The organism is Cupriavidus sp. 05N39 (assembly GCF_056397325.1).
Genome location: NZ_JBFTNE010000011.1, coordinates 55,786 through 97,906, shown reverse-complemented (window position 1 = coordinate 97,906; position 42,121 = coordinate 55,786). Strand labels below are relative to the sequence as shown.

Below are 42,121 nucleotides of genomic sequence, written 5' to 3'. Positions count from 1 at the left end.
GAGTATCGCCTTAAGGCGATGCGAGTTTGGGTCCCGGCCGCTCTTTTCGTCGGATCCCGAGGGGGTGTCGCCCCATCCGGCGCGCCTTCTTTGCCTACTTTCTTGGCAAGACAAGAAAGTAGGTCGCCCCCCGCAGGGGGGTGAAACCGCCTTTGACTTTGCAGTTAAGCAGTTAAGCAGTTAAGCAGTTGACTTTGACACTAGACCCGATCAACCACCAACACCTCCTGAAAGGCCCGCCCCCAACCCCCACCCAACCATGACCACCCTCCCAACCCCTCTGGCCACGCCGCCCATCACCGYCCTGAACCACCTCCTGGAACAGGAACCCTGGGCCACCTCCATGCTCCAGCCCTTCGCGGGCCGCGTCATCCGCTTCGACGCCGCCGCGTTCACGCTCGCATTGAAGGTGACGGCGCAGGGCCTGACGGAACTGGCGCAAGCCGATGAGATCCCGGCAGTCACGCTAACCGTGCCCTTGCAGCAATGGCCGCTGGTGGCGTCGGACGTGGCGGGCGGCGGCCAGGCAGCCGCGATGAAGCACGTGCGCATCGAGGGCGATGCCGAGTTGGCCAACGCGGTATCCGCGCTGGCGCGCAGCCTGCGCTGGGACGCGGCCGAGGACCTGTCGCGCGCGTTGCGCGGCCTGCTGGGCGGCCCGGTCAGCGACAGCGTGGCGCAACGGATGGTGGACGGCGCGCAGCAAGTCCATGCGCAAGTCACGCGGCTGGGCCGCACGCTGGTGGACAATGTGACCGAATACCTGCTCGACGAGCAGCCAACCCTGGTGCGGCACGTCGCGCTGGACGAGTTCGGCGCCGGCGTGAGCGCGCTGCGCGACGATCTGGCCCGGCTGGAAAAGCGGCTGGAGAAGCTCGAGCAGCGCAGCCGGTCCGGGCGGGGCTCGGCAGGCGGTTCCGGCACGCTGCCTTCCGCTCACCGCTGATCGCCGATTGCAACTGATCATCCGCCAGCCGACACTGGCCAATCCGCACCGCCCCCAATACTGAAGAACCTGCATGACCCGCTTCCTGCGCCTTTGCAAGATCGTTTTCGTCATCCTCTACTACGGCCTCGACGAGCTCGTACTGTCGGGTTTCAAGAGCCGCCGCATCCGCTTCCTGGTGCGCGTCATCACCATCGGCCGCAAGCTCGACATGCCGCGCGGCGAGCGGCTGCGGCTGGCGCTCACACGCCTGGGCCCGATTTTCGTCAAGTTCGGCCAGGTGCTTTCCACCCGGCGCGACCTGATGCCGGCGGACATTGCCGACGAGCTTGCCAAGCTGCAGGACCAGGTGCCGCCATTCGATTCGGTGGTGGCGGTCAAGATCATCGAGCGCTCGCTGGGCCGGCCGCTGTCCATGCTGTTCGAGAGCTTCGACCACAAGCCGGTGGCCAGCGCCTCGATCGCCCAGGTGCATTTCGCCACCTTGAAGGGCGGTCCCAGCGAGGGGCGCGAAGTGGCGGTGAAAGTCCTGCGCCCCGGCATGCTTCCGGTCATCGACAGCGACCTGGCGTTGATGCGCGACCTCGCGGCCTGGCTGGAGCGTTTCTGGGCCGACGGCAAGCGCCTCAAGCCACGCGAGGTGGTTGCCGAGTTCGACAAATACCTGCACGACGAACTCGACCTGATGATCGAGGCGGCCAATGCCAGCCAGCTGCGCCGCAATTTCGCCGATACCAAGCTGCTGCTCGTGCCCGAGGTGTTCTGGGACTTCTGCAGCAGCGAGGTGTTCGTGATGGAGCGCATGCACGGCATCCCCATCTCGCGCACCGAATCGCTCAAGGCGGCCGGCGTCGACATGCACCTGCTGGCCGAGGAGGGGGTGGAGATCTTCTTCACCCAGGTGTTCCGCGACGGCTTCTTCCATGCCGACATGCACCCTGGCAACATCCTGGTGTCGGTGGCRCCGCAGAGTTTCGGCCGCTATATCGCGCTGGACTTCGGCATCGTCGGCGCGCTTTCCGAGTTCGACAAGAATTACCTGGCGCAGAATTTCATCGCCTTCTTCCGGCGCGACTACCATCGCGTGGCCCTGCTGCACGTGGAATCGGGCTGGGTGCCGCCGAACACGCGGGTGGAGGAGCTGGAAAGCGCAGTGCGCGCTTGCTGCGAGCCCTATTTCGACAAGCCGCTCAAGGAGATCTCGCTGGGCATGGTGCTGATGCGCCTGTTCCAGACCTCGCGCCGCTTCAATGTCGAGATCCAGCCGCAGCTGGTGCTGTTGCAGAAGACCTTGCTGAACATCGAAGGGCTGGGCCGCCAGTTGGATCCCGACCTGGACCTGTGGAAGACCGCCAAGCCCTTTCTCGAGAAGTGGATGCACGAGCAGGTGGGCTGGAAGGGCGCCTGGGAGCGGATCCAGGTGGAGGCGCCGCAATGGGCCAAGATGCTGCCCGACTTCCCGCGCCTGGCGCATCAGTTCCTGGAGCGCCGCGCGCTGGTCGACAACAGCCAGCAAGAGCGGCTGCTGACCGCCCTGATCACAGAGCAGCGCCGCACCAACCGCCTGGTCGGCACGGCGTTGCTGTTGGTGGGAGGCTTTGTCGCTGGCGTGGTGCTGACCGAATTGCTGGCCTGGGTTGGCTATTGGTAGCGCCTGCAGCGGCACAGCTAGCATGAACAAAGGCAATTGAATATAGAGACAGTCGAGGCGCGCTTGACCAAATCCGATAACACCGCCGGCAAGCCCGGCGCTACGCCAGCCTTCGCCACCCGCAACGCGGCCGATCCGGCCTTCTGGGACGAGCGCTTCGAGAAAGGGTTCATGCCATGGGACCTGGGCGGCGTGCCGGCCGATTTCGAGGCCTTCGCCAGCGCGATGGCGCCGTGCCCGACGCTGGTCCCTGGCTGTGGCAATGGCTGGGAAGCCGGCTGGCTCCATGCGCGAGGGTGGCCGGTGGCCGCCATCGATTTCTCGCCGGAGGCAGTGGCGAGCGCGCGGCGCGCGCTGGGGCCTGCCGGGGCTATCGTGCACGAGGCGGATTTCTTTGCGTTCACGCCCAAGCCGGCCTGCCAGCTCATCTACGAACGTGCCTTCCTGTGCGCCTTGCCGCCAGCCATGCGGGCTGCCTATGGCCGGCGCGTGGCGGAGTTGCTGCCGCCAGGCGGCCTGCTGGCCGGCTACTTCTTCCTGGATGAAACGCGCGGCGGGCCGCCCTTCGCGATGCCCGAGGCGGAACTGCGCGCGCTGCTTGCGCCGGCATTCGAGCTGGTGGAGGCGCGTGCCGCCACCGGCTCGCCGCCGGTGTTCGCCGGCCGCGAGCATTGGCAGGTCTGGCGCCGCCGGGCCTAGGCGCCGGTTTTTCCCCTTAGCCGCGCACGCGGCCGTTGTGCTTGTCGTGGTAGATCGCCCGGCTGTCGCGGTTTTCGGCGCGCTGGATGCCGCGTTGTTCGGCCGCGCCCACGTGGCCATTGGCGCCGGCACGCGCTTCGCGCCGGTCGACGTGGGCCTGGCCGCGTTCGAGCTTGCCGGCTTCGCGGTTGGTCAGCGAGCCGTTGGCCACGCCGTTCTGGATGCGTTGCTCCTGATTGATATTGCGTTGCACCTCGGCCTGCATGCGCTGCGATGACAGGCTGGCGGGGTTGCCGCTGATGCCGTTATGCGTGTCGCGCGAGATATCGCGGCTCACATTGTTCTCGGCACGCTGGATCGACGCCTGCTCGCGCGGCGAGACTGAGCCGTTGGCAAGGGCATGCGCTTCCATGCGATCGACCCGCGCGGTCTGCTTTTGCAGGCTGGCCGCCTCGCGCGTGCTCAGGCTGCCGGATTGCAGGCCATTCTCGATACGCTGCTCCTGGTTGACGTTGCGCTGCACATCCTGCGCGACCGCCGCGGTCTGGGCGCTGGCCAGACCGGCGCCGAGCAGGCCGGCGGCAATCATCAGGGTCTTGAGCATCAGGGTTTGGCGGTTCGGCATGGTGTTCTCCTTTTCCTTTCGGGGACGTGGGCGGCAGCGCGGCTCGTGGGCTGGTTGCCCGATTTCTGCTGCCGTTCCGCTCTAATGCGCGGCGGGCGAGACGCGCTGACGCAAGCTTTGTAATCCGTGTAACCGCCCGTTATCCGGCCCCTTCCGCACCATGGCGGGGCGCCGCGGCCGATGGTCCCGACCGGAGGCGGGAGGCGGTCTTGTCACCTGTGGCGCGTGCGCTGCATTGATGCCGGCAATTTCCGCATGGCGGGGATTTTTCTTCGCCCGGCACGGTCTGCATCGCTATAATCCGCGTTTTGATTCGGCTACGACCGCAGGCTAGATCAGCCACCCATGCGGCCCCGACCGATGAATTGGACTCCGGGCAGGGCAGGGGAACGCATCCCGCTCACCGGCAACCGGTTTTTCGCCGCAAGGGCATTTTTGGGATAGGCAGCAGCATGCTGATCTGGTTCGTCATCATCTACTGGGTAATCTCTGTCGGCATCGGCCTGTGGGCCGCGCTGCGCGTACGCAACGCCACCGACTTCGCGGTGGCCGGCCGCAGCCTGCCGTTCTATATCGTCACCGCCACCGTGTTCGCCACGTGGTTCGGCTCGGAGACGGTGCTGGGCATCCCCGCGGTCTTTCTCAAGGAAGGCCTGTCCGGGGTGGTGTCCGATCCCTTCGGTTCTTCGCTCTGCCTGATCCTGGTCGGCTTGTTCTTCGCGCGTCCGCTATACCGGATGAACCTGCTCACCATTGGCGATTACTACCACAACCGCTACGGGCGGCTGGCCGAGGTGCTGACCACGCTGTGCATCGTGATGTCCTACCTGGGCTGGGTCGCCGCGCAGATCAAGGCGCTTGGCCTGGTGTTCTTCACCGTCTCGGACGGCACCCTGTCGCAGGAAACCGGCATGATGATCGGCGCCGCCAGCGTGCTGGTCTACACGCTGTTTGGCGGCATGTGGGCGGTGGCGGTGACCGACTTCCTCCAGATGATCATCATCGTGATCGGCATGTTGTATATCGGCTACGAGGTCAGCGGCCAGGCCGGCGGCGTGGCGGCGGTGGTGTCGCACGCGGCGGCGGCCGGCAAGTTCGAGTTCCTGCCCTCGCTGGACCTGATACAGATCATCGGTTTCGCGGCGGCGCTGTTCACCATGATGCTGGGGTCGATCCCGCAGCAGGACGTGTTCCAGCGCGTGACCTCGTCGCGCACCGAGAAGATTGCCGGACGCGCCTCGGTGCTGGGCGGCGTGCTGTATTTCTGCTTTGCCTTTATCCCGATGTTCCTGGCCTATTCGGCCACCATGATCGATCCGGAGATGGTGCAGAAGTACATCAACACCGATTCGCAACTGATCCTGCCCAAGCTGATCCTGACGCACGCGCCCATGTTCGCCCAGGTGATGTTCTTCGGCGCGCTGTTGTCCGCCATCAAGAGCTGCGCTTCGGCGACGCTGCTGGCGCCGTCCGTTACCTTCGCCGAGAACATCCTGCGGCCGTATTTCCGCCATCTCGACGACCGCCGTTTCCTGCGCGTGATGCAGGCGGTGGTGCTGGTGTTCGCGGTGCTGGTGACGCTGTTCGCGCTGAACTCGCATCTTTCCATCTTCCATATGGTGGAGAATGCCTACAAAGTCACATTGGTATCGTCGTTCGTGCCACTGGCCTTCGGCATGTTCTGGAAACCGGCCACCCGCCAGGGCGGGCTGGCCGCCATCCTCCTGGGCCTGACTTCCTGGCTGTGCTGCGAGATCGCCTTCGCCGACGCGGCGGTGCCGCCGCAGATGGTCGGTTTGCTGTTCTCCATCGGCGGCATGGTCTTCGGTTCGCTGCTGCCGCAGTGGATCGGCGACCATCCGCGCGTCGAGGAAGTGCATCTGGCCTGACCGATGCGGCGCCGCGCGTGGTGCGCGTGCCTCTGGCGGCATTTCTGGCCCTTTTTCAGCCGGCCCGCTGTTCTCAGAACGGTTTATAATTCAAGGCTTTGCACCGCAAGGTGGCGCACGGGAGCGGCAACTTCCCCGTCGGCGCGACTGCGCGGTCCCCCCATTTTCCGTTCCAGAATCCTCGCGGAGTGCCACTTATGCCGATCTATGCCTATCGTTGCGACGCCTGCGGCCACGGGCGCGATGTGCTGCAGAAAATGAGCGATGCGCCGCTCACTGACTGCACATCCTGCGGCGCAACGGGCACGTTCAAGAAACAACTGACCGCCGCGGGCTTCCAGCTCAAGGGTTCGGGCTGGTACGTCACCGACTTCCGTGGCGGCAGCGGCGGCACCGCCGCGGCTCCCGCCGGTGCTGCCCCGGCCGCCGCCGCCGGCGCGGCCGATAGCGGCAGCGCTGCCGCGGCTGCGCCTTCCTCCGGCGACGCGTCCGGCTCCGCCAGCACGGCCACCGCAAGCGCCGCCGGCGGTTGCGGCAGCGCCTGCGCTTGCCATTGAAGGCAGAACGCGCCGTGGCAGCGAAGAAAACGTCCGCCCTCAAGACCTGGTTCCTGACCGGGCTGCTGGTGCTGGTGCCGCTGGGCATCACGCTCTGGGTGCTGAATCTCGTCATCGGCACCATGGACCAGAGCCTGGCGCTGCTGCCGGAAGCCTGGCAGCCCGACAAGCTGTTCGGCCGGCGCATCCTGGGCCTGGGCGCGATCCTGACGGTCGTGTTCATCCTGCTGGTGGGGCTGCTGGCCCACAACTTCATCGGCCAGCGGCTGGTGCGCTGGTGGGAAGCGCTGTTGCGCCATATCCCGGTGGTGGGGCCGATCTACACCAGCGTCAAGCAGGTATCCGACACGCTGCTGTCCTCGTCCGGCAATGCCTTTCGCAAGGCCTTGCTGGTGCAGTATCCGCGTGAAGGCTCGTGGACCATCGCCTTCCTGACCGGGCGGCCCGGCGGCGATGTGCAGAATCACCTGCAGGGCGAATATGTCAGCGTCTACGTGCCGACCACGCCCAATCCGACCTCGGGCTTCTTCCTGATGATGCCCAAGGCCGATACCATCGAACTCGACATGACCGTCGACGCCGCGCTGAAGTACATCGTCTCGATGGGCGTGGTGGCGCCGACCGAGCTGCCGCGCAAGAGCGGCCCGGTGCGCGCTGGCGAGGCGGATGCCGAAGCCCTCGCCGAGTCCGCCGACTCTTCGCATTCAAATTGATCGCCGGCCGCATCGGCGGCCGCGTTATTCCTGGAATTCTCCTATGTCCATGCGTACTCACTACTGCGGTCTCGTGACCGAACAACTGACGGGCCAGGAAGTGGCCCTGACCGGCTGGGTGCAGCGCCGCCGCGATCACGGCGGCGTGATCTTCATTGACCTGCGCGACCGCGAAGGCCTTGTGCAGGTGGTATGCGATCCCGATCGCCCAGAGATGTTCAAGGCCGCCGAAGAGATTCGCAACGAGTTCTGCATCCGCGTCACCGGCAAGGTCCGTGCACGTCCGGAAGGCACCGAGAACGCCAACCTGACCTCCGGCAAGATTGAGGTGCTGTGCCATGAGCTGACCGTGCTCAACCCGTCGGTCACGCCCCCGTTCCAGCTCGACGACGACAACCTGTCCGAGACCACCCGCCTGACCCACCGCGTGCTCGACCTGCGCCGCCCGCAGATGCAGTACAACCTGCGCCTGCGCTACAAGGTGGCCATGGAAGTGCGCAAGTACCTGGACGCGCAAGGCTTTATCGACATCGAGACGCCGATGCTGGGCAAGAGCACGCCCGAAGGCGCGCGCGACTACCTGGTGCCCTCGCGGACCAACCCGGGCCACTTCTTCGCGCTGCCGCAGTCGCCGCAGATCTTCAAGCAGATGCTGATGGTGTCGGGCTTCGACCGCTACTACCAGATCACCAAGTGCTTCCGCGACGAGGACCTGCGTGCCGACCGCCAGCCCGAGTTCACGCAGATCGACTGCGAGACCTCGTTCCTGAACGAGCAGGAGATCCGCGACCTGTTCGAGGACATGATGCGCACGGTGTTCAAGAACGCCATCGACGTCGACCTGGACGCCAGCTTCCCGGTGATGGAATTCCGCGAGGCCATGGCCCGTTTCGGTTCGGACAAGCCTGACCTGCGCGTCAAGCTCGAATTCACCGAACTGACCGACGCCATGAAGGACGTCGATTTCAAGGTGTTCTCCGGCCCCGCCAACAGCGAGAACGGCCGCGTGGTCGGCCTGTGCGTGCCGGGCGGCGCCGCCATCTCGCGCAGCGAGATCGATGCTTACACCCAGTTCGTCGCCATCTACGGCGCCAAGGGCCTGGCCTGGATCAAGGTCAACGAAGTGGCCAAGGGCCGCGACGGCCTGCAATCGCCGATCGTCAAGAACCTGCATGACGCGGCCATCGCCGAGATCCTGAAGCGCACCGGCGCCAAGGATGGCGACATCATCTTCTTCGGCGCCGACAAGGCCAAGGTCGTCAACGACGCCATCGGCGGCCTGCGCCTGAAGATCGGCCACTCCGAGTTCGGCAAGACCCACGGCCTGTTCGAGGACGTGTGGAAGCCGCTGTGGGTGATCGACTTCCCGATGTTCGAGTACGACGAGGAAGACGCCCGCTGGGTCGCCATGCACCACCCGTTCACCAGCCCCAAGGACGAGCACCTGCAATACCTGGAAACCGATCCGGGCAAATGCATCGCCAAGGCCTATGACATGGTCCTGAACGGCTGGGAAATGGGCGGTGGCTCGGTGCGGATCTTCCGCGAGGACGTGCAGAGCAAGGTGTTCCGCGCCCTGAAGATCGGCGAGGAAGAAGCACGCGCCAAGTTCGGCTACCTGCTGGACGCGCTGCAATACGGCGCGCCCCCGCACGGCGGCCTGGCCTTCGGCCTGGACCGCATCGTCACCATGATGGCCGGCGCCGATTCGATCCGCGACGTGATCGCCTTCCCCAAGACCCAGCGCGCCCAAGACTTGCTGACGCAAGCGCCGAGCGCGGTCGACGAGAAGCAGCTGCGCGAGCTGCATATCCGCTTGCGTGCCGCGGAGCCGAAGACGGCCTGAGCCGGGGTTTCGACTGCCTGAGGAAGGGCCGCGCGCAAGCGCGGCCCTTCTTGTTTTTCCGGGCGTATCAGATGCTCGTCGCGGTCGCGGGCAAGCTGGCCTCTCGCGCTCGCCCTGCCAGCATCACGCAAATCAGCGATAGTGCCGCAAATCCCGCATAGAAGACCGCCATCGGCCACCACTGCGGAAAGAACCTGTCCGCCAGCAGTGTCGCCAGCAGCGGAGTCAGGCCGCCGGCGAAGGCGCCGCACACCTGGTACGACAGCGAGATGGCGGTGTAGCGGATGCGCGCGGCGAACATGCCGGTGACAAAGCCGGCAATGACGGCGTAGTAGCCCGATTCACACAACGTGGCGATGGCGATGCCCAGGAACACCGTGTGCGGCTGGCCAGTGCGAACCAGGGGCAGCATGACGAACGGCACGGCGATGGCGCATGCCGCAACGACGGCCAGCACGCGCCGGGTGCCGAAGCGGTCGGCCAGATGCGCCGCGCCCAGTTGCACGAAGAACTGCAGCACCGCCACCCAGAACATGCAGTCGAGAATCATCTCCCGGTCCAGCGCAAGGTACTGCGTGGCATAAGAGATCATGAAGATGTTGCTGAAGTAGACCCCGGCGATGCCGTACACGTTGGCGCCGATCGCCAGCACGATCAGCGGCCACGCGCGTAGCGCTTCGGCCAGCGGCTGGCTGGCCACGTCGCCGGTGGCCTGCATCGCCTCGAATTCCGGCGATTCGTTGACCGACAGCCGGATCGCGAAGCCAACCGCCAGCAGCACCGCGCTGGCCAGGAAGGGCAGGCGCCAGCCCCATTGCATGAGGGCGTCGTGATCGAGCCGGCTGATGGCGCTGAAGGCCAGCATCGACAGGATCAGCCCGCCCGCGCTGCCAAGTTGCGCGAACGAGGCGAAGAAGGTGCGCCGGCCGGCCGGCGCGTGCTCGCCTGCCAGCAACACCGCGCCGCCCCACTCGCCGCCGACCGCGATGCCCTGCAGTACGCGCAACGCCACCAGCGCCACGGGCGCGATCCATCCGGCCTGCGCATAGGTCGGCAGGCAGCCGATCAGTACCGTGGCGATGGCCATCAAGGACAGCGTGCCCATGAGCGCGCGCTTGCGCCCAAGGCGATCGCCGATGCGCCCGAACAGAACGCCACCAACGGGCCGCGCCAGAAAGCCGATGGCGAACGAGCCGAACGAGGCCAGCAGGCTCAGCAGGCGGCTCTCGCCGGGAAAGAACAGCGGTCCGAAAACCAGCGCCGCGGCCGTGGCGTAACTGTAGAAATCGTACCACTCGATGGTGGTGCCGACGAACGATGCCAGGGCCGCGCGGCGCGGTTGGGGGGCAGGCTGCTTGGTCTGCATGGTGGGTCTCCTGTTTATGGCTTTGGCGAAGGCATCAGGCGTCGCGGTATTCGACGCCGGGCACCACGCACAGCAGTTCGAACGCCAGATTGGCCCCGAGCAGCGCCGTGGTGCCAAACGGGTCATAGGGCGGCGATACCTCGACCAGGTCGGCGCCGACGATATCCAGCCCGCGCGCGCCACGCACGATCTCCAACGCCTGTGGCACCGTCAGTCCGCCAATCTCCGGCGTGCCGGTGCCGGGAGCGTAGGCAGGGTCGATGCCGTCGATATCGAAAGTGATGTAGACCGGGCCGCCCCGCAGGCGCGCGCCGACTTCCTCCATCAGCGGTGCCAGCGAGCGGTGCCAGCATGCTTCGGCAGTAACCACCTGAAATCCCTGCTGGCGGCACCAGTCGAAATCCTCGGCGGCATAGCCGGTGCCGCGCAGGCCGATCTGCACCACACGGCCGCAATCGAGCAGCCCTTCCTCCACCGCGCGGCGGAACGGCGTGCCGTGCGCGATCTTCTCGCCGAACATGGTGTCGTTCACATCGGCATGCGCATCGACATGGATCAGTCCGACGCGGCCATACCTGGCGTGCATGGCGCGCAGGATCGGCAGCGTGACGGTGTGGTCGCCGCCCAGCCCGACCGGGCGGCACCCCGTGGCGATGATGTCGCGGTACGCCGCCTCGATGCGCGCGATGGAATCGTGCAGGTTGTATGGATTGGTCGCCACGTCGCCGATATCGGCCACGCGCAGCGAATCGAACGGGGCGGCGCGCGTGGCCATGTTGTAGGGGCGCAGCAGCACGGATTCGGCCCGGATCTGGCGGGGCCCCAGCCGCGCGCCGTTGCGGTTGGACGTGCCCAGGTCGAACGGCACGCCGACAAAGCAGGCATCCAGCCCGGCGGTGCTGCCGGCGGCGGGCAGCCGCATCATGGTGGCGATGCCGCCAAAGCGCGGCATGGCGTTGCCGGACATCGGCTGGAAGGGTTCGGCAGCGCCGGCCGGGTTGCGTAGCAGCTTTGCATTCATGGCGATCGATTCATCATGCCGCGCCCGGTGGCATGTCATGGTGGAGGGATCTGAATTCTTGCTGATTGTTTTGACGCGTAGAATGCGAAACTTCTGAACCAAACATTGATCCGGATCGATGTACCAACCATGCTGGGACAACCCTCCGATCTTGACCTGCGCCTGATCCGCGTTTTCCTGGCGGTAGTGGACGCCAACGGCATCACACCCGCGCAGGCGACGCTCAACGTCAGCCAGTCCACCATCAGCACGCAGCTTTCAACGCTGGAAACACGGCTGGGCTACCGGCTGTGTGAACGCGGGCGCAGCGGTTTCCGGCTGACTCCGCGCGGCCGGCAATTCGTCGAATCCGGGCGCAAGCTGCTGACGGCGCTGGATGTCTTTGGCGCAGAAGCGCGCAAGGTGGGGCGCACGCTGGTGGGCACGCTCAACCTGGGCTTGATCGGGCATACGCCGGTGAGCGCCAATGCGCGCATCAGCCAGGCAATCGAGTGCTTCCGCCAACGCGACGAATCCGTGCACTTCTCGGTGTCGGTGCGTTCGCCGGGGGAACTGGAAGGATTGCTGCTGGACGGCAAGATCCACATGGGTATCGGCTACTTCTGGCATCGCGTGCCCGCGCTGGACTACACCACCATCTTTCACGAGACCCAGCTTGCCTATGCCGGACGCGGCCATCCGCTTTTTGCCGAGGCCGGGCGCATCGACCCGGCGGTCACGCTCGGCCATGCGTGGGCCTGGCGCAGCTATCCGCTGCCGGAGGCCGCGGGCTCGCCGGCAGACCGGCTGGTGACGGCGATGGCGGACAACATGGAGGCAGTGGCGATGCTGGTGCTGTCCGGCCGGCACCTGGGCTATTTGCCGGCACATTTCGCGGCCCCCTACGTGCTGCAGGGCCAGTTGGCCCCGCTCGCGCCGGACGCGATGCGCTATGAGGTACCGTTCGACATGGTGGTGCGCCGCAAGCCGCACGGGAGCGATTTGCTGGACGCCTTCATCGCCGACATGAAGGCGGCGCACGCCTGACGCGCGGCTGCTCCTGTGGGGTCTGGTGATCCTCTTCCGCGCGCGCCGGCCATTCGGCACCCCGTGCCTGGTTTCCAATTGTTACATCGCGGAACGAAGCCCCCTCCTGTCCAGTCTTCTCCCTTTATAGCGCCAAGCCGCAAGCCCATTTCGAAGGCGCACCGGCCGCGCGGGAGGAATTTGCCGTGCACCTGGATGTAGAACTGATTCGCCAGTTTTTGCTGGCCCATGCCGAGACCATCGTCACCTGGCTTGTCGCCGGGCTGGCGATGATGCTGCTGGCGCGTTTCGAATTGCGGCGCGCGGTGCGCCGCTCGGCGGTGGCCATGTCGGAGTCCGTGGCGACCACGGTGGCGGCCTGCGTGCCGGATATCGCGCATGCGGCGCAGACCGGCGGCGGTGCCGTGCCAATGCCGGAACCGGTGGAGATGCAGCGCGCCGAAGCCCTGCGCCGGGTGGCGCTGGATACGGTGGGAACGGTCATGGCGCGCGGACGCTGGCTGGAAGACCTGGGCAACCTGCGCCTGGCCGACGACGCCCTGGTTCAGGGCAGCCGCGCCGGCGGCGCGGATCCGCTGCTTGTCGTAGCGCCCCAGCCGGTGGTACAGGCTTACCTGCTGGCGCAGCGTACCTTCGACGAGCACGCGGCGCACCTGCGCGACGAGCGCCGCGAGGCACTACGCCTGCAGGACGGATTACAGGCGCTGGCGGCGGAGGCCACCCATATCGAGCAGGAAACCGGCAGCATCGTGATGCGCTTCGAGCAGGTCAACGCGCAAGCGGCCCAGGGCGTGGACGCGGGCGACTACCAGCGCTTCCTGATCCAGAAGTACAACGCGCTCGGCGTGCGCGAAAAGGAGATAGCGCAGGAACGCTTGCAATTGCAGGCGCAACTGCGGGAATGCGCCGAACGCCTTGCCGCGCATGCGCACGCGGCTTCGCGCGAGTACACCCAGGCGCTCACGCCGCTGATGCAGCAACTACGCGCCGCATGGGGCCACGGCGACTCTCCCGGCGTCTTCGAGACCTGGCTGCGCGAGGCGCCGGTCCAGTCCAGCGTCCACGCTGCTTGAGTGTCGTCCGGGCGCCGGAAGCCACGGGAAGCGTTGCCAGGTTCCAGCCGCGCCTGATCCGTCCCCTCCCATCATGCATCCAGCCCGTGAGACCGTTCCGGCGACCATGTTTCCCATGGCGGCCGGGTGCATCTGCGGTAAGCTTGGGGACGCCGTTTGTCTTATCCCCATGTCCTACAAAATCCCTGAATCCGTCCTGGTCGTGGTCCACACGCCGGACCTGCAAGTGCTGTTGATCGAGCGCGCCGACCGGCCGGGTTACTGGCAGTCCGTCACCGGCAGCCTGGACGCGCCCGACGAGCCGCTGGCCGTGACGGCCGCCCGCGAAGTGGCGGAGGAAACCGGCATCATCGCCGCCGAGCATCAACTGGACGACTGGCAGCACACCATCGACTACGAGATCTATCCCCAGTGGCGCCACCGTTACGCCGCCGGCGTGACGCGCAACACCGAGCACTGGTTCGGCCTGCGCGTGGCGCAGCCGGTGCCGGTGACGCTGGCACCACGCGAGCACCTGCAATATCAGTGGCTGCCGTGGCGCGAGGCCGCCGCGCTCTGCTTCTCGAGCAGCAATGCGGAGGCGGTGCTGCAACTGGGCTGGCGCGTGCAGGGACAGCGCGCGGCCTGTGGAGCGGCCTCATGAGACTGCGCGTCGTTACCTACAACATTCACAAGGGCGTGACCGGCATCAAGGGCAAGTCGCGCATCCATAACGTGCGCGACGGCCTGCATGTGGTCAATGCCGACATCGTCTTCCTGCAGGAAGTGCAGGACCGCAATGACCGCCTGGTGGCGGCCGCCTTGTTCGACCCGGACTATACGCAGCTCAACTACCTGGCCACCGATGCCTACCCGCACTCGGTGTATGGGCGCAATGCGGTGTACGACCACGGGCACCACGGCAATGCCATCCTGTCGCGCCATCCGATCCTGATGTCGGAAAACCTCGACATCTCCGACCATCGCTTCGAGCAGCRCGGCCTGCTGCATGCGGTGGCGGATATGAACGGCGTCGAGGCCCATCTGATCTGCGTGCATTTCGGGCTGTTCGCCCGCAGCCGCGCGCGCCAGGCGGAGGCGCTGGTCAAGCGCGTGTGCGACGTGGTGCCGGCCGAAGCGCCGCTGGTGATCGCCGGCGATTTCAACGACTGGAACCACCGCCTCGACAACCTGATCTGCACCACGCTGGGGGCGACGGAAGTTTCCCATGCGGGCGGTGCACGGCTGCACACTTTTCCCAGCCACATGCCTTGGTGGCAACTCGACCGCATCTATGTGCGCGGATTCGAGATCGAGCACGCCAGCGCGCTGACCGGCCGCGAATGGGCCCAGCGCTCTGACCACGTGCCGTTGATGGCCGAGCTTGCCCGCATTTCCGTCCCGGAGCGGCCGGTTGCCCACAAGGCCAAGGCCGGCATCTCTTCGTGAAGCCCCGCGCCGGCGCGCGGGTTGTCTTCAGGCCCCCATTTTTTCCAGCATGATTTCGATGAAGCGCGCCTGCTTGGGCAAAGGCCGCGGGTCGCGCGGATAAAGCAGGTGCACAGGCCTCGGCGCTGGCGTGGCGTCTTCCAGAAGCGGTACCAGCAGGCCTGCGGCGATGTCGGCCGCCAGCAGTACTTCAGGCTGCATGACGATGCCGCAGCCGGACAGCGCGGCGCGCCGCAACGCCTGGCCGTTATTGGCAGCGAGCGGCGCCGCCGCCATCCGCCCGGGACCGCCCTCGAATGCCGGCCAGCCCATGCCTTGTGGCCACAACAGGTGGTTCAGGCAGCGATGTCCGGCCAGGTCTGACAGGGAACGGGGATGGCCCGCCTGCGCCAGGTAGGCCGGCGCCGCGCAGATCGCCATGCGGTAGGGCCGCAAGGGGCGCGCGACCAGGTGGTCCGAACTGGCCAGCGCGCCGATGCGGACAGCAGCATCGAAACCGTCGGCAATCAGGTCGGTAAAGGCGTCGTCAAGCACCAGTTCCACCGTGACTTCCGGATAGTTCAGGAGGAACGCCGATACTGCCTCGGCGACCGCCGTCTCTCCCAGCGTCACCGGGGCGGTGACGCGCAAGCGCCCGCGCGGCTGGCTGTGCAGGCGTTCCGCAACGGTTTCCGCGTTGCGCACACGCTCCAGTATCAGCCGGCATTCCTCCAGGAACAGGCGCCCGGCTTCGGTCAGGCTCTGGCGCCGCGTGCTGCGTTGCAGCAGGCGCACGCCCAGATGGCGTTCGAGCTGGCCCACATGCTTGCCCACCATCACCGCCGACAGGCCCAGCGCATCGGCGCAGGCACTGAAGCTGCCGGCTTCGGCGGCGGCGGCGAAGACTTCCATGCTGCGTAGCTTGTCCACGGATTACTAATTAAAAGTTAGGTATCCGCAAAATCGTATCCCATTTATCCGTGCCTGGCCCACTTTCATAATCGGTTTTTGAAGCGGAGGGAAGGAATCCCCCGCACCATTGGCCTAATGGACGAACGGAGAGTGGGATGAAAATTATCGTGATCGGGGCCAGCGGCACCCTTGGCCAGGCGGTGGTCCAGAACCTGTCGGCGCGCCATGAAGTGGTGCGCGTCGGCAAGTCGGGTGGCGATCATCGGGTCGACCTGACGCAGCCCGGGTCGGTGCAGGCCTTGTTCGAATCGACCGGCCGGGTGGATGCCATCGTCGCCACCACCGGGAGCCTGTTTTTTGGCCCGCTCGCGCAGATGCGCGCCGAGGATTTCGCGATCGGGCTGCAAGACAAGTTGCTCGGGCAGGTGCGCCTGGCGCTGGTTGGCCAGCACTTCCTGAACGATGGCGGCTCGATCACGCTCACCAGCGGGATCGTCGGCAGCGAGCCGATCCGCATGGGCGCCAATGCCGGCAGCGTCAATGCCGCGCTGGAAGGGTTCGTGCGCAGCGCGGCGCCTGAACTGGAGCGTGGCCTGCGCATCAACGTGGTCAGCCCGACCGTGGTGCAGGAGTCATGGTCCGCCTATGGCGATGTCTTCCCCGGTTTCGAGGCGGTGCCGGCGGCGCGTGTCGCATTGGCCTACCAGCGCAGCATCGAGGGGCCGCGCAGCGGCCACGTCTATCGCGTCTGGTGAGGCTGCGCCAGGGTGGCGGCCAGGGCTGGCGTGAGTTCGAGCGCGCCATCCTGGATCAGTTGGCAGATGGCATCGAGGTCGGACAGGTCCAGCACGGGCAGGGCGGTGAGCATGGCCACCGCCTCCGGTTTGTCGCTGGCTATGGCCACAATGCTCCGCACCTGCGGCCATAGCGACGGCCTGCCAAGGTCCGGCCGGAACACTTCCAGCTTGGGGAAATCGCTGTGCTTGTAGCCTTCCACCAGCACCAGGTCGGTGCCGGCTGGCAGCACGGCAAGCGCGTCGGCCAGTTCGGGCGAGGCTTCGGACTCGGGGTAGTGGCGCATCAGCGTCAGGTGGCGCGCGCCCACCAGCACGACATTGGCGCATCCGGCCTGGCGCATGCGCCAGGAATCCTTGCCAGGGGTGTCGGGGTCGAAGCCGTGGTGGGTGTGCTTGACGCCGGCCACGCGCAGCCCGGCTGCGACGAAACGCGGGATCAACTGATCCAGCAGCGTGGTCTTGCCGCTGCCGGACGAACCGGAGATGCCGAAAACCTTCACGATGTCGGGGCGGTGAGGGGATAAAGCGCCGACGATAGCAGAGAACGGCCGGAAAGGCCGGAACAGTGCGCCGTGCGCGCCGCCTTTGGCGCGCACGGGACATCGGCGTGCCTGATAATGTGCCCCATGTCCCCGATTCCGATCCCACGCCAGCCGTACGCGCTGCCCTGCGGCATTGCCGCCTCGCGCGACGATGCCGATGCGCCGGCGCCCCCGCGCGCGCCGCGGCGCGCCGGTCCGCTGCGTTCCGAGTGGCGCCGCGGCAAGCCCTTGGGCGGCAACGCCGTCCGCCTGCTGCGTGGCGGCCAGGAGTTTTTCCCCGCCCTGATTGCCGCTATCGACCAGGCTGTGTTCTCGGTTTCGCTGGAAACCTATATCTATGCCGATGACGAGGTTGGCACGGCAGTGAGCGATGCCCTGATCCGCGCTGCCGGGCGTGGCGTGATCGTGCGCCTGGTCGTGGATGGCTTCGGCGCCGGCGACATGCCGGCCGGGCTCGCCGCGCGCTTGCGCGATGGCGGCGTGTGCCTGAAGATCTTCCGCCCCGTGCGCCGCTTCAGCCTGGCGCGGCGCAACCTGCGCCGGCTGCACCGGAAGCTGGCGGTGATCGACCAGCAGATCGGCTTCGTTGGCGGCATCAATATCATCGACGACCACAACCACGGGCCTTTCGAGAGCGCGGGGCTGGGCCCGCGCTATGACTTCGCCGTGGCGGTGCGGGGCCCGCTGGTCAACCAGATCGCGCTGACCGCCGAACGCCTGTGGTGGCAGCTTTCGCTGCGCGGCGAAATGCGCACCGTCGGCCTGGCCGGCGTGGCGGCCGAGTTCCCGCTGATCACCGACCTGCCGCTGCCGCGCCAGGACCTCGCCGGCGGCATGCGCGCCGCGCTGCTCTTGCGCGACAACCTGCGCAACCGCCGCGCCATCGAGCGCCAGTACCTGCAGGCGCTGGGCGGCGCGCGGCGGGAGGTCATCATCGCCAATGCGTACTTCCTGCCCGGGCACAAGATGCGCCGCGCCTTGCTGGCCTGCCGCAAGCGCGGCGTGCGCGTGCGGCTGCTGCTGCAGGGCATGGTCGAGTACCGCCTGCAGCACTATGCGACGCACGCGCTGTATGCGACCTTGCTCGGCGCTGGCGTGGAGATCCACGAATACGGCGAGAGTTTCCTGCACGCCAAGGTGGCTGTGATCGACGATGCCTGGGCCACGGTGGGATCCAGCAACCTGGACCCGTTCAGCCTGCTGCTGGCGCGCGAGGCCAACGTGGTGGTCTCCGACGGCGCGTTTTGCGCCGAACTGCGCCAGGAACTGGAGCTTGCCATTGCCTCGCGCAGCGTCGAGGTCAAGGCCGCCACCCATGCGCGGCGCTCGGCGTTGCGCCGCATGGGAAGCTGGGCCGCGTATATGGTGCTGCGCGTCGGCGTGATCATCGCGGGCGTGACAGGGCGCTACTGATCGCGGGACAATGCGCCGGGCCGCGCGGGCATGTTGCTTTGCGGCACGGGGGCGGGAAATATCGCTGCCTCGCTGCGCCGTGGCATGTTGCAGCGCAAGAGGCGCGGCCGCTGCGTTTAGAAACCCCGATCTAATTAAAAGCTTGCTGCCGGCGAGCGCCATCACAATAATCTGAACGATCGTTCTTTTTTGCCTTAGACTGCGTGCATTCGCGTCTGCCGGGCGGTGATAACAGGCAGCCAGGCAGCGAAAAAAGCACTACGTCAGGGTCAAACGCTGCGCGATCAGGATCGCGCAGCGAAGAACGGAGAAATAATCATGCGACACCAGTCAGCTCGTCTCGAATCCGGCACTTCCGCGTCTCCCGCGCCCATGCGCAAGGGGGAAATGACGCGCGTGGCGATTCTGGATGCCGCGCTGGAGCTGTCGTCCCGCGACGGGCTCGAAGGCTTGACCATCGGCTTGTTGGCGGAACGCATGCAGATGAGCAAAAGCGGCGTGTTCGCGCATTTCGGTTCGCGCGAGGACCTGCAGGTGGAAGTGGTGCGCGAGTATCACCGCCGTTTCGAGCAAGAGGTCTTCTACCCCTCGCTGCACGAACCGCGAGGCTTGCCGCGCTTGCAGTCCATGGTGCGCCGCTGGATGGAAAAGCGCATCCAGGAAGTGACCACGGGATGCATCTACATCAGCGGGGCGGTGGAGTACGACGACCGCGCGGAAAGCCCGGTGCGTGACGAGCTCGTCAAGAGCGTCACCATCTGGCGCGCCGCGCTCACGCGTGCCATCGACCAGGCCAAGGAACAGGGGCACCTGCGCGCGGACTGCGATCCGCGCCTGATGYTGTTTGAAATGTACAGCCTTGAACTAGGCTTGCATCACGACGCCCGTTTCCTGCGGCTGCCCGCCAGTGCGGAGCTTGCCATGGTCGCACTCAACAAGTTGATTCAGTCTTACCGTACCTGACGCCGCCGCGGCGTCCCGTGCCGGATCGTGCACGGGCGGCGTAGCGGCTTTGCAAACCTCCAAGGAGTCTTTGATGGGCCAGTACACCGCACCGTTGCGCGACATGCAGTTCGTGCTCCATGAATTGCTCGGCGTGGAAGCCGAACTCAAGGCGCTGCCGAAGCACGCAGACATCGACGCGGACACCATCAACCAGGTGCTCGAGGAAGCCGGCAAGTTCTGCTCCGAAGTGGTGTTCCCGCTCAACCAGAGCGGCGACCGCGAAGGCTGCACCTACGTCGGCGACGGCGTGGTGACCGCGCCCAAGGGCTTCAAGGAAGCCTACCAGCAGTACGTGGAAGCCGGCTGGCCGGCGCTGGGCTGCGACCCGGAATACGGCGGCCAGGGCCTGCCCATCCTGGTCAACAACGCGCTGTACGAGATGCTGAACTCGGCCAACCAGGCGTGGACCATGTACCCCGGTCTGTCGCACGGCGCGTATGAGGCGCTGCACGCGCACGGCACGCCCGAGCTGCAGAAGGTCTACCTGCCCAAATTGGTCTCCGGCGAATGGACCGGCACCATGTGCCTGACCGAGCCGCATTGCGGCACCGACCTGGGCATCCTGCGCAGCAAGGCCGAGCCGCAAGGCGACGGTTCCTACAGCATCAGCGGCACCAAGATCTTCATCTCGGCCGGCGAGCACGATCTCTCCGCCAATATCATCCACCTGGTGCTGGCGCGCCTGCCGGACGCGCCGCAGGGCACCAAGGGCATCTCGCTGTTCGTGGTGCCGAAGTTCATCCCCGACGCCAATGGCAACCCGGGCGAGCGCAACGGCATCCAGTGCGGTTCGATCGAGCACAAGATGGGCATCCACGGCAACGCCACCTGCGTGATGAACCTGGATGGCGCGCGCGGCTGGATGGTGGGCGAGCCCAATAAGGGTCTGAACGCCATGTTCGTGATGATGAACGCCGCCCGCCTGGGCGTTGGCATGCAGGGCCTGGGCCTGACCGAAGTGGCCTACCAGAACTCGCTGGCCTACGCCAAGGACCGCCTGCAGATGCGCGCGCTGACCGGTCCCAAGGCACCGGACAAGCCGGCCGACCCGATCATCGTGCACCCCGACGTGCGCCGCATGCTGCTGACGCAGAAGGCCTTCGCCGAAGGCGGCCGCGCGTTCAGCTACTGGACCGCGCTGCAGATCGACCGCGAACTGTCGCATCCGGACGAATCCGTGCGCAAGGAGGCTGGTGATCTCGTCGCATTGCTGACGCCGGTGATCAAGGCCTTCCTGACCGACAATGCGTTCACCGCCACCAATGAGGGCATGCAGGTGTTCGGCGGCCACGGCTATATTGCCGAGTGGGGCATGGAGCAGCATGTGCGCGACGCGCGCATCAACATGATCTACGAGGGCACCAACACCATCCAGGCGCTGGACCTGCTGGGCCGCAAGATCCTGGGCGACATGGGCGCCAAGATGAAGGCCTTCGGCAAGATCGTGCAAGCGTTCGTCGAGGAAGAAGGCACCAACGAAGCCATGCAGGAGTTCGTCAACCCGCTGGCGGACCTGGGCGACAAGGTGCAGAAGCTCACCATGGAAATCGGCATGAAGGCCATGGCCAACCCCGACGAAGTCGGCGCCGCCGCGGTGCCTTACCTGCGCGTGGTGGGTCACCTGGTGTTCTCGTACTTCTGGGCCCGCATGGCCAAGATCGCGCTGGAGAAGGAAGCCAGCGGCGACAAGTTCTACACCAGCAAGCTGGCTACCGCGCGCTTCTACTTTGCCAGGCTGCTGCCGGAGACCGCGTCGCAGATCCGCATGGCGCGTGCCGGTTCGGCGACGCTGATGGCGCTGGACGCGGATTTGTTCTGACTGGCCGTCTTGATTTAACACGGTTGTATTAGCGCACCAGCGGCAACAGCAAAGCCAGCGCGGCGCGCCGCCAACCCACCTCATCTCAACGCTCACTTTCCTAGGAGCGCGCATGTCCAATTTCATCGTCAAGAAGGTCGCCGTGCTGGGTGCCGGCGTCATGGGGGCGCAGATCGCCGCCCATCTCGTCAATGCCCGCGTGCCTGTGGTGCTGTTCGACCTKCCCGCCAAGGAAGGCCCCAAGAACGGCATCTCGCTGCGCGCCATCGAGAACCTGAAGAAACTCTCGCCGGCGCCGCTCGGCATCAAGGACGAAGCCGGCCTGATCCAGGCCGCCAACTACGAAGACGACCTCGCGCTGCTCAAGGAATGCGACGTGGTGATCGAGGCGATCGCCGAGCGCATGGACTGGAAGCACGACCTGTACAAGAAGGTCGCGCCACACCTGGCCTCGCACACCATCTTCGCCACCAATACCTCGGGCCTGTCGATCACCGCGCTGTCCGACGGCTTCGACGCGGACCTGAAATCGCGCTTCTGCGGCGTGCACTTCTTCAACCCGCCGCGCTACATGCACCTGGTGGAGCTGATCCCGACCGCCACCACGCAGCCCGCGATCCTGGACCGCCTGGAAACCTTCCTGACCTCCACGCTCGGCAAGGGCGTGGTGCGCGCCAAGGACACCCCCAACTTCATCGCCAACCGCGTTGGCATCTTCTCGATCCTGGCGGTGTTCGCCGAGGCCGAGAAATACGGCATCCCGTTCGATGTGGTCGACGACCTGACCGGCTCCAAGCTGGGCCGCGCCAAGTCCGCCACCTTCCGCACCGCCGACGTGGTGGGCCTGGACACCATGGCCCACGTGATCAAGACCATGCAGGACACCCTGCTGGACGATCCGTTCGCGCCGGTGTACAAGACGCCCGCCGTGCTCAAGGGCCTGGTGGATGCGGGCGCATTGGGCCAGAAGACCGGCGCCGGCTTCTACAAGAAGGAAGGCAAGGCCATCAAGGTGCTGGACCCCAAGACCGGCCAGTACGTCGACTCGGGCAAGAAGGCCGACGAGATCATCGTGCGCATGCTGAAGAAGGAACCGGCCGAGCGCATCAAGCTGCTGCGCGAATCCACCAACCCGCAGGCGCAGTTCCTGTGGGCCGTGTTCCGCGACGTGTTCCACTATATCGGCGTCTACCTCGAGCAGATCGCCGGCTCCGCCGCCGATATCGACCTGGCGATCCGCTGGGGCTTCGGCTGGAATTCGGGCCCCTTCGAGGACTGGCAGTCGGCTGGCTGGAAGCAGGTTGCCGGGTGGGTGAAGGAAGACATCGACGCGGGCAAGGGCTTGTCCAGCGCAGCGYTGCCGTCGTGGGTGTTCGAAGGCCCCGTCGCTGACAACCAGGGCGTGCACGGCGCGCAGGGTTCGTGGTCTCCCGCCGCGCAGGCCTTCGTGCAGCGCAACGCGCTGCCGGTCTACGAGCGCCAGGTGTTCCGCGCCGCGGTCAAGGGCACGGCTGCCGCCGATCCGCGCAAGGCAGGCCGTACCGTGGAAGAAAACGATGCCGTGCGCATCTGGGTGAGCGAAGGCCAGGACGATGTGCTGGTGGTCTCGTTCAAGAGCAAGATGAACACCATCGGGCCGGACGTGATCGACGGCCTGACGCGCGCCATCGACCTGGCGGAAGTCGGGTACAAGGGTCTGGTGGTGTGGCAGCCCACGTCGCTGCAACTGGGCGCGCCGGGCGGCCCGTTCTCCGCGGGTGCCAACCTGGAAGCCGCGATGCCGGCCTTCATGATGGGCGGCGCCAAGGGCATCGAGCCSTTCGTCAAGAARTTCCAGGACGGCATGATGCGCGTGAAGTACTCTGCCGTGCCGGTGGTGTCGGCAGCGTCCGGCATTGCGCTGGGCGGCGGCTGCGAACTGATGCTGCATTCGGCCAGGCGCGTGGCCGCGCTGGAAACCTATATCGGCCTGGTGGAAGTGGGCGTGGGCCTGGTGCCGGCAGGCGGCGGGCTGAAGGAAGCGGCTTTGGCGGCTGCGCGCGCGGCACAAGCCGCCGGCAGCACCAACTACCTGCAGTTCCTCACCAACCGTTTCCAGGCAGCCGCCATGGCCAAGGTTTCGGCTTCGGCGCTGGACGCGCAGAAGATGGGCTACCTGCAGCCGTCGGACACCATCGTGTTCAACGTGCATGAGCTGCTCTACGTGGCACAGAACGAAGTACGCGCGCTGGCCAACGCAGGCTACCGCGCGCCGATGCCGGGCACGCTGGTGCCGGTTGCCGGCCGCTCGGGCATCGCCACCATCAAGGCGTCGCTGGCCAATATGCGCGACGGCGGCTTTATCTCCGCGCACGACTTCCTGATCGCCAGCCGCATTGCCGAGGCAGTGTGCGGCGGCGACGTGGAGGCCGGCTCGCTGGTCAGCGAGGAGTGGCTGCTGGCGCTGGAACGCAAGGCCTTTGTCGACCTGCTCGGCACGGGCAAGACCCAGGAACGCATCATGGGCATGCTGCAGACCGGCAAGCCGGTGCGCAACTAAGGCAAGCGAGGAACCGACATCATGAAACAACTGCAAGACGCATACATCGTTGCCGCGACCCGCACGCCGATCGGCAAGGCACCCRAGGGCGCGTACAAGAACACCCGCCCGGACGACCTGCTGGCCACCATCCTGCGCGCGGCCGTGGCGCAGGTGCCCAATCTCGATCCGAAGTTGATCGAAGATGCCATCGTCGGCTGCGCGATTCCCGAGGCACAGCAGGGCCTGAACGTGGCGCGTATCGGCGCGCTGCTGTCCGGCCTGCCGAACACCGTGGGCGGCATCACCGTCAACCGTTTCTGCGCCTCGGGCGTGTCGGCGGTGGCGATGGCGGCCGACCGCATCCGCGTGGGTGAATCCGATGTGATGATCGCCGCCGGCGTGGAATCGATGAGCATGGTGCCGATGATGGGCAACTCGCCGTCGATGTCGCCGTCGATCTTCGAGCGCGACGAGAACATCGGCATTGCCTACGGCATGGGCCTGACCGCCGAGAAGGTCGCGCAGAAGTGGCAGGTCAGCCGCGAGGATCAGGATGCCTTCTCGCTCGCTTCGCACCAGAAGGCGATCCGCGCGCAGCAGGCCGGCGAGTTCAAGGACGAGATCACCCCGGTGGATATCGTCGAGAAATTCCCCAACCTGGCCAGCGGCCAGGTCGACGTGAAGACGCGCACCCTGTCGCTCGACGAAGGCCCGCGTCCGGAGACCTCCATCGAAGGCCTGGGCAAGCTGCGCCCGGTGTTTGCCAACAAGGGCAGCGTCACCGCCGGCAACAGCTCGCAGACCTCGGACGGCGCCGGCGCGCTGATCCTGGTTTCGGAAAGGATCCTCAAGCAGTTCAACCTGGTACCGCTGGCGCGCTTCGTGTCGTTCGCGGTGCGCGGCGTGCCGCCCGAGATCATGGGCATCGGCCCGAAGGAAGCGATTCCCGCGGCGCTGAAGGCAGCCGGCCTGACGCAGGACCAGATCGACTGGATCGAGCTGAACGAAGCCTTCGCCGCGCAATCGCTGGCGGTGATGCGCGACCTGCAGCTGGACCCGGCCAAGGTCAACCCGATGGGCGGCGCCATTGCACTGGGCCACCCGCTGGGCGCCACCGGCGCGATCCGTTCGGCCACCGTAGTGCACGCGCTGCGCCGCAACAACCTGAAGTACGGCATGGTGACCATGTGCGTCGGCACCGGCATGGGTGCCGCAGGTATCTTCGAGCGCGTTTAAACGCGCCACAAAGAGCAGGTGCGTCACGGCGGCGAAACACGCCGCTTGCCAACGTCCTGCTCCCCTCTCCCGCTTGCGGGAGGGGCCGGGGGAGAGGGCCGGCGCATCGGTTCGGCGCCGGCGACTGAATACCATCCTCTCCCCGGAACCCCCGATCAGGTGAAGAATGCAGTGCCATAACAAGGAGACAGCTGCCGCCTCGACGCGGCTCACCTGACAGGGAGGAGACAACCAGATGCAGGAGACAGTCATTCTGGCCGACGCCGCGTGCGATATGCCTCGCGCGCTGATGGCCGAACTCGGGGTACAGACGGTGCCGTTCCGCATTCGCGCGGGCGACCGCTTCGTGGCCGACGTGCGCGACGAGCCCGCCTTGCCGTCGCTCTACGAGCAGTACCTGGTGGGAAAGCAGGACCATTACGCCGAATCCGTTCCCTTGCTCGAGCGCGAAATCGAGGACCACATGCTCAGGCATGTGGTCACTTCGTGCGATCGCGCGTTACTGCTTACCATCGCCAGCACGCGCAGCAAGCTGTACGCGCACGCCACCGGCGCCGTCGTCGGCACTGTGGCCAAGAGCTTCAAGCTGCGCAAGGACGCGGGGCGCACGGGGCTGTTCGAGTTGACGGTGATCGATACGGGTGCGATCGGCCCGGGCCAGGCGCTGATCGTGCGCGAAGCGGCCCGCATGCTGAACGGCGGCGCCAGCGCGCAGGCCGTGGTGGAAGCCGTCGAGTCGCGCCTGCGCGATGCCGCGCACATGTTCCTCGTGCCCGACGAGTTGCTCTACATGTACACGCGGGCCAGGCAAAAGGGCGAGAACAGCATCACGTGGGGACGCTATATGCTAGGCAGCGCTTTCAATATCCGCCCCATCGTGCATATGCATCGCGGCCAGACCGAGCCGGTGGCCAAGGCGCGCGGCGCGGACGAAGGCATGCGCCGCGTGATGGCGCATGCGGAGCATTGCATTCGCAGCGGGCGATTGCTGAGCCCGGCGGTGGCGCTCAGCTATGCGGGGCCTCCGGAGGCGATACGCGCCCTGCCGGCCTTCCAGTCGCTTGCGCGCACCGCGCAGCAGCACGATGTGGAACTGATGCTGGCGCCGATGAGCCTGACGGTGGCGCTCAACGTCGGAGCAAAGGCGTTCGGGATGAGCTATCTTTGCGAAGAACCGCCGCCGCTCGAATAAGTGGAATAAGTGGAATAAGCGGGTTTATTTCCCTGCGAAGGGGAAGGCGGACAAGTCAACCAGGCAGTAAGGAGAAGACGATTTCATGAGCATCCTGACCACTATCGAACAAGGCATCCTGACCATCGAGTTCGATCGTCTCGACAAGAAGAACGCCATCACCGCGGCGATGTACCAGGCCATGGCCGACGCACTGCGCGCCGGCGATGCCGATCCCGCCGTGCGCGTGATCGTGATCCGCGGCAAGGCGGAAGTCTTTACCGCGGGCAACGACCTTGAGGATTTCATGCAGCGCCCGCCCACCTCGGGCGAAGGCGATCAGCCGGCACCGGTGTTCCAGTTCCTGCAGCAGATCAGCCAGGCGAGCAAGCCGCTGGTGGCGGCGGTAAGTGGCCCGGCGGTTGGCGTGGGCACCACGATGCTGCTGCATTGCGATCTGGTTTATGCCTCCGAGACGGCGAAGCTGTCGCTGCCGTTCGTGCAACTGGGCCTGTGCCCGGAGGCGGCATCGAGCATGCTGTTGCCGCGCCTGCTGGGTCACCAGCGCGCCGCCGAGAAATTGCTGCTGGGCGAGGCCTTCGGCGCGCAGGAAGCGCTGCAGATCGGCCTGGTGACGCGCGTGCTGCCGGTGGCGGAGTTGCACGATTTCGTGCAGCAGCAGGCGCGCAAGCTGGCCGCGCTGCCAGCTTCGTCGCTGCGGGAAACCAAGCGGCTGATGAAGGGCGGCGACAAGGCGGCCGTGCAAGCGAAGATGGCGGAGGAGGGCGAGGTGTTCCGGCGCATGCTGCACGCGCCGGAAGCCAAGGAAGCCTTCAAGGCGTTCTTCGAGAAGCGCCGCCCGGACTTCTCGCGCTTCCATTGAGCCTGCGGGCGTCCCTGGCCGATACGGCGGATGGGCGGCCCCCGCCGCTGCCGCCATTTGCGCGGCATCAAGGCCGAGGCCAAGGTCAGGGCGTCGCCCATTCGCGCAGCAGGTTGTGGTAGACGCCGGTGAGGCGCACCACGGTGGCGTGTCCATGGCCAAGCGCATGCCCGATTTCCTGGATGGCGGTATCCAGGTCGAACAGGAGGGCGCGCTGGCGGGCGTCCCGCAGCAGGCTCTGGATCCAGAAGAACGCGCATAGCCGCGTGCCCCGGGTCACCGGGCTGACACGGTGCAGGCTGGAAGCCGGATACAGGATCATGTCGCCGGCGGGTAGCTTGACCTCGTGCGTCCCATAGGTGTCCTCGATGATCAGTTCGCCGCCGTCGTAGTCGTCGGGCCCGCACAGGAAGAGCGTGGCCGAGATGTCCGTGCGGATGCTGTCCGAGCCGTCTGGAAGGTAGCGGATGGCATTGTCGACATGGGTGCCGAAGGATTGTCCGCCCGCATAGGCGTTGAACAGCTTGGGATAGATCCTGGCCGGCAGCGCCGCCGAGAAGAACAGGGGATGGCGCCGCAAGGCCTGCTCGATCATTGCGGCGATGTGCCTGCCCTGCGGGGAGTCGTGCGGCAATTGCAGATTGTCCTTGGCGAGGGAGGACTGGAATCCTGCGGTCGCCTTGCCGTCGGCCCAGTTGGCCTCCGTCAGCAGGCTCACGCTTTCCCGTACCTGTTCCGGCGTCAGGACGCCGGGTATGTGAATCATCATTTGGCTGACCCCGGCGCGTGGCGTTAGAAGGAGTAGACGGCCGACAGCACCGCGAACCGGCCATCGCCATACTCGATCGCGGACGAGCGCGATGCGCTGCCAAGCGTCTGGCGCACCCGCTCCACATAGGCCTTGTTGAACAGGTTGTCGATGTTGAGCTGGAACTTGAGGTTCTTGTTCGGGGCGTAGCCGAGCATGGCGTTGTGCACCAGGTAGGCACCAAGCGTGCCGTCCCCCACCGACGTCACGTTGCGCCTGCCGATGAAGCGTGCGCCGTAGCCCAGCGTCCAGCCCGCTGGCAACTGGTAGGTGGTCCACAGGCTGAAGGAGTGCGCCGGTGTGTTGGCCAGCGCCTTGCCTTCGCGCTCGGGCAGCGACAGTGACTTGAGTGTCTTGCTGTTCAGGTAAGTGTAGTTGGCGAAAACGTCCCAGTTCGGCGTCACCTTGCCGGCCGTGCCCAGCTCGACGCCGCGCACGCGCTGCTCGCCGGCCAGGGCGTAGCTGCCATCGGAGAGGCGTTCGCGCGTGTTGTCCTTGTCGACCTGGAACAGCGCCGCGTTCAGCCCCAGGCGCCGCTCCATGAACTCCCATTTGCTGCCGAGCTCATAGGTCTTGTTTTTCTCGGGCGCCAGTCCCCCCGTGGCTTTGTTCACGCCCGAGCCGGTGCTGACCAGGAACTCGGCGGACGGGTTGAAGGACGTGCCGTAGGCGAAATAGATCCTGCCGTTGTCCGTGGGCTTGAACACCAGGCCCGCCCGGCTGCTGAGCTGGTTGGTGGTGCTGTCCGCGCGGTCGGTCGCCTTGCCCAGCGGCGTGCTCTCGGCGCTGCCATCTATCCAGTCGTAGCGCAGGCCGAGGTTCAGGTCCCAGTGCTTGCCCAGGGCGATGGTGTCAAGCGCGTACAGCGCCTTGACGTCAAGCCACGTCTTGTTGCGCGCGCTGTCGCGCCGGTTGGTGGGCGCGCTCCAGTAGCCTGGCGGGCTGGAGAGATCGAAACCGTTGGCGGGATAGTATTTGGCGAGATTGTAGGAATAGGTAGTCCGGTCGTAAGTCTCGCGTGAGATTTCGAAGCCACTGACCAGGGTGTGTCCCAGCCCCAAGGTGGCGAAGCGGCTGGTCAGGTTGGTCTGGTTGATCCACAGCTCGGTGGCCGAGTCGCGGCCATAGCCCTGCGGTCCGGCCGGCAGGTAGCGGCCCGGCGGCAGCCCCGCCTGGTTCACGTGCGAGGCCGAGATCACGGTGTCGCGGTGCAGGCGCGAATAGCGGGTCAGGTTCTGCAGCTTGAGGTTGTCGTTGAATTCGTGTTCGAACCTGACGGTGGCAGCGTCGGTGGTGATGTTCTCCCGGTCCACGTTGCGCCAGCCGAAGTAGGCGTGCCGGCTGACGCCCGCGAGCCGCTGGCCGTTCAGCGCCGGCACGCCGTAGTCGGGCAGGTTGTCGTCGCGCTGGTGGAAATAGCTCAGCGTGAGGCGCGTCGGCGATTGCATGCCGAAGGTGATCGACGGCGCGATGCCCCAGCGGCGGCGTTCGAGGGCGTCGCGCCCCGGCACGTCGTTTTCGTGCGCCATCAGGTTCAGGCGGACGACTGCCGCGGGCCCGTTCCACGGCAGCGGCTGGTTGGTATCCAGGGTCAGGCGGTGGAAGCTGGCCGTGCCGAGCCCGCCGCCGACGTGCGTGAACCTGTCCGCCTTGGGTTGCTTGCTGATCATGTTGATGCTGCCGCCGGTGGTGCCGGCGCCGCCGAAGACCGAATTCGGCCCCTTGATCACCTCGACCGCTTCGAGGTTGAAGAGGTCGGAACGGTTGTTCTGCCCGCTGTCGCGCAAACCGTCGATCTGCATGTTCGCGTTGGCGCTGAAGCCGCGGATATTGATGCTGTCGCCGGAGCCGCCGCCGCCCTCGCCGGCGTTGAAGGTGATGCCGGAAACGTTGGAAAGCGCCTGCCGCAAGCTCAAGGCGTTCTGCTCCTCCAGCACGTGCTGCGGCACCACTGTGATGGTCTGGGGCGTATCGAGCAGCGGCGCCGCGTATTTGGCCGAGCCGGAGGCTTCGACCTTGGAACCGGGTGCCTGCGTTCCCGTGACGGTGACCGGCGCCAGTTCGATGTGTTTGCCTTGCCGTTGCAAATCGTCTGCCAGGACTGGTGTGGCGCAGGCCGCGGCCAGGACGACGGAAGCGAGAGGGCGCCGTGGCGGCAGCGCGGCAGACCTGATGTACGAACGCATGCAATTCTCCTTAAATGAAAATGATAATCATTAGCATTTAAGGATCTGAGGCGAGCCGAAACAATCAGAAACGGCTGCATGTGCGTGCGGAAATTTCCGCTTTTCCTCGCGGGCGTTCAGAGCATTCAGAGCCGACGCTGAACCCTCGCGCCGGCGCCCCGCCAGGAATGCCTGACAGGGGAGCCGGCTTCAGGCGGCCGCTTATATCGCTGGCAACACCCGCGGTTGCCTTGTGTCGTCTGTCGCCACATAGGTCAGGATAGCTTCGGTCACCTTGACGATCTCGTGGCTGTGGCGCATGCGCTGCGCATAGACTTCCACCGACACGGTGATCGAGGTGCGACCCGTCTTCTCGATATCGGCGTAGAAGCTCACCAGATCGCCGACAAAGACCGGATGCTTGAACAGGAAGGAGTTCACCGCCACGGTGGCCACGCGGCCCTGGGCGCGTTCCACCGCCGGGATCGAGCCGGCGATGTCCACCTGGGCCATGATCCAGCCGCCGAAGACGTCGCCGTGCACATTGGCGTCCGCCGGCATGGGGACCACGCGCAGGGCGGGATTCTTGCCAGGAGGCAGGCAGGGGAGGGCGTTGGCTTGGTTCATGATGGCTTGAGGCTGGATAGGGTTGGGGCGGGGTAGCAAGGGCTGCGGCGGGGTGCCGGCGCGCCGGCGCGCATGCCGGAGTGACCTTGCCGCCGTGCGGTCCGGGCGTCGAGGCGGTTCCGTGACGGGGATAAGCGGCGTGGCGCCGGCTAACAAAGACGATCTCTGCCACAATCGCATATTCGCCCGAATTCTAACGTATGCGACGCTACTCTACGTCGGCCGAGCCGTCCTCCGCCCAGCCTTCCTCCCTCTTCGGCAAATCCAACGTTCCGCGCAGCGACTGGCAGACCGTGCGCAACCTGTTGCCCTATGTCTGGCACTACAAATGGCGCGTGATGCTTGCGCTGGTGTGCCTGGTGGCGGCCAAGGTGGCAAACCTGGGCGTGCCGGTCCTGATGAAGAAGCTGGTGGACAACATGAACGTGCCCGCCGGCAGCGCTACCGCACTGCTGGTGGTGCCGGTCGGGCTGATCGTCGCCTATGGGGTCCTGCGGCTGTCGGGGACCTTGTTCACCGAATTGCGCGAGATCCTGTTCTCCAAGGTCACGCAGAGCGCGGTGCGCGAGATCGCCCTGCAGGTGTTCCGCCACCTGCACGCGCTGTCGCTGCGTTTTCACCTGGACCGGCAGACCGGCGGCATGAGCCGCGACATCGAGCGCGGCACGCGCGGCATCCAGTCGCTGATCTCGTATTCGCTCTACAGCATCCTGCCGACGCTGGTCGAGATGGGGCTGGTGATGGGATTCTTTATCCTGCACTACGACATCTGGTTTGCCGCCATCACGGGCTGCGCGCTGGTGAGCTATATCGTGTTCACCATCGTCGTGACCGAGTGGCGCACGCATTTCCGCCGCAGGATGAATGAGCTCGATTCCCGCGCGAACCAGAAGGCGATCGATTCGCTGCTCAACTTCGAAACCGTCAAGTACTTCGGCAACGAGGAGTACGAGGCCCGCCGCTACGACGAGAACCTGCTTACCTACCGCACGGCGGCGATCCGCTCGCAGAACTCGCTGTCCTTCCTGAATTTCGGCCAGCAGGCCATTATCGCCACCGGGCTGATCCTGATCCTGTGGCGCGCCACCGTGGGCGTGGCGGCAGGCAAGCTCACGCTGGGCGACCTGGTGCTGGTGAACACGCTGATGATCCAGTTGTACATCCCGCTGAATTTCCTCGGCGTGATCTACCGCGAGATCAAGCAGGCCACCACCGATATGGACCGCATGTTCGTGCTGCTGGGCACCAACCGCGAGGTGGCGGACGCGCCGGGCGCGCAGGCCTTGCGCGTGAGCGGCGCCGCCGTGCGCTTTGCCCATGTGGGCTTTGGCTACGAGAGCAACCGCGTGATCCTGGACGATGTGGACTTCACCATCGCGGCGGGCACCACCACCGCGGTGGTGGGACATAGCGGCTCGGGCAAGTCCACGCTGGCGCGGCTGCTGTTCCGCTTCTACGACGTGGGCAGCGGCGGCATCGAGATCGACGGCCAGGATATCCGCGCGATCACGCAGGACAGCCTGCGCCGCGCCATCGGCATCGTGCCGCAGGACACCGTGCTGTTCAACGACAGCATCTACTACAACATCGCCTACGGCCGTCCCGACGCCAGCCGCGACGAGGTCATCGAGGCAGCGCGCGCGGCCCAGATCGACGCCTTCATCCGCGAGTTGCCGCAGGGCTACGATACGCCCGTGGGCGAACGCGGCCTCAAGCTGTCGGGCGGGGAAAAGCAGCGGGTGGCGATCGCGCGCACGCTGCTGAAGAATCCGCCCATCCTGGTCTTCGACGAAGCCACCTCGGCGCTGGATTCGCGCACCGAACAGGCCATCCAGGCCGAGCTGATGCGGCTGGCGCAGAACCGCACCACGCTGCTGATCGCGCACCGGCTTTCCACCGTGGTGCACGCCGACCAGATCCTGGTGATGGATCACGGCCGCGTCATCGAGCGCGGCACGCATGCCGAACTGATGCGGCTGGATGGCCGCTACGCCGAGATGTGGCGCATCCAGGCCCGCAGCGCGGCGGATGGCGAGGCGCCGGTGGAGGATGTCTCCCTGGCCATTGAAGCAGGCGACGCCACGCAGGATGCCTGATCCGCGCCGCCGAGCGCCGCGGGCGGCAGGATAAATTGTCAACAATTTATCCTGGCAAACCGTATCGACATATCCGGGTGCACGAATTTGGTTCGACAATAAGTGGCGCAATCGCCCCGTGTTGGTGCGCGATTACATGGCATGCGCCTTGCAGACGAACTCTCCAGGAAGACGACCAACAGGAGAGAGTTCAATGCCGCTATTCCGCGCCGCCACCCAGTTCGATGCCATTGCCGCTTGCGTTGGCGCCCAGCGTACCGATGCCGGAACCGGCGCAGCCGCGTCCCCGGCGCGCCGCCGCCTGTTGCAGCTTGGCATGGCGCTCGGTACCGCCCTGGTGCTGTCGACACAATTCGCCGGCGAGGCGCACGCCCAGACCAAGGTGCGCTTCCAGCTCGACTGGCGCTTCGAAGGCCCGTCGGCGCTGTTCCTGCTGGGCGAGCAGAAGGGCTACTACAAGGCCGAGAAGCTGGATGTATCGATCGACGCCGGCAACGGCTCGGGCAACGTGGTCAACCGCGTGGCCTCTGGCACCTACGACATGGGCTTTGCCGACCTGGCCTCGGTCATGGAGTTCTACGGCAACAACCCGGACGCGAAGAACAAGCCGGTGGCCGTGATGATGGTCTACAACAACACGCCGGCGGCCGTGCTGGCGCTGAAGAAGTCCGGCATCAAGGCCCCGCACGACCTGGCCGGCAAGAAGCTCGGCGCCCCGGTATTCGACGCCGGCCGCCGCGCCTTCCCGATCTTCGCCAAGGCCAACGGCCTGCAGGCATCCAGCTTCAACTGGCAGGCCATGGACCCGACGCTGCGCGAGACCATGCTCACGCGCGGCGACCTGGACGCCATTACCGGCTTTTCCTTCACCTCCATCCTCAACCTCAATGCGCGCGGGGTGAAGGACGAGGACATCGTGGTGCTGCCCTATCCGCAATTCGGCGTGAAGCTGTATGGCAATGCCGTGATCGCCTCTGAAGACTTCCTCAAGAAGAACCCGGACGCCGTGAAGGCCTTCCTGCGTGCCTTCGCGAAATCGGCCAGGGACGTGATCGCCAGGCCCGAAGACGGCATCAAGGCCGTCAAGGCGCGTGACGGCATCATCGACGAGAAGCTCGAGACCAGGCGCCTGAAGATGGCGCTGGACAGCGTGGTCAGGTCGCCCGACGCACGCGCCGAGGGCTTCGGCCGGGTCAACAAGCCGCGCCTGTCGCTGATGGCCTCGCAGGTRGCCGATGCCTTCGGYACCAAGGGCCGSATCAACCCSGACAMSCTSTGGACCGACGCCTACCTGCCKTCGGCCGCCGAACTGGATGTGCTGCGATGACGGTAGCCAACGCATTCCTGCGCGCCGGGGCCACGGCCCCGGCGGAACTGTCCGCCGAACCGGCTGCGCGACCCTTCGTCGATTTCAACCGGGTCTGGCTCGCCTATAACGACGAGCTTGCCCGCAAGGGTGAGTTCGCGATCGAGGACATCTCGCTGCAGGTGGAGCCGGGCGAGTTCATCGCCATCGTGGGGCCCTCCGGCTGCGGTAAGTCCACCTTCATGAAGCTGGCCACGGGGCTCAAGCCCGCCACGCGTGGCGTGGTCAAGATCGCCGGCGAGAAAGTCACCGGGCCGCTCAAGATGGTGGGCATGGCCTTCCAGGCGCCGACGCTGCTGCCGTGGCGCACCACGCTGCAAAATGTCATGCTGCCGCTGGAGATCGTGGAGCCTTACCGCTCCACGCTGCGCCAGAAGCGCGAGGAATACACGGCGCGGGCGCGTGAGTTGCTGCGCACCGTGGGGCTGGCCGGCTACGAGGACAAGTATCCGTGGCAACTCTCCGGCGGCATGCAGCAGCGCGCTTCGATCTGCCGCGCGCTGATCCACGAGCCGCGCATGCTGCTGCTAGACGAGCCCTTCGGCGCGCTCGACGCGTTCACCAGGGAGGAGCTGTGGTGCGTGCTGCGCGACCTGTGGCAGGCGCAGCGCTTCAACGTGATCCTGGTGACTCACGATTTGCGTGAAGCCGTGTTCCTGGCCGATACCGTCTACGTGATGAGCCAGCGCCCCGGCCGCATCCTGACGCGCAAGGAGATCGACCTGCCGCGTCCGCGCGACCTCGATCTGACCTATACCGAACCCTTCGCCGAACTCGTGCACTCGCTGCGCGAGAAGATCGGCCACGTACGGCAGCACTGACCATGAGCACGTTTTCTTCCCCGATGAGCGCGGCCCGGCAGCGCCGCGTGCAGCGCGTGGCGCCGTGGCTGCTGCTGGCTACGTTTCTGTTGCTCTGGCAGGGCGCTTGCCTGGTGTTCAACGTGTCGGACTTCATCCTGCCCAGTCCGAGCGCGATCGTCTCATCGCTGTTCGCGTATTGGGACGTGATCGCGGGCCATGCATGGCGGACCTTCTGGACCACCATGGTCGGCTTTGGGCTCGCCATTGTCGTGGGCGTGGTGCTGGGTTTGCTGATGGGGTCGTCCAGGCTGGCCTATGCGGCGGGCTATCCGCTGATGACGGCGTTCAATGCCTTGCCCAAGGCGGCGTTCGTGCCGATTCTGGTGGTGTGGTTCGGGCTTGGCGCCGGCCCGGCGATCCTGACGGCGTTCCTGATCTCGTTCTTCCCGATCATGGTCAATATCGCTACCGGGCTGGCTACGCTGGAGCCGGAACTGGAGGATGTGCTGCGCGTACTTGGTGCAAGGCGCACCGATGTGTTGCTCAAGGTTGGCCTGYCGCGTTCGATGCCTTACTTCTTTGCTTCGCTGAAGGTGGCCATTACTTTGGCGTTCGTGGGGACTACCGTGTCGGAGATGAGCGCCGCCAATGAAGGCATTGGCTATCTGCTGGTCTCGGCCGGCTCGGCGATGAAGATGCCGCTGGCATTTGCCGGCCTGGTGGTGATCGCCGTGATGGCGATGGTGATGTATGAGTTTTTCGCGGTGGTGGAGAAGCGGATGACGGGGTGGGCGCATCGGGGGTGAAGGGGGATTGAGTGCGAGTGGGGTTCGTTTGGGCGGCGTTGGGTTTTGCACCCGACAGCGACCAACCCCGCAGGGCGACGTCATACGGCTCTTTGGCCCAAACGCCAACGCGGAAAAAACAAGACCAATCAATCACGCATAATCCAAAGGCAAAGCAGTCGTGTACTTGATCTGCTCCATAGCAAAACTAGAACTAACATCCGCCAGCTCGGCCCCCTGGATCAGCTTCTTGTACACGCGGTCATACGCCGCAATATCCGGTACCACCACGCGCAGCAGGTAATCGGTATCCCCAGCCATGCGGTAGAACTCAGTCACCTCGGGGATCGAGGCGACCAGGTCGTGAAACGTCTTGAGCCATTTGACGCTGTGCTGGCTGGTGCGGACCGAGACGAATACCGTCACGCCCACATTCAGCAGCGCGGGATCCAGCAGCGCCACGCGCTTGCGTATTACTCCGCTCTCTTCCAGCTTCTGCACGCGCCGCCAGCACGGCGTGGAGGTGAGGCCCACTCGTTCCCCAAGCTCCGCCACAGGCACGGTCGCGTCCTCCTGAAGGGCGGAGAGTATCTGGCGGTCATAACGGTCCATGGCAAATCCTGTTGGCGCGCAGCGTACTCCCGGTGCCTGGCTCTGCGCCAGCCGCAAGACTCAGGCCGCGTCCACCAGCAGGTTCACACCGCTGCAGATGTGTTCCTGGTCCACCCCATAGATATGCAGCGACACGGCCACCGCGTCGCTGTCGTTGCCGAGCGCATGGATATGACGCAGCCCAGCCGGCACGCTGAAGGTATCGCCCACCGTGCGCGTGATCTCGCCGCACGGATGCGCCTGCCGCTCTTGCGCGTCCCAGCGGTAGTGGCGCTCATGCAGCGTGCCGCGCAGCACCCGGTAGGCGCACCAGGTCTGGTGTCCGTGCACCGGGCTGTGCTGCCCTGGCCGCCAGACGATCAGCATGGCGGAGAAGCGCGCCAGCGGATCGGCGTGCACAAGGTGGCGCACATAGCCCTCGGCCGCGCCTTCGCGCAGCGATTCCGGCAGCAGCGCCAGCAGCGTGGCGGCGTCCGGCAGGCTGGCTTCGATGCCTTGCGCCACCATGCGCGCGCTGGCGGCGAAGGCGGACGACATGCCGTCGGACAGCGGGGCAAAGAGATCCGGCTGGCCGTCGGCCGCGTCGAGGGTGCCAAGGACGCCGACGCTACGTGCGTGGCTGGCAATATCGGTAACGACGGCTTGCTGGGTGGCCATGACGGGCTCCTTATTGGTTTGCGACCATCATAGCGTCGGTCCCGTAGCAAGGACGTGCGTCTTGTCGTGCAAATCTGGATGTAAGTGTAATATTATTCTAATAAAATTCAACTAAATAGAATGTTATTCCTGGCGGTGGCGAAACCGCGGGAAGCCGGGGGATAATGCCGCCTCATGGAAATCAAGTGGCTTGAAGACTTCGTCAGCCTGGCCGAGACGCACAGCTTCTCGCGCTCGGCCGAGCAGCGTCATGTGACGCAGCCTGCGTTCTCGCGCCGGATCCAGTCGCTCGAGTCCTGGGTGGGCACGGAACTGATCGACCGCTCCAGCTATCCCACCAGCCTGACGCCGGCGGGCAAGGTGTTCTACGAGCAGGCGCTGGCCATGCTGGCCCAGGTCAGCGAGACCCGGGCGCTGATGCGCGGGCAGCGCTCTGCCAATGCCCAGGTGCTGGAATTCGCCGTACCGCACACGCTCTCGCTGACCTTCTTCCCCGAATGGCTCAAGGCCGTGGAGCGCGAGATCGGTACGCTGCCGTGCCGCCTGCGCGCGCTCAACGTGCACGACGCGGTCCTGGCGCTGGTTGACGGGGGCTGCGACCTGGTGATGGTCTACCACCATGCCCGCCAGGCCATCCAGCTCGACCCGGCACACTACGACATGCTGGTGCTCGGCATCGAGCGGTTGTCGCCGTACAGCGTGCCGGACGCCGCCGGCAAGCCGCTGTACCGCCTGCCAGGTACGGACAAGAAGCCGGTGCCTTTCCTCAGCTATACCCCCAATGCCTTCCTTGGCCGCATGGTCGACATGCTGCTGGCCGAAACCACGGACGCGCTCAAGCTGGACAAATGCTACGAGACGGACATGGCCGAGGCGCTCAAGGTGATGGCGCTGGCGGGGCACGGCATGGCCTTCCTGCCGGAGAGCGCGGTGCGCGAGGAGCTGGCCCAGCACCGGCTGGTGCGGGCCGAAGCGGCGCGCGGGGCGCCGATGTCGATCGACATGGAAATCCGCCTTTACCGGGAGAAGCCGGGTGAACACGTCAGCGAGCGGCGCAGCGCGCAGGTTCGCAGCAAGCGCCAGCTGGTGGACCGGGTCTGGTCCTCGCTCGCGGCGCAGAGCTTGCCCGCGCAGCCGGGCACCTGATCCGGCGCGGTTGCCATGGTGGGGGGCCGCACAGGCCCGCCGGCAAGGTTATGCAATCCGTGCATAATGGGATGATCAAACGGCATTGGCTTCGGCAGTACCGCCTCCCCTAAGCTGGCGGCACCTTCACACCGGAACCAAACGATGTCTTCCGCAGCACCGTCCAATCCTGCCGTCAAGAACCATTCCCTGCCTTCCTACTTGAACGCCGAGGACCTCGGCCCCTGGGGCATTTACTTGCAGCAGGTCGATCGTGTCACGCCGTATCTGGGTTCGCTGGCCCGCTGGGTCGAGACCCTCAAGCGTCCCAAGCGCGCCCTGGTGGTCGATGTGCCCATCGAGATGGACAACGGCACCATTGCCCACTTCGAAGGCTATCGCGTGCAGCACAATATGTCGCGCGGCCCGGGCAAGGGCGGCGTGCGCTTCCACCAGGACGTGACGCTGTCGGAAGTGATGGCGCTGTCGGCATGGATGTCGGTCAAGAATGCTGCGGTCAACGTGCCTTACGGCGGTGCCAAGGGCGGTATCCGCGTCGATCCGCGCACGCTGTCGCGTTCGGAGCTGGAGCGTGTGACGCGCCGCTACACCAGCGAAATCAACTTCATCATCGGACCCAACAAAGACATTCCGGCACCCGATGTCAACACCAATGAACAGGTGATGGCATGGATGATGGATACCTATTCGATGAACTCCGGCAGCACCTCCACCGGCGTGGTCACGGGCAAGCCGATTTCGCTGGGTGGCTCGCTGGGCCGCCGCGAGGCCACGGGCCGCGGCGTGTTCGTGGTGGGTTCCGAGGCTGCCCGCAACCTGGGCATGGACATCAAGGGTGCGCGCGTGGCGGTGCAGGGTTTCGGCAATGTGGGTGCCGTGGCCGCCAAGCTGTTCCACGAAGCCGGCGCCAAGGTGGTGGCGGTGCAGGACCATCGCACCGCGTTGTACAACCCCGCCGGCCTGGACGTGCCCGCCATGATGGAATACGCCTCGCATAGCGGCACCATCGAAGGCTTCCAGGGCGAGACCATTTCCGCCGAGCAATTCTGGCAGGTGGATTGCGAAATCCTGATCCCGGCCGCGCTGGAAGGGCAGATCACCGCCCGCAACGCGCCCCACATCAAGGCACGCATGGTCATCGAAGGTGCGAACGGCCCGACCACGCCCGAGGCCGACGACATCCTGCGCGAGCGCAATATCCTGGTGGCGCCGGACGTTATCGCCAATGCCGGCGGCGTTACGGTTTCCTATTTCGAATGGGTGCAGGATTTCTCCAGCTTCTTCTGGACCGAGGAAGAGATCAACCAGCGCCTGGTACGAATCATGCAAGAGGCATTCCGTGCGATCTGGCAGGTCGCTCAGGACAACAAGGTTACCTTGCGCACGGCCGCCTTCATCGTGGCCTGCACGCGGATTCTGCAGGCGCGCGAAATGCGCGGCCTCTATCCCTGATGCAAGGCGCGGCTTGCCGCCGCGGCATCGCTGAGTAGCGATGCTGCGATGCAGCAACCGATTTGGCATTGGTAACGCGGCTGCCGGGCTTCCCGGCAGCCGCGTTGTCGTATGTGCCCGCTTCCCCCTCGCACGTGGGGCAAGCGGATCCCGCGCTGCCGGACTGGCCGCCTGGCGCGCAGGAACAAGGGCTTTGCGGGAGTGGAGGGAGGCCTCGGTTTTGCCCCGCAAACCATGCCCCGATTGGCTCTGTTAGGGGAAAAACCCGTTGTCTTGAGTGCGTGCGTGCGCAATACTATTTCGTCGGCGGGTGGTTTTTTGTTAGAGTCCCGCCTTTCTCTTCATGGTCAAGGAGATGTTATGAATGTTGCCAAGTTGGCTTCCCTGATGATTGCTGCTGGCGTGCTGTGCGGAACCGCGCAAGCTGCGGAGCAACTGACGGGCACGCTGCAGAAGATCAAAGACACCGGTGTGATTACGCTTGGCGTTCGTGAGTCGTCGATTCCGTTCAATTACAACCTCGGCGGCGTGCGCCAGGTCGGCTATTCCTACGATATCAATGTCAAGATCGTGGAAGCCATCAAGGACCAGCTGAAGCTGCCGAACCTGCAGGTCAAGGAAATCCCGATCACCTCGCAGAACCGTATCACACTGCTGCAGAACGGCACCATCGACATCGAGTGCGGTTCCACGACCAATAACCTCGAGCGCCAGAAGCAGGCYTCGTTCACCACCAGCATCTTCATCATCGGCACCCGTATCATGGTGAAGAAGGATGGGGGCATCAAGGACTGGGCCGACCTCAAGGGCAAGAACGTGGTGACCACCGCCGGCACCACCTCGGAACGCCTGTTGCGCAAGATGAACGATGACCAGAAGCTGGGCATGAACATCATCAGCACCAAGGATCACGGCCAGTCGTTCCTGACGCTGRAGTCGGGCCGCGCCGTCGCCTTCATGATGGACGACGCGCTGCTGTACGGCGAACGCGCCAAGGCCAAGAACCCGGCCGACTGGATTGTGGTGGGCAAGCCGCAATCGCGCGAGTCCTATGGCTGCATGATCCGCAAGGATGACGCACCGTTCAAGAAGCTGTCGGACACCGTGATCAGCGGCATGATGAAGGATGGCTCGATCAACACGCTGTACACCAAGTGGTTCCAGCAGCCGGTACCGCCCAAGGGGCTGAACCTGGACTTCCCGCTGTCGGAAGACATGAAGGCGCTGTTCAAGACGCCGAACGACAAGGCGCTTGACTGATACTGGGATTCCGGTTGTGTGAAACGGAAGGCATGTCCTTCCGTTTCTTTTTGAGGACACATCATGAACTACAGCTGGCATTGGGGTGTATTCCTCGAACAAGCGGCCCAGAACGAGACSTACCTGGACTGGATGATTTCCGGYCTSAAGGTSACSMTYGCRCTSGGCCTSTCSTCGTGGRYCATCGCCCTCGTCATCGGMTCSGTGCTCGGCGTGCTGCGCACGGTGCCCAACAAGTGGCTGTCCGGCCTGGCCGCGACCTACGTCGAGATCTTCCGCAATATCCCGCTGCTGGTGCAGTTGTTCATCTGGTATTTCGTCATGCCCGAGCTGTTGCCCGGTGGCGAGGCGATCAAGCAGATGAACCCGTTCGCGCAGCAGTTCATTGCCGCCATGCTCTGCCTGGGCACGTTTACCGCGGCCCGGGTTTGCGAGCAGGTGCGCTCGGGGATCTACTCGCTGCCGCCCGGCCAGAAGAACGCCGGCCTGGCGATGGGTTTCACGCTGGCCCAGACTTACCGCTACGTGCTGTTGCCCATGTCGTTCCGCGTCATCGTGCCGCCGCTGACCTCCGAGTTCCTGAACATCTTCAAGAACTCCGCGGTGGCGTCGACCATCGGCCTGCTGGAACTGGCCGCCCAGGGGCGCCAGCTGGTGGACTACACGGCGCGCCCGTATGAGTCCTTCATTGCGGTGACGTTGATGTACGCGCTGATCAATATCGTCGTCATGCTGCTCATGCGCTGGGTCGAAGGCCGCACCCGCGTGCCTGGCTTCATCGGCAGCAAGTAAGGGGAGACGTCATGGCATATTCATTTGATTTCAGCTCGATCAACCCGACCACGCTGGAAGTGCTCGGCGAGGGCATGCTTGTCTCGCTCAAGATCACCGTCACGGCGGTGGTGGTCGGCATCGTCTGGGGAACCATCCTGGCGATGATGCGGCTGTCTTCCATCAAGCCCCTGAACTGGTTCGCGCAGGGCTACGTCACCATCTTCCGGTCGATTCCGCTGGTGATGGTGCTGTTGTGGTTCTTCCTGATCATCCCGCAGCTCCTGCAGAAGACGTTCAACCTGTCGCAGGCGTCGGACCTGCGCATGACCTCGGCGCTGATCGCCTTTGCCTTGTTCGAGGCGGCGTACTATTCCGAGATCATCCGGGCGGGTATCCAGAGCGTGTCGCGCGGGCAGATGTTTGCCGCGCAGGCCATGGGCATGACCTACGGG

The 42,121-nt window shown here is 65.5% G+C and carries 38 protein-coding genes (1 of these 38 cut by a window edge); 28 read left to right on the top strand and 10 right to left on the bottom strand.

The window, feature by feature from the left end; all coding sequences use genetic code 11:
• Positions 1–259: 259 nt before the first annotated feature.
• The 3 genes from AC1DN0_RS07850 (at position 260) to AC1DN0_RS07840 (ending at position 3,296) form a co-directional block, all read left to right on the top strand.
• Complete coding sequence (locus tag AC1DN0_RS07850) at positions 260–946, top strand: ubiquinone biosynthesis accessory factor UbiJ (protein WP_477145638.1); 687 nt, start codon at positions 260–262, stop codon at positions 944–946.
• A gap of 73 nt (positions 947–1,019) precedes the next feature.
• Positions 1,020–2,597: a ubiquinone biosynthesis regulatory protein kinase UbiB gene (gene ubiB / locus AC1DN0_RS07845; RefSeq protein WP_441637152.1), complete on the top strand. Its 1,578-nt coding sequence runs from the start codon at positions 1,020–1,022 to the stop codon at positions 2,595–2,597.
• Between the two features lie 63 nt (positions 2,598–2,660).
• Entirely contained in the window at positions 2,661–3,296 is a 636-nt protein-coding gene (locus AC1DN0_RS07840; protein WP_441637154.1) for a methyltransferase domain-containing protein, read from the top strand.
• Between the two features lie 16 nt (positions 3,297–3,312).
• On the opposite strand, the gene AC1DN0_RS07835 is transcribed toward AC1DN0_RS07840, so the two are convergent.
• Positions 3,313–3,921 (bottom strand): hypothetical protein, encoded by a 609-nt coding sequence (locus AC1DN0_RS07835; RefSeq protein ID WP_441637156.1) that lies wholly within the window; start codon positions 3,919–3,921, stop codon positions 3,313–3,315.
• A gap of 452 nt (positions 3,922–4,373) precedes the next feature.
• On the opposite strand from AC1DN0_RS07835, the gene AC1DN0_RS07830 reads away from it, so the two are divergent.
• From AC1DN0_RS07830 to aspS, 4 genes are all read left to right on the top strand, one after another.
• Entirely contained in the window at positions 4,374–5,810 is a 1,437-nt protein-coding gene (locus AC1DN0_RS07830) for a high affinity choline transporter 1 (RefSeq protein WP_441637160.1), read from the top strand.
• A gap of 197 nt (positions 5,811–6,007) precedes the next feature.
• Entirely contained in the window at positions 6,008–6,367 is a 360-nt protein-coding gene (locus tag AC1DN0_RS07825) for an FmdB family zinc ribbon protein (protein ID WP_477104450.1), read from the top strand.
• Between the two features lie 14 nt (positions 6,368–6,381).
• Complete coding sequence (locus AC1DN0_RS07820) at positions 6,382–7,080, top strand: DUF502 domain-containing protein (protein WP_045237884.1); 699 nt, start codon at positions 6,382–6,384, stop codon at positions 7,078–7,080.
• 43 nt (positions 7,081–7,123) lie between these two features.
• Positions 7,124–8,926: an aspartate--tRNA ligase gene (gene aspS / locus AC1DN0_RS07815; RefSeq protein ID WP_441636996.1), complete on the top strand. Its 1,803-nt coding sequence runs from the start codon at positions 7,124–7,126 to the stop codon at positions 8,924–8,926.
• Between the two features lie 67 nt (positions 8,927–8,993).
• On the opposite strand, the gene AC1DN0_RS07810 is transcribed toward aspS, so the two are convergent.
• Positions 8,994–10,292, bottom strand: a complete 1,299-nt coding sequence (locus tag AC1DN0_RS07810) for an MFS transporter (protein WP_441636998.1) — start codon at positions 10,290–10,292, stop codon at positions 8,994–8,996.
• A 34-nt stretch (positions 10,293–10,326) separates the two neighbouring features.
• A complete protein-coding gene (gene speB, locus AC1DN0_RS07805) occupies positions 10,327–11,313 on the bottom strand; it encodes an agmatinase (RefSeq protein ID WP_441637000.1) in 987 nt (328 codons plus the stop codon).
• 129 nt (positions 11,314–11,442) lie between these two features.
• On the opposite strand from speB, the gene AC1DN0_RS07800 reads away from it, so the two are divergent.
• From AC1DN0_RS07800 to AC1DN0_RS07785, 4 genes are all read left to right on the top strand, one after another.
• A complete protein-coding gene (locus AC1DN0_RS07800) occupies positions 11,443–12,339 on the top strand; it encodes a LysR family transcriptional regulator (RefSeq protein WP_441637002.1) in 897 nt (298 codons plus the stop codon).
• A 185-nt stretch (positions 12,340–12,524) separates the two neighbouring features.
• On the top strand, positions 12,525–13,412 hold the full coding sequence (locus AC1DN0_RS07795; RefSeq protein WP_441637004.1) for a hypothetical protein: 888 nt from the start codon (positions 12,525–12,527) through the stop codon (positions 13,410–13,412).
• 169 nt (positions 13,413–13,581) lie between these two features.
• On the top strand, positions 13,582–14,055 hold the full coding sequence (gene nudB, locus AC1DN0_RS07790; protein ID WP_441637006.1) for a dihydroneopterin triphosphate diphosphatase: 474 nt from the start codon (positions 13,582–13,584) through the stop codon (positions 14,053–14,055).
• On the top strand, positions 14,052–14,840 hold the full coding sequence (locus AC1DN0_RS07785) for an endonuclease/exonuclease/phosphatase family protein (RefSeq protein WP_477145637.1): 789 nt from the start codon (positions 14,052–14,054) through the stop codon (positions 14,838–14,840). Before nudB ends, AC1DN0_RS07785 begins: the two co-directional genes overlap by 4 nt.
• Before the next feature lie 27 nt (positions 14,841–14,867).
• On the opposite strand, the gene AC1DN0_RS07780 is transcribed toward AC1DN0_RS07785, so the two are convergent.
• Positions 14,868–15,749: a LysR family transcriptional regulator gene (locus tag AC1DN0_RS07780; protein ID WP_441637010.1), complete on the bottom strand. Its 882-nt coding sequence runs from the start codon at positions 15,747–15,749 to the stop codon at positions 14,868–14,870.
• 137 nt (positions 15,750–15,886) lie between these two features.
• Here AC1DN0_RS07780 and AC1DN0_RS07775 point away from each other — a divergent pair, with 137 nt between their 5' ends.
• On the top strand, positions 15,887–16,486 hold the full coding sequence (locus AC1DN0_RS07775; RefSeq protein WP_441637012.1) for a short chain dehydrogenase: 600 nt from the start codon (positions 15,887–15,889) through the stop codon (positions 16,484–16,486).
• Here the strand turns inward: AC1DN0_RS07775 and mobB are convergent.
• Positions 16,471–17,028 (bottom strand): molybdopterin-guanine dinucleotide biosynthesis protein B, encoded by a 558-nt coding sequence (gene mobB, locus AC1DN0_RS07770; RefSeq protein WP_441637014.1) that lies wholly within the window; start codon positions 17,026–17,028, stop codon positions 16,471–16,473. The two genes, AC1DN0_RS07775 and mobB, sit on opposite strands and share 16 nt — an antisense overlap.
• Before the next feature lie 126 nt (positions 17,029–17,154).
• On the opposite strand from mobB, the gene clsB reads away from it, so the two are divergent.
• The 7 genes from clsB to AC1DN0_RS07735 all read left to right on the top strand — a co-directional run bounded on the left by clsB (position 17,155) and on the right by AC1DN0_RS07735 (position 27,118).
• Positions 17,155–18,483: a cardiolipin synthase ClsB gene (gene clsB / locus AC1DN0_RS07765; RefSeq protein ID WP_477104451.1), complete on the top strand. Its 1,329-nt coding sequence runs from the start codon at positions 17,155–17,157 to the stop codon at positions 18,481–18,483.
• A gap of 372 nt (positions 18,484–18,855) precedes the next feature.
• A complete protein-coding gene (locus tag AC1DN0_RS07760; protein WP_017226764.1) occupies positions 18,856–19,446 on the top strand; it encodes a TetR/AcrR family transcriptional regulator in 591 nt (196 codons plus the stop codon).
• Positions 19,447–19,519: 73 nt separating this feature from the next.
• A complete protein-coding gene (locus AC1DN0_RS07755) occupies positions 19,520–21,307 on the top strand; it encodes an acyl-CoA dehydrogenase C-terminal domain-containing protein (RefSeq protein ID WP_477104452.1) in 1,788 nt (595 codons plus the stop codon).
• Between the two features lie 112 nt (positions 21,308–21,419).
• Positions 21,420–23,846 (top strand): 3-hydroxyacyl-CoA dehydrogenase/enoyl-CoA hydratase family protein, encoded by a 2,427-nt coding sequence (locus AC1DN0_RS07750; protein WP_441629199.1) that lies wholly within the window; start codon positions 21,420–21,422, stop codon positions 23,844–23,846.
• Positions 23,847–23,864: 18 nt separating this feature from the next.
• The gene (locus AC1DN0_RS07745) at positions 23,865–25,064 is read left to right on the top strand and encodes an acetyl-CoA C-acyltransferase (RefSeq protein WP_477145639.1); all 1,200 of its coding nucleotides are present in this window, start codon (positions 23,865–23,867) and stop codon (positions 25,062–25,064) included.
• 235 nt (positions 25,065–25,299) lie between these two features.
• Entirely contained in the window at positions 25,300–26,256 is a 957-nt protein-coding gene (locus AC1DN0_RS07740; protein WP_441629197.1) for a DegV family protein, read from the top strand.
• A gap of 85 nt (positions 26,257–26,341) precedes the next feature.
• Positions 26,342–27,118, top strand: a complete 777-nt coding sequence (locus AC1DN0_RS07735) for an enoyl-CoA hydratase (protein WP_441629195.1) — start codon at positions 26,342–26,344, stop codon at positions 27,116–27,118.
• A gap of 85 nt (positions 27,119–27,203) precedes the next feature.
• Here AC1DN0_RS07735 and AC1DN0_RS07730 read toward each other — a convergent pair whose 3' ends face one another.
• The 3 genes from AC1DN0_RS07730 to AC1DN0_RS07720 all read right to left on the bottom strand — a co-directional run bounded on the left by AC1DN0_RS07730 (position 27,204) and on the right by AC1DN0_RS07720 (position 30,718).
• Positions 27,204–27,887, bottom strand: coding sequence for a Fe2+-dependent dioxygenase (locus AC1DN0_RS07730; RefSeq protein WP_441629193.1), 684 nt, complete (start codon positions 27,885–27,887; stop codon positions 27,204–27,206).
• A 23-nt stretch (positions 27,888–27,910) separates the two neighbouring features.
• Positions 27,911–30,112: a TonB-dependent receptor gene (locus AC1DN0_RS07725; RefSeq protein WP_441629191.1), complete on the bottom strand. Its 2,202-nt coding sequence runs from the start codon at positions 30,110–30,112 to the stop codon at positions 27,911–27,913.
• Positions 30,113–30,313: 201 nt separating this feature from the next.
• Positions 30,314–30,718 (bottom strand): acyl-CoA thioesterase, encoded by a 405-nt coding sequence (locus AC1DN0_RS07720; protein ID WP_276287028.1) that lies wholly within the window; start codon positions 30,716–30,718, stop codon positions 30,314–30,316.
• Between the two features lie 200 nt (positions 30,719–30,918).
• Between AC1DN0_RS07720 and AC1DN0_RS07715 the strand changes: the two genes are divergently transcribed.
• The 4 genes from AC1DN0_RS07715 (at position 30,919) to AC1DN0_RS07700 (ending at position 35,789) form a co-directional block, all read left to right on the top strand.
• Complete coding sequence (locus AC1DN0_RS07715; RefSeq protein WP_441629188.1) at positions 30,919–32,814, top strand: ABCB family ABC transporter ATP-binding protein/permease; 1,896 nt, start codon at positions 30,919–30,921, stop codon at positions 32,812–32,814.
• A 193-nt stretch (positions 32,815–33,007) separates the two neighbouring features.
• On the top strand, positions 33,008–34,141 hold the full coding sequence (locus tag AC1DN0_RS07710) for an ABC transporter substrate-binding protein (RefSeq protein ID WP_477145636.1): 1,134 nt from the start codon (positions 33,008–33,010) through the stop codon (positions 34,139–34,141).
• Complete coding sequence (locus AC1DN0_RS07705) at positions 34,138–35,001, top strand: ABC transporter ATP-binding protein (RefSeq protein ID WP_441629184.1); 864 nt, start codon at positions 34,138–34,140, stop codon at positions 34,999–35,001. Before AC1DN0_RS07710 ends, AC1DN0_RS07705 begins: the two co-directional genes overlap by 4 nt.
• A 2-nt stretch (positions 35,002–35,003) precedes the next feature.
• On the top strand, positions 35,004–35,789 hold the full coding sequence (locus AC1DN0_RS07700; RefSeq protein WP_477145635.1) for an ABC transporter permease: 786 nt from the start codon (positions 35,004–35,006) through the stop codon (positions 35,787–35,789).
• Between the two features lie 132 nt (positions 35,790–35,921).
• Here the strand turns inward: AC1DN0_RS07700 and AC1DN0_RS07695 are convergent, their stop codons facing one another.
• On the bottom strand, positions 35,922–36,380 hold the full coding sequence (locus tag AC1DN0_RS07695; RefSeq protein ID WP_276288686.1) for an Lrp/AsnC family transcriptional regulator: 459 nt from the start codon (positions 36,378–36,380) through the stop codon (positions 35,922–35,924).
• Between the two features lie 60 nt (positions 36,381–36,440).
• Positions 36,441–37,037 (bottom strand): cysteine dioxygenase family protein, encoded by a 597-nt coding sequence (locus AC1DN0_RS07690; protein WP_441629180.1) that lies wholly within the window; start codon positions 37,035–37,037, stop codon positions 36,441–36,443.
• Between the two features lie 174 nt (positions 37,038–37,211).
• On the opposite strand from AC1DN0_RS07690, the gene AC1DN0_RS07685 reads away from it, so the two are divergent.
• The 5 genes from AC1DN0_RS07685 to gltK form a co-directional block, all read left to right on the top strand.
• Complete coding sequence (locus AC1DN0_RS07685; protein WP_045237830.1) at positions 37,212–38,183, top strand: LysR family transcriptional regulator; 972 nt, start codon at positions 37,212–37,214, stop codon at positions 38,181–38,183.
• Positions 38,184–38,327: 144 nt separating this feature from the next.
• Positions 38,328–39,635 carry a Glu/Leu/Phe/Val family dehydrogenase gene (locus tag AC1DN0_RS07680; RefSeq protein ID WP_276288689.1) on the top strand — a complete coding sequence of 436 codons (1,308 nt, stop codon included), beginning with the start codon at positions 38,328–38,330 and terminating at the stop codon, positions 39,633–39,635.
• A 360-nt stretch (positions 39,636–39,995) separates the two neighbouring features.
• Positions 39,996–40,895 (top strand): glutamate/aspartate ABC transporter substrate-binding protein, encoded by a 900-nt coding sequence (locus AC1DN0_RS07675; protein WP_477145634.1) that lies wholly within the window; start codon positions 39,996–39,998, stop codon positions 40,893–40,895.
• A 63-nt stretch (positions 40,896–40,958) separates the two neighbouring features.
• Positions 40,959–41,687, top strand: a complete 729-nt coding sequence (locus AC1DN0_RS07670) for an amino acid ABC transporter permease (RefSeq protein WP_477145633.1) — start codon at positions 40,959–40,961, stop codon at positions 41,685–41,687.
• 11 nt (positions 41,688–41,698) lie between these two features.
• On the top strand, positions 41,699–42,121 hold the 5' portion of the coding sequence (gene gltK, locus AC1DN0_RS07665; protein WP_276286617.1) for a glutamate/aspartate ABC transporter permease GltK. Its footprint extends 261 nt past the window's final position; the window shows 423 of its 684 coding nt (coding positions 1–423); its start codon is at positions 41,699–41,701; its stop codon lies off the right edge, out of view.

Excerpts from the sequence above, each read along its gene's own strand:
- AC1DN0_RS07835 (WP_441637156.1), bottom strand. The coding sequence starts at position 3,921 with ATGCCGAACCGCCAAACCCTGATGCTCAAGACCCTGATGATTGCCGCC.
- AC1DN0_RS07830 (WP_441637160.1), top strand. The coding sequence starts at position 4,374 with ATGCTGATCTGGTTCGTCATCATCTACTGGGTAATCTCTGTCGGCATC.
- AC1DN0_RS07825 (WP_477104450.1), top strand. The coding sequence starts at position 6,008 with ATGCCGATCTATGCCTATCGTTGCGACGCCTGCGGCCACGGGCGCGAT.
- aspS (WP_441636996.1), top strand. The coding sequence starts at position 7,124 with ATGTCCATGCGTACTCACTACTGCGGTCTCGTGACCGAACAACTGACG.
- AC1DN0_RS07810 (WP_441636998.1), bottom strand. The coding sequence starts at position 10,292 with ATGCAGACCAAGCAGCCTGCCCCCCAACCGCGCCGCGCGGCCCTGGCA.
- speB (WP_441637000.1), bottom strand. The coding sequence starts at position 11,313 with ATGAATGCAAAGCTGCTACGCAACCCGGCCGGCGCTGCCGAACCCTTC.
- AC1DN0_RS07800 (WP_441637002.1), top strand. The coding sequence starts at position 11,443 with ATGCTGGGACAACCCTCCGATCTTGACCTGCGCCTGATCCGCGTTTTC.
- nudB (WP_441637006.1), top strand. The coding sequence starts at position 13,582 with ATGTCCTACAAAATCCCTGAATCCGTCCTGGTCGTGGTCCACACGCCG.
- AC1DN0_RS07775 (WP_441637012.1), top strand. The coding sequence starts at position 15,887 with ATGAAAATTATCGTGATCGGGGCCAGCGGCACCCTTGGCCAGGCGGTG.
- clsB (WP_477104451.1), top strand. The coding sequence starts at position 17,155 with ATGTCCCCGATTCCGATCCCACGCCAGCCGTACGCGCTGCCCTGCGGC.
- AC1DN0_RS07755 (WP_477104452.1), top strand. The coding sequence starts at position 19,520 with ATGGGCCAGTACACCGCACCGTTGCGCGACATGCAGTTCGTGCTCCAT.
- AC1DN0_RS07740 (WP_441629197.1), top strand. The coding sequence starts at position 25,300 with ATGCAGGAGACAGTCATTCTGGCCGACGCCGCGTGCGATATGCCTCGC.
- AC1DN0_RS07735 (WP_441629195.1), top strand. The coding sequence starts at position 26,342 with ATGAGCATCCTGACCACTATCGAACAAGGCATCCTGACCATCGAGTTC.
- AC1DN0_RS07730 (WP_441629193.1), bottom strand. The coding sequence starts at position 27,887 with ATGATGATTCACATACCCGGCGTCCTGACGCCGGAACAGGTACGGGAA.
- AC1DN0_RS07725 (WP_441629191.1), bottom strand. The coding sequence starts at position 30,112 with ATGCGTTCGTACATCAGGTCTGCCGCGCTGCCGCCACGGCGCCCTCTC.
- AC1DN0_RS07720 (WP_276287028.1), bottom strand. The coding sequence starts at position 30,718 with ATGAACCAAGCCAACGCCCTCCCCTGCCTGCCTCCTGGCAAGAATCCC.
- AC1DN0_RS07715 (WP_441629188.1), top strand. The coding sequence starts at position 30,919 with ATGCGACGCTACTCTACGTCGGCCGAGCCGTCCTCCGCCCAGCCTTCC.
- AC1DN0_RS07705 (WP_441629184.1), top strand. The coding sequence starts at position 34,138 with ATGACGGTAGCCAACGCATTCCTGCGCGCCGGGGCCACGGCCCCGGCG.
- AC1DN0_RS07695 (WP_276288686.1), bottom strand. The coding sequence starts at position 36,380 with ATGGACCGTTATGACCGCCAGATACTCTCCGCCCTTCAGGAGGACGCG.
- AC1DN0_RS07690 (WP_441629180.1), bottom strand. The coding sequence starts at position 37,037 with ATGGCCACCCAGCAAGCCGTCGTTACCGATATTGCCAGCCACGCACGT.
- AC1DN0_RS07685 (WP_045237830.1), top strand. The coding sequence starts at position 37,212 with ATGGAAATCAAGTGGCTTGAAGACTTCGTCAGCCTGGCCGAGACGCAC.
- AC1DN0_RS07680 (WP_276288689.1), top strand. The coding sequence starts at position 38,328 with ATGTCTTCCGCAGCACCGTCCAATCCTGCCGTCAAGAACCATTCCCTG.